We start from the raw sequence: 56,493 nt of genomic DNA, 5'->3' as shown, positions 1-56,493 counted from the left end.
GCACAGGATGTAGAGCGTCCCCTTGGTGACCGCTTCGAGGCTTTTGACGTACGCGACGCGCTCGTCGGCGTCGAAGGCGTGGAAGAGCCCGCAATCGAGCACCGTGTCGAACCGCTTCCCGAGTCGTTCCAGGTGAAGCGCGTCCGCCGTCACGAACTCGGCGTCGAGACCGCGCTCGCCCGCCTTTCGTCGCGCGGTCGCGAGCGCCGTCTCGGCGACGTCGACGCCCAGCACCGAGAACCCGAGCGACGCGAGGTGCAGCGCGTTCTCGCCGGACCCGCAGCCCGCGTCGAGCACCCTGCCGGTGAATCTTCCCGCCGCGTTGGCGACGGCGGGCTGTGGGCCGCCGAAATCCCAGGGGGCCGGGCCTTCGTGATACGAGGCGTCCCAGGGGCGGCCGGTCCTGCGTTCATGACTGGTCGGGTTCCTGCCGCCGAACGGATCTTCCGGCATGGTGACCACCTTTCCGGCAGGCCGTCGCGGCTTGCCGCCCACGAGCTTAGGAACTTCACCGGTGTTCGTCGATGGCTCCTCAAAGTTCGCCCGAAAGGGCTTGATTTCCCGCGGTCGAGAATTCCCGCGAACAAGCGCTCCCCCGAATTCTCGGGATACCCGTCAGGTCATCGTCCCGACGAAAATCAACTTGTCCGAAACACTCCTTCCAGAGGAATTCGCAAAGGGGATAAAATGAGAAAATCGACTCGGATCGCGACCCTGCTGGCGACCATCGGCCTACTCGGCGGCGGCGCGCTGACGGGCTCGCCCGCCTCGGCCGCGGAGCCCGAGCTGAAGTCCGCGCTGAACGGCAAATGCGCCGACATCTTCATGTATCACCTGGAGAACGGCGCCTCCGTCGTGACGTGGGACTGCACCGGGAAAGCGAACCAGCGGTGGAAGTGGGATGGCGAGCAGATCCGTTCGGACATGAACGGCAAGTGCCTGGAGATCTACAACGGACATCCGGGCGATCAGGGCTCCGTGAGCATGTGGGACTGCAACGGCGGGCCGCACCAGAGGTGGTATCAGGTCGGTGACGAAATCCGCAATCGGGCCACCGAAAAATGTCTCGACATCCTCGGGGGCCGACCCGAGAACGGCCAGCTCCTGGTCAGCTGGAACTGCAATCGCGAGAAGAGCCAGCACTGGGAGTTCTAGCGACCATCGGGCCCATCGGTCAATTCGTTCCGCGCCGATCCCGATGCGGTGCATAATCGGGCGATGAGCTCGATGGAATCGGTCATCAAGGGCCTGTCCTGGGGAGCGGCGAACTCCACTTCGATGCCCGAACTGGGTAACGTGTTGTCGGCACGGATCGGGCGGCTCGTACCGCACGACGGATATCTGCTTCTCGGCTTCGATCCCGTCACCGGTGCGAGCTGCCTGATCGCCCGACAGCATTTCTTCACTCCGCGAACCCGCCATCGGCTCGAAATCGACCTGTCGCACGCAGGCCCCGGCGACCCGCTGTTCACCATGTTCCGCCGCCGGATCCACGTGCTGGGTTCCGGCCTCACCGACGAGCGGTTCAGCACGCACCTGCACGACACGATGGCGTCGGAGGGATTCGGGAGCCAACTGTGCCTCACCCTGACCCATCGGGGCAGCACGCGAGGCGGCCTGATCCTGCTCAGAGAAAGAGGCTCCAGACCGTTTTCCGGCGTCGAGGCCGAACTCGCGTCCCATCTGGCCGAACCACTGGGCGTCGCGCTCCGGACGTTCGTCTCGGCCAAACCGCCGCGTGGCGCCCTTCCGGCGGCGCAACCCGGCGTGGTCATCATCGGCGGCGACAACACGGTGAAGGCGATGACCCCCGCGGCGAAGGAGATGCTGGCCGATCTGCTGCACGACCTCGCGATCACCGACGACGAACTGCCCAATACCCTGCTGAACATCACGCTCTTCGCACGCCGGCCGGGCGGTCAGGCGGTCAGCCGGATCCCGGCGTCGTTCGGCTGGCTGGTGCTGAGCGGGCAGGCCATCGACAGCACGTCGACGAGCGATGTGGCGATCACCGTCCAAACCGCCGGTGCCGACCTGCTCTCCGCGATTTCCGCCTGGTACGGCATCACGCCCCGCGAAACCGCCGTCATCGAGAGGCTCTTGGAAGGGCTGCCCGCCAAACACATCGCCCGCCACCTGGACCTCTCGACCTATACCGTGAACGACCACCTGAAAGCGATCTACCGCAAGATCGGTGTGACCAGCCGAGAGGAACTCACCGCCACCCTCACGCACACGCGGGTTCCTTCTTGAACCAGGCGCCGGCCAGGAACAGAGTGCCGATGAGCAGCAGGGCGATCGTTCCGGCGTCGAAACCACCCAGCAGTCCGAGCAGGACCGCCCAGGCGACCACGCCACAGCCCAGCCAGGCGGGCACGCGTTCGCCGCGCCTCGTCAGCCGGATGACGAGAGCGCCCAGCAGAAGCAACGGCACTCCGAAACTCCCCGGGCTGAGCCAGAACGCCTCCGCCATGGGGAGCCGAGCGGGCGACGGGTCCAGCGTGACCGTGTTGAAAAATCCTTCGTCGAAGATCCGCGCCCAGACTTCCTGGCGCATCGTAGCGGCGACCACGGTATGGAAGAGGCCACCGCCCAGGGCGAGGATCCCGCCCCAGGTGGCAGGGTCGCGCCACCGTACGCGGGTGGTGGTCGTTTCGGCGGCTGTGTCGATTGTCGTCATGCGCATCAGGCTGCTCGCCTGCTCGACGGGAATCCTCGGCCTGAGGTCGCCGGCACCTCCACCGAAATGATGAGATCGGCTCAGCCCGGACGCACGAGTCCGTTCTCGTACGCGAAGATCACCGCCTGCACCCGGTCACGGACCCCGAGCTTCGCGAGGACGTGGCCGACGTGCGTTTTCACCGTGGCTTCGGAGAGGAAGAGCCGCTTCGCGGCCTCGGCGTTGGAGTATCCCTGCGCGATCTCCAGCAACACGTCCCGTTCGCGCCCGGTGAGCCGGTTCAGCAACGGAGAAGTCTCACGTGCGACCGCGAGCTGGTCCAGCATGCGACGGGTCGTGGAGCGCGCGATCACGGCATCGCCGGCATGGACGGCGCGGATCGCATGCAGCACTTCGTCGGCCGACGCGTCCTTGAGCAGGAAACCGCTCGCGCCGGCGCGCAGGCCCGCGATGGCGTACTCGTCGAGGTCGAACGTCGTCAGCAGGATCACTTTGGGCGCGTTCTCGCGGGCAGCGACCACTCCGGTGGCCTCGACCCCGTCCATGCGCGGCATCTGGACGTCCATCAGCACGACGTCGACCCGTGTTTCGGCGAGCTTCGCGACCGCCTCCACCCCATCGGCGGCCTGGACGACGATCCGGATGTCGTCGGTCGCGTCGACGACCATGGCCAGGCCGGTCCGGACCAGTTCCTGGTCGTCGACCAGCGCGACGTCGATCGTCATCTCGAAGCTCCTTGTTCGCCGACGCGGAACTCCGCGCGCACCCTGAAACCGCCGTCGACGGGACCGGCCTCGAACGTACCGCCCGCGGCTCGCACGCGTTCCCGGACACCATCCAGGCCGGCGCCCGTGCCGGGAAGTGACGGCCGCTCGCCGGCACCGGCTCCGTCGTCCTCCACGACGAACACCGACGCGTGCGGGGTGTGCGTGATCGAGACCGTGACAACCGTGTGCGGGCCCGCGTGTTTGACGCTGTTGGTCAAGCCTTCCTGGACGAGCCGGAACGCCGCCATGGCCGCGCTCGCCGTCAGCACGCCGGGCCGACCCTGTTCGGTGAGCCGGACATCGACGCCTGTCGCGCGGACACGCTCCACCAAGGCCGGGATTCCGGCGAGCGAGGACCGCGATTCGGTCTCCCGCAACACCCGCAACGTGTTCCGCATGTCGGCCAGTGCCTCGCGGGCGGTCCCGGCGATGACGGAAAGCGCCTGTGCCGCGCGGTCCGGCGACTTGGCGGCGATGGCGGAGCCGCCTTCGGCCTGGCGCACGATGACCGCCAGGGAATGGGCGACGATGTCGTGCATGTCGCGAGCGATGCGCTGACGCTCGTCTGCCGCGGCACGCTCGGCGGTTTCCGCGGCCTCGCCGGCGAGGCGCCGCCGCCTGTCGAACCGGAAACGGCCAACGGCCCAGGTGCCCGCCACCGCCGCGACCAGGGCGAGAACGGCCAACAGCAGGGTGAGCCACCCCGTGGGGAGCGCGCCGTAGGCCGTCGCCGTCCGAGCCGTGCACAGCAACGCTCCGAGCACACTGATCCCGAGGGCGAGCAGGCTTTCGCGCAGCGGCCGTCGCGCGGCGACGGCGTACAGAAGCACCAGGTACGCCGCCGACGCCGGGAGAAAGAACAGCGGGATCTCCATGCTGTCGCTCGCACTCGCCAGCCCCAGCGGCGCGGGCCGGACCACCGTGTTCGGCAACGCGACGAGCACCGCCATCGCGAGTCCGGCGGAGAGGAACGCGGCTTGGGTGGCGATCCTCCGCAACGCGACGGTGGCGAGCACCGTGAACCCGCAGAGGCCCGCCACCCACGACACCCAGGCCGGGGAGCCGGCCACCAGGAGGATGTCGAGCGAAGGAGGCCCCAGCAGTGCCGCGATGGCCACGGTGAGAAGGACGTCCAAAACGGTCGGGTGTGTCCGCGTCCACCGGTCCACGCGGTCGGTCCACGTCACGGCCACGATCGTAGACACCGTTCCCGACGCGGTACAGATCGCTGACCAGGCGAGGATGTGACGTTGGGAAACCTTGTTTGACCTGCGCCGGAATGCCCCGGTACCGTGTTGTGTTAGCACTCTTGTCGGCTGAGTGCCAATGCACGAAGGAGCAGCAGTGCCCACCTACCAATACGCCTGCAAGGAATGCGACCACGCTTTCGAGGCCGTGCAGTCGTTCTCCGACGCGAGCTTGACCGAATGCCCGCAGTGCTCGGGCCCGCTTCGCAAGGTCTTCAGCTCGGTCGGTGTGGTCTTCAAGGGCAGCGGTTTCTACCGCAACGATTCACGCGACTCGAAGGCCAACACGACCACGGCCCCGGCCAAGACCGAGACCAAGTCGGAGTCGAAGACCGAGTCGAAGTCGGAGACCAAGAGCGCGGCATCCTCCTCCACGGGTACGACGAAAACGGCCGCCGCCGCTTCCTGACGTCCCGAGTTGTCCACAGGCCCCCGGTTATCCACAGCCGGGGGTTTTCGTTCTTTCCAGGGCACCGGACCGCCCCTAGCGTCGAGATCATCACCGATCGACGAGGGGGAATCCCGTGCTCCACACTCTGCCCGTCCTGCGAAGACTCCACGGCAGGCCCGCGCGGCTGCTCCGCCGCTGGCTAGCCCTGTCCCTGCTGCTCAGTGGCGTGGTCACGCTGTTTCTGCCAGCCTCCGCCCGTGGCGCGCCCGGCACCGCGACCGTCGTCTCCGCGCGTGACCTCCCGGCCGGGACGGTGCTGCGCGCGGGGGATTTCAAGCTCGTCGACCTCCCCGACGACGTCCGTCCGCAGGGCGCCCTTGACCGGTCTGACTCGGCGGAGGGGCGGATGCTCATCGGTGCGGCTCGGGCAGGCGAGCCGCTGACGGACGTCCGCCTGGTGGACGCGGCCATCCCCGGATCGGGTGATCCCGAGAGTTCCACGGTCCCGGTGAGGCTCGCCGACGCCGGGGTCGCGGAACTGCTCAGGCCGGGTCAGCGGGTCGACGTCGTCGCGGCCGCCGACGCCGGGCGAGAGGCGTCTGTGCTGGCCAGCATGGCTGTCGTGGCGGCGGTCGGCGAGCAGGGCGACCGCGAGCCGAAGACCGCCGGTGCCGGGAGCAAGGGACCTTTGGTGCTGCTTTCCCTGCCCGCCGCGATCGCGACACGGGTCGCGGCCACTTCGCTGGAACGGTCCATAGCGGTTACCCTCCGCTAGCTCGCGCCCTGCCCTGTGGAGGCGGGCGCCTGCGTCCCCCCGGTATGGAGAAGGGACGGTCGGCGAACCGTCCCAGGTGAAGAGGAGAGCGTCTTGATCAAGGGCTTCAAGGACTTCCTGATGCGCGGGAACGTCGTCGACCTCGCGGTCGCGGTGGTCATCGGCGCCGCGTTCACAGCGATCGTCACGGCCTTCACGAACGGCCTGGTCAAACCGCTGATCAACACCATCGGCGGATCGGACGCCGCCAAGGGGCTGGGATTCAACATCCTCGCCGAGAACGACGCCACGTTCCTCGACTTCGGCGGCGTGATCAACGCGGCGATCAACTTCGTGCTGGTCGCGGCCGTCGTCTACTTCGTGATCGTGCTGCCGGTCAAGCACGTCCAGGAGCGGCGCAAGCGCGGTGAAGAGGCGGGCCCGGCGGAGCCGACCGACGTCGAACTGCTCACCGAGATCCGCGACCTGCTGCGCGCGCAGCAGAACCGCGCGAGCTGATCCGGATCACCGGTCGTGATGAGGCGGCCGGTTCTCCAGGAACCACGAGTCGGAGTCCGGGGAACGCTGCCCCGGCTCTCGCTCGTCGGAGGTCGTGTCCGGCAGGACGTCGCCGAAGATCTCGTCGACCCGGCGCCGTTTCTCCGCGCGAGAGGCCGCCGCGGCGGGGCGCTTGTCTTCGTCTTCACCTGGCATGACCTCCATTTTCGCACCGGTCGCGGGGTACGCCGCCCGGTGGGACCATCAGCGCATGAGCATTGTCGACAAAGCGAAGGGGCTGGCCGCGCAGGCCATCCACAAAGCGGAAGAGGTCGCGGGCGAAGTCCGCGAGAAGGCCGGGCCGCTGGCCGAGAAGGCCGGTGACGTCGCGGCCAAGGGTGTCTCGGCGGCGTCGGCCGGGGCCAACAAGGTCACCGGCGGCCGGTTCGAGGACAAGATCGGCCACGTCACCGAGAAGGTGGAAGGGGTGTTGCATCAGGACAAAAAGGGCGAGCCCGGGACAGAGCCCGGACCCGCCGCCAAGAACTAGGCCTCTTCGAGACCGGACAGCTCGTCGATCACGTACGGCACCAGCGACGAGAGCGTCGCCATACCGTCGCGGACGGCCGCGCGTGAACCAGCCAGGTTGACCACCAGCGTGCTGCCGGAGACGCCGACGAGCCCGCGGGAGATACCCGCGTCCACCGCGCCGGCGGCGAGACCGGAGGCGCGCAGTGCCTCACCGATGCCCGGGATCGGGCGGTCGAGCACACCGGCCGTCGCGTCCGGCGTGCGGTCGCGCGGGGAGACCCCGGTGCCGCCGACGGTGATCACCAGGTCGGCGCCGCCGATCACGGCGGTGTTGAGCGCGTTGCGGATCGCGGCCGTCTCGGCCTCGACCACCACGACACCGTCGACGATGAATCCGGCCTCTTCGAGCAGCTCTGTGACCAGCGGTCCCGTGTTGTCCTCGTGTTCGCCGTGGGCGACCCTGTCGTCCACGATGACCACCAGTGCGCGGCCCAGCCGTTGTGCGCTCCGTTCCATAGGCACACCGTATCCGGTTTCGGCTGATCTTCGCTCCCGTGGTGCCGCGGGCCACGAGTTGTGACGATTCCCTGACGTGAGCCGGGGATCCGGCGTCGTCGTCGCGGATCGCCCCTAGCGTCGGGAAGGTGCGAACACTGGTAACCGGCGGGGCCGGGTTCATCGGCTCCCACATCGCCGATCTGCTGTCCGATCAAGGTCACGAGGTCGTCGTCCTCGACACCCTCCTGCGCACCGCGCACGGTTCGTCGCGTCCGCCCGCGTATACCGGCCGCCACCGGTTCCTGCGTGGCGACGTCACCGACACGGAGCTGGTGGCGGAGCTGCTGGACGGCGTCGACGCGGTCTGCCATCAGGCGGCCGTCGTCGGGCACGGCGTCGATCCGTCCGACGCGCCGTCGTACGCGCTGAACAACGACTACGGGACAGCCGTGCTGCTGGCCGGGATGCACCGCGCCGGAGTCCGGAAACTGGTGCTCGCCTCGTCGATGGTCGTCTACGGCGAGGGCCGCTACGAATGCCTGAACCACGGGATCGTCCCGCCGTCGCCGCGGAAACAGTCCGATGTGGACGCCGGACGCTTCGAGCCGACGTGCGTGACGTGCGGCGCGGAACTCGAGTGGCGGCTCGTCCCTGAGGACGCGCCGCTTCGGCCGCGAAGCACCTACGCGGCCACCAAGCTCGCGCAGGAACATCTGGCGGCGGCGTGGGCCCGGCAGACCGGCGGGACGGTCTGGGCGATGCGCTATCACAACGTCTACGGGCCCCGGATGCCGCAGAACACCCCGTACGCGGGTGTCGCGTCGCTGTTCCGGTCCTCGCTCTTACGCGGCGAAGCGCCGATCGTGCTGGAGGACGGCGCGCAGCAGCGCGACTTCGTGCACGTCCACGACGTGGCCAGGGCGAACGTCCTGGCGCTACACACCGACGGCCCCGAAGGTGACCTGACGCCGCTGAACATCTGTTCCGGGCAACCGCACTCCGTCGGCGAACTCGCCGAAGAACTCGCGAAGGCCTGCGACGGACCGGCCCCGAAGGTCGCCGGCGGCGCCCGTCCCGCCGACGTCCGGCACGTCGTCGCCGATCCCGCCCGCGCCGAACGGCTGCTCGGCTTCACCGCGCGAACCGGTTTCGCCGAAGGCATCGCCGGTTTCGCCACCGCTGAGCTGCGGGAACCGGCCGGTCTCTGAAACCGGGAACAGACCGGGCCCCCGCCGAGTTGTCGTTCCCGGCAACGGAATCGACTTTTTGGGGGTTTTGGTGGGCATCACCGTCGGAGACATCGAGATCGAAGCGCTCGGGGACGGCCTGATCAGGCTGCCGCTCGCGTTCTTCCCGGGTCTCGACCCCGAAGCCCACCCGGACGTCTTCGACGAGGACGGCACCGTGCACGTCCCCACCGGCGCGTACCTGATCCGCGGCAACGGCCGCACGATCCTCGTCGACACCGGCCTCGGCCCGCGCGAATTCGCCTTCCCGCCGGGGATGACGCCCGCCAAGGGCGACCCCACCCCGCCGATGGGCACGGGCGGCGACCTCGCGGCCGCGCTGGACAAGGCGGGCTGCCCCATCGACGAGATCGACACCGTCTTCCTCACCCACCTGCACAATGACCACATCGGCTGGATCGCCCCAGAAGGCGACCTGACCTTCCCTGGTGCTCAGGTCGTCTTCGGGCAACTGGACTGGGACGCCCTCATCGCGCCCGCCGGGACGGCCGAATGGAGCCGTGTCGGCATGGAGACCGCTCGCGCCGCGGGGCTGACCGAGGCGATCAGCGGCGATGACGTCGAGATCGCGCCCGGGATCGTGGCGCGGCACGCCCCCGGTCACACGCCCGGCCACTACGTCCTCGACATCACCGCGGACGACGAGCGCCTGCTGTTGCTCGGTGACGTCCTGCACACGCCCGCCCAGCTGACGGACACGCGGGTGAGCTTCCTCGGCGACATCGACCCGGATCTCGCGCTCCGCACCCGGCAGCGGTTCCTCGCCGAAGCGGGAGAGACCGGCGCGATCATCGCGCCGGCCCACTTCCCGGATATGGGGTTCCTGCGGCTCTGAAGCTACTTGCCGCAGAGCACCTTGTCGGTGAGCAGCTGATCCGCCTTGAAGTAGGCCTGCCCCAGGTCGGCCTCGGAGTCCCCGTATGTCATGGACACCTCGTAGGTCCTGCTGCCATCCGGGGTGCTGGCCATCAGCGTCCCGTAGCCGTGGAAACCGCCCATACCCTTGAGGACGGTGCCGCAGCTCGCCTCCTGGACGTACAGCCCGAGACCGTAGCCGCCCTTGGGGTGCGGTTTGCGCATTTCGGCCAGCAGCGGGGCGGGCAGCAGCTTTCCGCCCAGCAGCGCGGAAAAGAACGTGTGGAGGTCCTTGGTGGTCGAGATCAGTTCACCGGCGCTGGACGCCCACGAGGGGTTCTGGTTCGTGATGTCGACCGTCTTCCACTGCCCGGGCTTCTCCTCGTAGCGGTAGTAGCCGTGCGCGTGTGGCCCGGGGATCCCCGGCCACGTGCCCGGTACGACGGTGTCCCGCAGCCCGAGCGGCCGCAGGATCCGACGCTGGAGCTCGTCGCCGTAGGGGCGGCCGGCGACCTTCTCGATCACCAGTCCGGCCAGGACGTAGTTGATGTTCGTGTAGGTCCAGTCCGTTCCCGGCTCGAACAGCGGCGTCTTGGACAGCCCGAACCGCACCAGCTCCTCCGGCCGGTACGTGTGGTAGCGGTTGTCCAGGAATTCCTTGCCCATCAAGGGGATTCCCGGTACGACGGAGCCGTCCGGCCGGATCGCGCCGGTGTAGTCCACCAGACCGCTGGTGTGCTGCAACAGCATCCGGACCGTGATCCGCCGGTCGAGGCCGAACTCGGGCAGGTAGCCGGCCACCGGCGCGTCCAGGCCCACCTTGCCCTCCCCCACCAACTGCAGGACGACGGTGGACACGAAGGTCTTGGTGTTGCTGCCGATCCGGAACCGCCCGTTCGTCGGCGGCTTGGCGGCCGAGCCCAGTTCGCGCACCCCCGCGCTGCCGGTCCAGTCACCTCGCGCGTCGTGCACCCGTAGCTGCGCCCCGGCGAAACCGGACGCCGCGATCTCCTGGACCATCGCCCGCAGATCCGGCCGTTCCCGTCCGCTGTCCGCGGTGGCCACGCCGGGCATGACCCCGGCCAGTAGCGCGGCCGCCACCGCGGTGATCCCCGCCCGCCGGAAGAATGTGCTCGCTGATGTCGTCATGGCGGCAACGATCGCCGTCCGCGCTGACACCGCGGTGACACGCCGCTGACACGGTCAGGGCGTGGACAGCGGCAGCCGGACTTCGAACCGGCAGCCGGGACCGTGGTTCCGGACGCCGATGCGGCCGCGATGGGCTTCGACGAGCCCCTTCGCGATCGCCAGCCCGAGTCCGCCGCCGCTCGCCAGCCCGCCGCGTTCGGGGGTGCGCGCCGCCGTCCCGCGGAACGCGACGTCGAAGACCCGGCCGATCTCGTCGTCGGGGATTCCGCCGCAACCGTCGGAGACCGCCAGCAGCGCCTCGCCGCCTTCGATGCCGATCTGGACCGCGACCGTTCCGTCCGGCGGGGTGTGCCGCACGGCGTTGGACACCAGGTTGCGCACGATCCGCGCCAGTTCCGGGTCGCTGCCGGAGACGACCGGCCACACGTCGGCGTATTCGAGCATCCGCACGCGTTTCTGCTCGGCGAGCGGTGCCTGCGCGGCGACGGCGTCGCTGACGACGTCGCGCAGCGGCACGGCGGCCATGGTCAGCCGCAGCGCGCCCGCGGTGATCCGCGACAGTTCGAACAGGTCGCCGACCATGCCGGACAGCCGCGTGGTCTCGCCGCTGATCCGCCGCGCGTAGCCGGTGATCTCGACCGGTTCGGCGACGACACCGTCCGCGACCGCCTCGGCCATCGCCTGGATCCCGGCCAGCGGGCTCCGGAGATCGTGGCTGATCCACGCGACCAGTTCGCGCCGCGACGCCTCGGCCGCGCGCTCGCGTTCCCGCGCTTCCCGTTCCCAGACGCTGCGGCGCGCGATCGCACGGCCGAGCACGAGCGCCGCGGGCACGGTCACCAGCGCGACCAGCAGGCAGACCAGCGTCATCGTGGTCAGCGCGGGGGTGAACATGAACCCGCTGATCCCGAGTACCGCGATCAGCGTCGCGAGTACCGGGATCAGCACGAGGATCGTCATCGTGCTGGCCAGCGAACCGCGTCTGAGCAGGTACAGCGCCAAAACGCCGAGCAGCACCACCGGCACCGCGAACATCAGCGCGAACGGCAGGATGTGCCAGGCGTGCGCCAGCATCTCGCCGAACGACTCACCGGAGCCGATCATCGCCGCACCGGGTCGTACCGGTAGCCGACGCCCCAGACGGTGGCGACACGGACGGGTTTCGCGGGATTCTTCTCGATCTTCTCGCGCAACCGTCTCACGTGGACGGTCACTGTGGACTGATCGCCGAAGTCCCAGCCCCAGACCTTCTCCAGGAGATCGGCGCGGGAGAACGCCACACCGGGATGGGTGAGGAAGAACGCGAGCAGGTCGAATTCCCGGCTCGTCAAAGGAAGTTCCACGCCACCGATGGCTGCCTGCCGGGCGCTCATCTGCAACGCGAGGTCGCCGTCGGTGATCACGCGTGCCGCCGGTTCGGGCCTCGGCATCCGTGCCCGCCGCAGGACCGATGCCACGCGCAACGCGAGTTCCTTGGGGCTGAACGGTTTCGTGACGTAGTCGTCGGCGCCGAGCTGGAGTCCGGCGATGCGGTTCTCCTCCTCGCCGAGCGCCGTCAGCATCACGACGGGCACCTGGCTCACCTGCCGCAGGCGGCGGCACACCTCGAGTCCGTTGAGGCCGGGCATCATGACGTCGAGGACCACGAGATCGGGCCCGGTCGCGGAGAACAGCCGCAACCCCTCGGTGCCGTCACCGGCGACGTCGACGTCGAAGCCCGCGACCTCCAGGTACCGCCGGACGACGTCCCGCACGGTCTCGTCGTCGTCGACCACGAGCACCCGTCCTTGCTCTGTCATGCAGCCCACCTCACCAGCTCGTCAGCACCAGATGGTTCACCACCAGCGCCGTCGCCGCCGACGCGGCGAGCCACCACCGCCGTCCCTTCGGCGGCAGCAACGCCGCCGCAGGCAGCAGCCACACCTCGAACGGTAGCCAGATGCGTTCGACCTCCGCCTTCGACAGGCCGGACAGATCGGCGAAAGCGATCGTCAGCACCGCGGCCAGCACGATCAGGGTGACCGGCTCGCGGAACGACCGTTTCGGCCCGGCGAGGAACTCCGCGCCCGCCCGCCGTGTCCCGGCGATCACCGCCGGGCCGATCGCGATCAGCACGGCCGCGATGTCCGCCCACACCCAGTAGGAGTACGGGCGCAGTGTCGCGATCCCCTGGTAGTAGCGCTCGACCACCAGGTGATAGCCGTCGAGCCACCAGAATCCGGCCAGCGCGAACGCCACGACGACCACGGCCACGCCTGCCGTGGCGAGCAGCAGGATCCGCCACTGGCGGGTCAGCACGACGACGGCGAGCACGATCACGCCCAGCAGCACGAGACCATAGGAGAGAAAGAGGCCGAACCCGAGCAGCAGACCGCCGGGAAGCGCGAGGGTCCGCCGCCGGGTGGCGAGCGCCAGCAACGCGATGCCGGTCGCGGTGACACCCGCGAAGAGACCGTCGGCGGACACGCCGATCCAGATCGCGCCCGGGGTCAGGACGGCGAACGGCAGGACCGTCCTCGCGGCGTCCTGCCTGCCCAGCGCGGAGAGCGTCACCGGCACCGCGACCACGGCCAGGCAGCCGATCAGCACGACCAGCGTCGACGCCCAGGCCCCGCCGTGCAGGCCCAGCCGGTCGAGCCAGACGAAGACCAGCGTCGCGCCCGGTGGATGTCCGGAGACGTGCGTCGTCCACGAATCCGGCTGGAAGTCCAGGATGCGCGAGGAGAACTCGTTCAGCATTTCCGGGATGTCGGTGATCCCGGGAACCTCGTGCAGGTACTCGTGTTCCGTGGTGAGCCTGCCGGTGAACCCGCGCGTCCAGCCGTCGACCATCGCCAGCGAGAACGTCCACAGCAGCGCGGTCACGTAGCCGAGCGCGAGCAGCGGACGCCAGCGCAGCCGCGCGGCGAGCAAGGGACCTTTGGTGACGACCAGGAGCGCGAGCACGACGGCCGCGACCGAACCCGGCCCCACATGCGGCAGCCACAACCCGAACAGCGGCGGCGCGAAGGCGTAGATCACCACCCCGGAACCGGGGCGGTTGTAGTGGAGGCCGACCGCGATCGCGGCGGCGACCACGAGCATCGCCAGCCCGACGGCGATCAGATCGGCCCGGCGGCCGGTGCGGGAAGGGGCGGTGACTGTGGACATCACCGGCACCATAACCGCGTTTTCGGCCTCCGGCGGTTTACGGGCGAACACCGTCAGAACTCGGTAAGAACTTCGCCGACGTCATGATTCGGTAAGCAGCGCAAGGGTTCTGGTCCGTCCATCCCGGACTTAACGTGCTGTGCGTGAACGATGACCAGGTTGATGTCGTGCTCCCCTGTCTCGACGAGGCCGGTGCCCTTCCCGGGGTGCTGGCGGCCCTGCCGGCACATTACCGCGCGATCGTGGTCGACAACGGTTCCGGCGACGGTTCCGCCGAAATCGCGGCCGGGCTCGGGGCGAAGGTCGTCCACGAACCCCGGCGCGGCTACGGCGCCGCGGTGCACACGGGGCTGGAGGCGGCCACGGCGGACGTCGTCTGTTTCGCCGACGCCGACGGTTCCCTCGACCTCGCCGAACTGCCGATGCTGGTCGGCGGCCTCGCCGACGCCGAACTGGCGGTCGGGCGGCGCGTGCCGACCGGCCCCGGCGTCTGGCCGTGGCATGCGAGAGCCGGCAACGCGCTGATCTCGTCCCTCCTGCGGTACAAGGGATTGCCGGTCCGCGACATCGCGCCGCTGCGTGCCGTCCGGCGGCAGGCGCTGCTCGATCTCGACGTCACCGATCGCGCCTTCGGTTACCCGCTCGAACTGCTGATCAAGGCGAGCCGCGCGGGCTGGCGGGTCGCCGAGTTCGACGTGTCCTACGGCGAACGCGCGAAGGGCACGAAGTCGAAGGTCTCCGGCTCACTGCGGGGAACCCTGCGGGCGGCCCGGGATTTCGGGCGGGTGCTGAGCCGATGACCTTCTGCCTGTTGATCGTCGCCAAGGCGCCAGTACCCGGTTTCGCGAAGACACGGCTGTGCCCGCCCGCGACACCGGAACAGGCCGCCGAGATCGCGGCCGCCTCGCTGCTCGACACCCTCGAAGCCGCCCTGCTGACCCCGAAGGCGCGAGTGGTCGTCGCCATGACAGGCGAACTCGGCAGGGCCGCCCGTGGCACGGAGATCGCCGCAGTACTCCGGAAAACGGAGGTGATCCCTCAACGCGGGGAAGGTTTCGACATGCGGCTCGTCAACGCCCACGCCGACGCACCCCGTCCCGGCGAGCCGGTGCTGCAGATCGGGATGGACACCCCGCAGGTCACCCCGGCGCTCCTGGCGGAAGCCGCGAACCGGCCCGAAGATTCCGTCCTCGGACCGGCCGAGGACGGCGGCTGGTGGGCGCTGGGGCTCAAGGATCCCTTGCACGCCAAGGCGCTCGCCGGGGTCCCGATGTCGCGCGACGACACCGGCCTCCAGACCGTGCGCGCGCTGGCCGACATCGGGCTGCGACCCGGAAGCCTGCCCACACTGTCCGATGTGGACACGATGGCGGACGCGCGCCGGGTCGCGGTGACGGCACCCCGCGGCCGGTTCGCCCGAGCGGTGGCCGAAGTCCGGTGACCGCCTTCGATCGCGGCCTGCTCGGCCACCGCTGCTGGCTGGAGCTGGCGACCGGCGAACGCGTCGACCTGCCGGTGGACCGCTGGACCGCCATCCCCTGCGAAGGCGACGACGTCCTCCTCGGTGCCTGTGACGGTCCGACCCTTGACGTCGGCTGTGGCCCCGGCAGGCTCACCGCCGCACTGTCCGAACGCGGTGTCGCGTCGCTCGGCGTCGACATTTCGGCCACCGCCGTCCGGCTCACCCACGCCAGGGGCGCCGCCGCGCTCCATCGGGACGTCTTCGACCGGCTCCCCGGTGAAGGGCGCTGGCGGCATGTCCTGCTCGCCGACGGGAACATCGGCATCGGCGGCGATCCGCACCGCCTCCTCACGCGGATGGCGGAACTGATCGGCGACGGCGGGACGGTACTCGTCGAACTCGACCCGCCGGGCCGCGGGCTCCGCCAGGACCGGGTCCGGCTGCGCCCCGAAAACGGCGCCTGGTTCACCTGGGCGTGGGTCGGTGTCGAGGCGATCGCGGACCTCGCCGCCCGCACCGCGTTCCGCGTCGCGTGGTCCACCAGCCACGGCCACCGCTGGTTCGCCTGCCTGGAGAAAGCATGAACACATCTTCGGAACGCGTGACGGCCCGCATCGGCCTCGCGCTCGCCGTCACGTTCACCCTGTGCTTCGTCACCGGCCTGATCAGCCATCTCATCCAGCATCCGCCGTCGTGGTTCGGCTGGCCGAGCCGCCCGGTCTGGCTGTACCGGGTCACGCAGGGCACCCACGTGCTCTCCGGGATCGCGTCGATTCCCTTGCTGCTGGCCAAACTCTGGAGCGTCTACCCGAAACTGTTAGAGCGTCCGGTGCTCCGTTCGCTGCCGCACGCGCTTGAACGCCTGTCGATCCTGGTGCTGTCCGCGGCCGCCTTCTTCGAACTCGTCACCGGCCTGTTCAACGTCGCCCAGAACTATCCGTGGACCTTCTATTTCCCGCAGCTGCACTACGCGGTCGCGTGGGTGGCGATCGGCTCGATCCTGGTGCACATCGCGGTGAAACTGCCGATCGTCCGCCGCTCGGTCACCAAGCCACCCGAACCTTCACGCCGCGCCTTCCTCCGCACGACCTGGCTGGCCACGGGCGTCGCCGTCGTCTCGACGGCCGGAGCGACGGTTCCGTTGCTGCGTAACGTTTCCGGCCTGTCCTGGCGGAGCGGCAAGGGACCGCAGGGGCTGCCGGTGAACCGGACAGCCGCGGCGGCGGGCGTACTGGACAAGGCGAACGACCCGGCCTGGCGGCTTTCAGTGGTGACCCCGAACGGCACGAAGACCTATTCGCTGGAAGAACTCCGCGCGCTGCCGAGGACTTCGGCCGAGCTGCCGATCGCCTGCGTCGAAGGCTGGAGCGAGTCCGCGCGGTGGAACGGCGTCTCGCTGCCGGAGTTGCTGCGGCACGCCGGAAGCACACCGGGCACGCCGGTCCGCGTGTTCTCACTGGAGAAGGCCGGCCCGTACGGGATCAGCGAACTCCCCGGCGAGCACACCGCGGACGAGCTCACCCTGCTGGCGCTGGAACTCAACGGCGAAATCCTCGACGCCGATCACGGCTTCCCGTGCCGGATCATCGCCCCGAACCGGCCCGGCGTCCTGCAGACGAAATGGGTCAACCGGTTGGAGACGCTGTGAAGACGTTGCGGCTGCTGCTGTTCCTGCCCGGCCTCGGCGCGCTCGCGTGGGGCGCGGTGCTGTTCTCCGAATACGCCTTCCCGCTGCGCCCGGACGTTTTCGGGACGCTCGGCTGGCTCGTCGGCGGTCCCCTGGTGCACGACGTGCTGCTCGCGCCGCTGGTCGGTGCCGTGGGATTCGTGCTGAGCAGGTTCCTCCCGGAACGCTCACAGACTCCGGTGAAGACTGGCGCGGTACTCACGGGGGTGCTGACGCTGGTCGCGTTTCCGTTGCTGTGGCGGCCTTTCGGCGGAGCCGCGAACCCCGGCCTGCACGACGCGGACACCGTCACCGGCCTGCTTGTCAGCCTCGCGGCCGTCTGGCTCGGCGTGCTCGTGACTGTGTTCCTCCGCCGAAAAGCGCGTCATTGAGGGGTAACGCAAATCGCGGGGATTCACTCGCGGGCCGTGGGGCGACCGTGCCGCGAAAGCCACTTTCGCGACCCCAGGCGTCGCGAAAGTGGCTTTCGCAACCTCCCAACTTTGACTTACCCCTCAATAAAAGGGGCCACGCGCGACCGGGATTGGCAGCCGGTCGCGCGTGGCCTCTGGTTCCGGCCCGCTGGGGGTTCGAGCCGGGGTTTGGTCTCGGCCGCGCACTGCGGCCGAGCGTTGGGGAGTGCTAGTTCGGCGTGACCGGCTGGCCGCCGAGGGTCACCTCGATCACCTTGCCGTCGGCGAGGGTGAACTTGACCTTGTCGTTCGGCGCCCTGGTGCGGATCTCGGCGACGAGCGCGTCCGCGTTGGGGATCGTCCGGTCGTCCAGCTTCGTCACGACGTCACCGGATTTGAGGCCCGCCTTCTCCGCGGGGCTGCCCGCCGTGATCTCACCGAGCTGCGCGCCTCCGGTCGGCGCGGTCTGCACTCGTGCGCCGATGAAGGTCTGCTTCGCCTGGCCGGTGTTGATGATGTCGTCGGCGGTGCGGCGTGCCTGGTCGATCGGGATCGCGAACCCGATGCCGACGTTGCCGCCGCTCTCGCCGCCCTGGCCCTGCGCGGACTTCGGGCTGTAGATCGCCGAGTTGATGCCGATGACCTGGCCTGCCATGTTCGCGAGCGGGCCGCCGGAGTTACCCGGGTTGATCGCCGCGTCGGTCTGCACCGCCGACATCACCGTGGTCTGGTCGCCGCCGCCACCGGCGCTCACCGGCCGGTTCAGCGCGCTGACGATGCCCGACGTGACCGTGCCCGTCAGTTCGAACGGCGACCCGATGGCCACCACCGGTTGCCCGACCCGCAGGTCGTCGGACCGGCCGAGCTCCACCGGGGTCAGCCCGCTGACGCCGCTGACCTTCACCACGGCGATGTCCGTCGTGGGGTCGCGGCCGACGACGGTCGCCGTGCCCTTCTTGCCGTCCTGGAACACCGCCTGGATCTGCCCGCCACCGGCGGCGACCTCGACGACGTGGTTGTTGGTCAGCACGTAGCCGTCGGTGCTGAGCACGAAGCCGGAGCCCTCGCCCGCACCCGATCGCCCGGACACCTGGAGCTCGACGACGCTCGGCGACAGCTTCTGCGCCACCGCCTCGACCGAACCGGCGGGCAGATTGCCCGTCTGCTGGGCGGGCTTCGGCGCGTCGAGCGCGTTCACGGACGAGCCGCCGGACGCGTCACCGGTCAGATAGCCGACCGTGCCGCCCGCGACCCCGCCGACGACCAGCGCGATCGCCGCGACACCGGCGAGCAGCTTGCCCGAAGTGGACTTCGAGGCCTGGCGCTGCTGCGGCACCGCGTACACCGACGGACCCGGCTGGGTGTACGGCGTCTGGTGACCCGGCACCTGGTGGCCCTGGGTGTACTGGCCCTGCGTCTGGTGCTCCTGCTGCGCCTGGGTGTGGGGCGACCACGGGTTGTACTGCTGTTCCGGGGTGTAGGCCTGCTGTGCTCCGGTGTGCGGAGTGGCGTGGCCGCCGAGTCCGGTCGCGTCAGTCTGCTGCGGGGCGGGCTGCGCCGCCCAGCTCGCGCTCTGCTCCGCGTCCGGCTGAGCGCCGGCGGGCCGCGCCTTGCCGGCGTCGTGGCCGCTGGGGTCGTTCTCGGTCATGTCTTCACCTTGCGGGATGGTCCTGAGAAGTTCCTGAGCCAAAGCTGTGCATCGCACATGAGTATGGCCCTGTCAGCGGGTGGCGCGCAGTCTGTCGGCGTTTCCCGGCCGCCGGCTTCACGCTTCTTCGGCCTCGGCCGTCTCCGCCGTTTCGGCGATCATCAGCTCACCCGCCTGCTCGGTGAGCGTTTCCCTTGCGCTGTCGGGCAAACCGTCGTCCGAGACGACGACGTCGGCCTCTTCGAGCCCGGCGATGGTGGAGATGCCGACGATGCCCCATTTGGTGTTGTCGGCGAGCACGACCAGTTTGCGGCCCGCTTCGACGAGCGCGCGGTCGGTCTCGGATTCGGTGAGGTTCGGCGTGGTGAACCCGGGGCCGTCGGCCATCCCGTGCACACCGAGGAAGACGATGTCCAGGTGCAGCGATCGCAGGCTCTGCACGGCGACCGGCCCGACCAGCGCGTCGGACGGGGTGCGGACGCCGCCGGTGAGGACCACCGTGCGATCGGGCTGGTTCGCGCCGCGCAGCACGTCGGCGACCTGGATGGAGTTCGTGACGATCGTCAGGCCGGCGACCTGGTCGAGTGCCCTGGCCAGCGTCCACGTGGTGGTGCCCGCGGAGATGCCGATCGCGGTGCCCGGCCGGACCAGTCCGGCGGCGAGGGCGGCGATGGCCTCCTTCTGCGCGCGCTGGCGCACGGATTTGGCTTCGAAACCGGGTTCGTCGGTGCTCTTGCCCACGACGGCGGTGGCGCCGCCATAGACCTTCTCGACCAGCCCCCGGCCCGCGAGCACGTCGAGGTCGCGGCGCACCGTCATATCCGAAACGCCGAGCCTCGCGACGAGATCGCTGACCCGGACCGCCCCGGTCCGGCGCGCCTCGTCGAGGATCACCGCCTGTCGCTGCCGCGCGAGCACGAAGCCTCCGATAACTACACTGGATGACTACACAAAATCCTACACGATCAAACATGCCGCGACGAGCGGATAAGCCTGCCACCATGAGGCCATGGCCAGGCTTCGCGACGTCGTCTTCGACTGTCATCACCCGGCTTCGCTGGCGCGCTTCTGGGCGTCCGTGCTCGACGGCTACGAAGTCGCACCCTATGACGAAGAAGAGCTTGAGCGCCTTCGTTCTCTCGGGTTCTCCGGCCCCGAAGACGACCCTTCGGTGTTGGTCGAAGCAGCGTCGGGTCCGCGACTCTTCTTCAACCGGGTCCCGGAATCGAAGGCGGTCAAGAACCGCGTGCACCTGGACCTGACCGGAGACAACGTAAAACGCCTCGTTTCCTTGGGCGCGCGCGTACTCGCGAGTCCCGAAGACGGGCTCGTCGTGCTCGCGGATCCGGAAGGGAACGAGTTCTGCCTCGTTACTCCGCCGCCGTCTCCTTGACGCCGTCGATCGGGACGCCGCGGAAACTCAGCACGAAAAGCGAGACGGCACCGAAGAACAGTGCGATGTCGGCGACGTTCCCGACGAACCAGCCGTTGTAGTCGATGAAGTCCACGACGTGACCGCGTGCGAAACCGGGCTCGCGGAACAGGCGGTCTCCCAGATGCGTCGTCGCACCGCCGAGCAGCAGCCCGAGCGAAATCGCCCAGCCCGCCGAACGGACCTTGCGCGAGATCCACAGCAGCGCGACCACCGCGGCCGCGGCGAGGATCGCGAAGATCCACGTCGACCCGGCGCCCAGCGAGAACGCCGCGCCCGGGTTGTAGAGCAGCCGGAACCGGATGAAGTCGCCGATCACCGGGATCGGCGCGTGGTCGGTGAGGGCGTCGACCGCCCACCATTTGGTCAACTGGTCGGCCACCAGCAGCACCGCGGCCACCAGCAGTGTCCACAGCAGACGACGGGGCGGCAGCTCAGGCTCGTTCTCGGTGCTCATCACCCGTCAGAGTAATCACCTGTCAGGCAGGGGCTCCCGGGAGCCGCAGGGTCATCAGCGCGCCGCCCGCGGGAGCTCGTCCCGCGTAGACGTCGCCGCCGTGCCGCTGCGCCGCGTGCTGGACGATCGCCAGGCCGAGCCCCGAACCGGGCAGCGTCCGCGCCTCCGACGAACGGTAGAAGCGGTCGAACACCTTGGGCAGGTCCTCGTCGGCGATTCCCGGCCCCGCGTCCTCGACCTCCAGCACCGCGGTGCCGTCGCCGACCGGATACAGCCGGACCCCGACCGTCGAACCCTCCGGCGAGAACTTCACCGCGTTGTCCAGCAGGTTCAGCACCGCGCGTTCCAGCGCGCTGGTGTCGCCGGTCAGCACCCACGGCTGGAGCGAGACGTCGAACTCGATCTCGCCGGCGCGACGGCGCGCCCTGTCCAGCGCGCGCTCGACGACGTCGACCATCTCGACCCGTTCGTGCTCGATCCGCGGCTCGTCCTGGCGCGCGAGTTCGACGAGGTCGCCGATCAGCTGGGTCAGCTCGTCGAGCTGACCGCGGATGTCGGCCTCGATGTCACTGCGGTCCTCGTCGGACAGCGTCCGCGCCCCCGGCCTGCTCGCCGAAAGCAGCAGCTCCAGGTTCGTGCGGAGCGACGTCAGCGGGGTCCGGAGTTCGTGCCCGGCGTCCGCGACGAGCTGCCGCTGCCGTTCCTGCGATTCGGCGACCGTGCCCAGCATCGTGTTGAAACTCTGGGTGAGGCGGGCGAGTTCGTCGTCGCCGCTGACCGGGATCGGCCGCAGGTCACCCGTGGTGGCGACACGTTCCGCCGCCGACGTCAGCCGGTCGACCGGCCGCAAACCGGCTCTCGCGACGGCCGTCCCCGCGGCCGCGGCGACCAGGATCCCGGCGCCGCCGATCAGGAACAGGACCACCGAAAGCTCGTTCAGGGTGCGCTTGGTCGGGCCGAGCGACTGAGCGAGCACCATCGCCTGCCCCGCCCCCTGCGGGAGTGCGACGACGCGGCTGTCGGTCTTCGGGTCGGTGCGCAGCGAGAACGGCGACTCCCCGGTGGCGACCGCGATCTCGTCATGACCATAAGGCGGGCGACTGCCGGACTGCGGGAACGTCAGCCGGATCTTCTCCCCGACCGTCAGCTGGCCGATCTGCAGATCCGCGCTGGCCAGGAAGGCGCCGGGCACCTGCTGCAGCTCGGTCTGCACCTGCGGTGAGTCGACCGCGGCCTGCGCGCGGGCGAGCAGATTGTCGTCCACCTGCTGATAGAGGTTGTCCTTCACGACGAGATACGCGCCGAGGGACACCAAGGCCACCGCGCCCGCGACCGAGGCGGCCGCGAGCAGCGTCACCCGGCCGCGGAGCGAGAAGCGCCGCGTGCTCCAGCGGTCGCCGCGCGGATCCTTTTCGGATACGTCGACGACCGGGACCGCGTCCGTCACGGCGGGGTTTCCCTCAGCACGTAGCCCACCCCCCGGACCGTGTGGATCAGCCTCGGTTCGTTCCCAGCCTCGGTCTTTCGGCGCAAATAACCGACGTAGACCTCCAGCGCGTTGCCCGACGTCGGGAAGTCGTATCCCCACACTTCCTCCAGGATCCGGCTGCGGGTCAGAACGTGCTTCGGGTACGAGAGGAACAGCTCCAGCAACGCGAATTCGGTCCTGGTGAGACTGATCTCCCGGCCCGCCCGGCGAACCTCGCGCGTCCCCGGGTCCAAGGTGAGGTCCGCGAACGAGAGGATCTCGGCGTTCTGTCCGGCCTGCGGATCCGGGATGGCCCGGCGCAGAAGCGCGCGAAGGCGAGCGAGAAGCTCTTCGAGCGCGAAGGGCTTCGGCAGGTAATCGTCGGCGCCGGCGTCGAGACCGGACACCCGGTCGGAAACGGTGTCCCGCGCCGTCAGCACGAGAATGGGCAGGTCGTCACCGGTGCTTCGCAGGCGTCGGGCGACCTCCAGGCCGTCGAGCCGCGGCATCATCACGTCGAGGACCATCGCGTCGGGTCTGTTGGCGATGATCGCTTCCAGGGCCTGCGCGCCGTCCCCGGCCAGTTCCACCTGGTAGCCGTTGAACTCAAGGGATCGCCTGAGTGATTCACGGACGGCCCTGTCGTCGTCCACTACGAGGATGCGCATGGCGACAGTCTTACGCAGAGTGCTGAGACTCGCCTAAGAACACACACAGAACAAACAAAGGAAATCCGGCAGTCCAAAAGACGTTTCAGCCGGTCTCGGGCCCTTTCGCAACGGGTGCGTTCCATCTGCGCCACAAAGCGAGCATCCGGACCCCCACCACCGCCGCGGCTGCTACGGCGGTCACCGGCCCCGGCGGCAGTCGCAGAGCGTGACCGAGCACGACCAGCACGGCCCCCGCGAGCGCGGCGACCGCGTAGATCTCCTTCCGCAGCACGAGCGGGATTTCCCGGAGGAGGAGATCACGCACCGCGCCGCCACCGATACCCGTCGTCATCCCGATCAGGCACGCCGCGTAGGGGGTCGCCCCCGCGTTCAACGCGATAGTGGTCCCCGCCGTCGCGAACACGCCGAGCCCGAGCGCGTCGGCCAGCAGCACGGCGCGCCGCAACTTCGCGATCTGCGGATGGAAGACGAACACGACCAGCGCCGTCCCACCGCAGACCGCGAGATACGGCCAGGTCCGCAGGCTCGTGGGCGGCGTGATCCCGAGCAGGACGTCACGGATGATCCCGCCGCCGAGCGCGGTCGTGAGCCCGACGACGACCACCCCGAAGACGTCCAACCTGGACCGGACCGCCGCGAGGGCCCCCGAAGCCGCGAACGCGATCAAGCCGAGGAACTCGAGCGCGGTGAGGATCATTACTGGTCGAGCAGGCCACCGCGGTAGGCCAGCAGCGCGGCCTGCACCCGGTTCGCCGCACCGATCTTGGACAGGACGGCCGAGACGTAACCCTTGACCGTGGCCTCGGACAGGTGAAGGCGTCCGCCGATCTCCGCGTTGGACAGCCCCTGCCCGATCAACCCGACGACCTCACGCTCCCGATCGGACAGCGACGCGAGCAGCTTGCGCGCCGGCTGCGCCGCCCGCTGCTCGTCCCGATGCGACTGGACCATGCGCGCCGCGACTCCAGGGTCGAGCACCGCGCCACCGCGCGCGAGGTCTCTCACCGCCCTGAGAAGCGCGGCCGGGTCGATGTCCTTGAGGAGGAAGCCGTTGGCCCCGAGCCTGAGCGCGAGACTGACGTAGTCGTCGATGTCGAACGTGGTCAACATGGCCACGGTCGGCGGATCCGGCAGGGCGAGAATGGCCCTCAGCGCGCGAATGCCGTCGTCAGGCGCCCGCATCTTGATGTCGAGCAACGCGACGTCAGGGTGGTACCGCCGGGCGACCTCGACCGCTGATCTCCCGTCGCTCGCCTCGCCCACGATCTCGATGTCGGCAGCGCCCGACATCATGGCACGCAGGCCCGAACGGACCAGTTCCTCGTCGTCGGCGAACATGAGCTTGATCAACGAAGCCCTCCGGCAGCCGGGGGAGCGGCGTCTCGCGTCCCGTTAACGAAGATTACCTACTGTTGTTCAGGGTTTCGAAACCAGACACGTACGAGTGACCCTCGCGGGTCATCTGTGTCGATCTAGGCGTCGATTCAGACCCTGGTTTGCTGGTGCAGAGTGTGGCTGGTCCTGGGCGGATCCGCAGGTCGAGTGTCACTAGGCGGCCAGTGGCGCGGTCCGGCCACATGCTCCCTCGCTGACTTGTGGGCAACCGCCATTCGGGGGTTTCGCAGTGTTCACCTCGCCGGCCGCTCGGCGCCCTCCGATGTGACGACGCCCTCCCGTGCTCGTTCGCGTGGCTACACGGTAGGCTGCGCGTGGCAGTACATGCCCTCGTAGCTCAGGGGATAGAGCACCGCTCTCCTAAAGCGGGTGTCGCAGGTTCGAATCCTGCCGGGGGCACTCACGTGGAAGATCAGCTGCTCGCCTGGGTCAGCTCTGCGGCCGAACTCGGCAGGCGAAGGTGCCGACCCAAATCGGCCATCTTGTACAACAGGTCGAAGGCTTCCTCCGACGCGATGTCACCGATTCCGACCGCCATGCGGACGAGGTCAATGGTTTCCCTGGTTGTGATTCCCCGAAAGCGCGCGTAGCGCAAGGCCTCACGGTCGTCCGAGATCCACCAAGATCCGGCGAACTCTGGCCACTTGGCAATCACAAAGCACGCTTGCGCCTCGCCAAGATGCTTCAGTGGTTTGTCGTCGGTGCCACCGAAGACGGCCCGCCGGATAGCATCGACCTCCTGGATCTCGGACTCGTCGTTGACCTCGATCACGTCACCCAGCCAAGGGTCGCGCGCAAGCTTCCCCAAGGCCGGTAGGAAACGCGCAGACCTGGTCGACTCATACGCGACAGCCTCCGTCCACCTGCCACGCCCGTCGAGCACCGACTTCAGCAGATCGAGCCGATCCACCGCGGCGAAATTGCACAGGACCGTGTTGTCCGGGAACAGGAACTCGGTCATAGGGCATCGTGAATTCCGTGTTCGGACTCCAGTGCACGCCTGAGCTCGTCGACATCCGCTCCAAGCAGGTTCGCGTAGGGACGAAGTGTTGCCGCCCCTGATTCGTATGCGGCATAGGTATCTCGTACAAGGAGACCGGGTGGACGCGGCATGCCCGCTTCGGTGACCAGGCGGGCGAAGTCCTCGCCTCGGCCGACCATACTCGCCGCCCTCGCTCCCGTGAGCGTCTTGTAACGATCGCAGGTTCCCGCATCGACTAGACGTAGGTGAAACAAGCGATAGGCGAGCGCCGAAGGAGTCACGACCAGATCGCAAGCCAACTCCGCGAATTCGCGCTCAGTAAGTCCGGTCGAGCCGACGGCGGCACGAAGCCTGTCCTCCGGCATAAGGAAGGCGGAAGCAAACGCATTGGCGCGCATTTCACTGGGGTCCTTCGCCTGAGCCCGGTCGAAGACGTCCCGGTCAAGGTGCACGTCCTGGTCATCGCCAGCGAGCAGGTGACCCAGTTCGTGGGCGAGAGTGAATCGTTGCCTGGCTGGCACCTGAGTGGTGGCCAGCACGATCAACTTGACATCCGGGGACGATGCTGCCAGACCGTCGAAGCCCGCACCAAGGTCGACGACGGCCACGTCGATGCCGAAGACTCGCTCCACAAGGATGATCAGGTTGCTCCCGTCGATCGAGTGACCAGCCTCGGCGACGCGCACGAGAGCATCTTGCGCCAGCGACCGCCCTTGCTCGACGTACCCGCCACGTCCGAGATTCAGGGCTTTCGACTGCCACGACTGGTGATAGCCGAGAGAGGCCATGTCTCGACGCAGTCTGCTGAACCGTCTAGCCGCATCGAGGGCGGAGCCCGCATTGCCACTAGTGGTCCTGGCGGCCGTGGCGAGTGGCTGTTCTTCCCCAGTGATCAGCCAATCCACCGTGACGTGACACAGGTCCGCGACCCGGGCAAGGTCTACCGACGAGAACCGGCGGGCGCCGCTCAGTGACTTGGACATCTTCGATTCGTCGAGACCGATCTGCAGTCCGAACTCCCGCCGACTTAGTCCGGACGTCTCGATCAAGCTCAACACACGTTCAGGAACACTCGACACACGGCAACACTAGCCCGCGGCTTGCGAAAATCGCAAGTCCGGAGAATGATACTCATCGGCAAGCAACGAGGGGACACACGCAGGTGACTATCGCGGCGGAGTACGGGCCGGGCACAGGCACCAAGGGAATGCCGCCGGTGCCAGAGCCGGGGCAAGTGGTCAACGTCCGCGGCTCCAATTGGGCTGTCGCCGACGTGCGCCGACAGGGCCTGCCGCGTAGCCCAGCGGACGAAGGCATCGCTGGTCTCACCCACGTCGTCGACCTCCAATCCCTCGAAGAAGATCGCCTCGGCCAGGAACTCGCCGTCGTTTGGGAGTTGGAGGTCGGGCACACGGTCGCACCCGATCAAGGGCTGCCGGAACGCATCGGCGCGGACACTTTCGACGACCCCAACACGCTCGCCGCCTTCGTCGACGCCGTGCGCTGGGGCGCCGTTACGTCGGCATACTCCAACTCTTTCCAGGCGCCGTTCCGCAGCGGTGCCAACGTTGAGGCCTACCAGCTCGAGCCGTTGCGTCGCGCACTTCAATCCTCGCGGACGAACCTGCTGCTGGCGGACGACGTGGGCCTCGGCAAGACCATCGAGGCCGGTCTGGTCGTCCAAGAACTGCTGCTACGCCACCGTGCGCGAAATGTAGTGATCGTATGCCCGCCGAGCCTGGCGCTGAAGTGGCAGGACGAGATGCGGGAGAAGTTCGGACTCGACTTCGCCATCGTCAACAGTGACCTGCTGGCCAGGGTCCGCCGCAGCCACGGGCTCAACGCGAACCCCTTCCGATTGTTTCCCCGGGTGATCGTCAGCATGGCCTGGTTGCCGACGCTGCGGGCACAGCGCCTGCTGCGGGACGTCTTCGCCGACGTCCGCGACACGGCGACGGCCCGCCGGTTCGCCTTCGACATCCTGGTTGTCGACGAGGCTCACCACGTCGCACCTGCGAGCCCGACGACCGCGCCGGGACGGCGTGGCTACGCGGTGGACAGCCAGCGTACGACCGCCACCAAAGCGCTGGCGGAGAAGTGCGAACACCGGCTCTTCCTCAGCGCGACGCCGCACAATGGTTACCCCGAGTCGTTCACCGCGTTGCTGGAGATGATCGACGGACGCCGGTTCACGCGGGGTGCGAACCTCGACGAGGGGGCGCTACGGGACATCGCGGTCCGTCGGCTCAAGGTCGAACTCACCGACAAGGACTTCAAGGTCCGCAAGCTCAAAGTGCTCACGTTCGAGCCGAACGACGACGAGCAGCGCCAGTTCAGCACGTTGGACCGCATTCTCACCGACAATGCCCGCGCGAACGGCAAACGTAGCTCGGGTGACATCGTAGCGATGCTGCTGAAGAAGCGCTTCTTGTCCAGCCCGTGGTCATTCGCACGCACGCTGGATCTGTACGAACAGGCGGCCGCCACGGGTCGACAGCTCGAGCTGGACGACGAGGGCGACTACTACGAGGAGGTCCTGGGCAGCGGCCAGTCCGACGAAGAGGAAGGCGACGCTGAACACCCCGAGTTCACAGCGCTGAGGCAGAGCAAGGGCTCCAATCCTCTCCGCGCAGGCACAGATCGAGAGATCAAAGCGCTGATCGACTGGGGTAGCGGCTACCAGAACCGACCGGACACTCGCCTCACCGCGCTGATCAAGTTCCTCGACGCGATTTGCCGCCCGGACGGCAAACGCTGGAACAACGAGCGAGTTGTGGTGTTCACCGAATACTCGGCCACGTTGGACTGGATCGAGCGGGTTCTCCTGCAGCGCGGATACCAGGACGTGCTGGCCACGATCCAGGGGTCGACGCCGACTGAGGAACGCGAAAAGATCCGTGCGCAGTTCACAGAGGATCCTGCCAAGTATCCGGTGCGGATATTACTGGCCACGGACTCCGCAGGCGAAGGAATCGACCTACAGACATATTGCCATCGGCTGGTCAACTTCGACATTCCATTCAACCCCTCTCGACTCGAGCAGCGTATCGGCCGCATCGACCGATACGGCCAGCTGGAAACGCCGGAGATCTACCACTTCGCCCCAGTCTCGACGTCCACTACCTACGCCGCCGACATGGACTTCATGCGCCGCATTGCGGAGAAGGTCGGCAACGTCGCCCATGATCTAGGCTCGGTGAACCAAGTCATCGACGTCACCGTGCAAAATCACTTCAGCCCCAAGGCCAGCGTGCGCAAGACCAAGCCGTCCGCACCCGATGATGGCAACGCGATCATCACTCGTGCACTTGCCGGCGGCATGGAGCTCAATCGCAGGCTCACCGAACTGTCGAACACTTACGGCGAGCGCAAAATTGAGATGCATCTGACGTCCGGCAACGCCCGGCGGGTTGTCGACGCGGCGTTGACGCTGACCGCACAGCCACCATTGACGGAAGTAGGCCATGAGGACACCGACGCCCAGGTGTTCGCCGTGCCGGGTCTCGGCTCAGCCTGGCAACCCGCACTCCGGGGCCTGGACACCAGGCTAGATCCAGGCGTCCTGCGGCCGATCACGTTCGACGACCGGGCCACCGGCATTAGCGGCCTGGTGCATGTCCACCTCGGCCACGCCCTCATGCAAAGGTCGACGCGGGTATTGCGTAGTGCGTTGTTCAGTGTGGACGCGCCGGTCAATCGCGTGACCGCGGTCATCGTCGACGACCTGCCGCAGTCCTGTGTCGCGGCAGTGTCCCGCCTGGTCTTGGTCGGTCGTGGCGGGGTGCGGCTCCACGAGGAGGTGTTCCTCACCGGTATCCGCGTGCGTGGCCAGGCAATGGCGGAGGCGAAGGTCGAACAGGTCCTCGACGAAGCCCTCGACGCCGAGAACCTCGTGTTGGCGGGAAGGGACGTGCGCGCTTCGCTCGCGGCAGACTGGAACGCGGAAGACTCCCGGCTACGGGCCCGGCTGCTGACCGCCATGGCACGCAAGGCCGAGTCTCGCCAGGACAAGGTCACCGAGGCGCTGGAGACGAGGCGGGACACCGACATCGTCAGGGCACGGGAGATCTTCGACGCGTTCCGGGTCAACTTACGCGAGTCCCGCGACCGTCTCACGCGCGATATCCAAGAGCAGGAGGAACAGCTGTTCACCGACGATCAGCAGGCCCAACGGCGCCGTGATCTGCGAACCATGGAAGACCGGCTGGCTGGCCTCGACGACGAGGAACAGCGAGAGATCACCGCGATCGACGAGCGCTACCGCGACATCAAGCCCCACGTATCCGCCGCGGCCGTGGTGTTCGCGCTGACCCCTGCCGACGCCGAAGCCGGGAGTGTGGGCGCATGAGCCGGAAATTCGTGCCGTCGGCCAACGATCTGCACCGTGGCTGGCTAGAGCTAGTCGACGCCGACGGGCCGTTCCTGGCGGTGCCGACGCTCAAGCGCGTGTGGCCACAGGGTATGCCGCAACCCGACGCGGATGCGCTCGCGGCACTGAAGGACGCGAAGCCCGCCTTCGAAAAAGCCTGGGAAAACTGGGATCGACGGAGGGACGATCAGGCCGCGACCGAGTTCTACCGCGAGGCACGAGACGCCTGGGTGGACGTCGTTCTGCATGACGTGGTCGGCTGGGGCCATCTCTACACGACGGCGGCGGCCGGGCACGAAGTCCGCTCTCCCAACCACGCAGTCACGATCAGGCCGACAGGCGCACTCGTACACAGTGACACGACCGGCGCACTCGTACTCGTCGTCGATCCGGTCGATTCGCTGCGCGACCCGATCGACGACGGCTGGGCCGCTAGCGCGATTGATCGCATGGAAGAGCTTCTCCGAGCTGGCAAAGTCCCGGTCGGGGTGGTCACCGACGGGCGCTGGTGGGCAATCGTCAGTGCCCGCGAGCAGACCATGGTGGCCTCTGGCATCGTCGACGCACAGACGTGGATCGAGGAGCCGCAGACCCGCAACGCGTTCATCGAGCTGCTCCAACGCCGCGGCCTCGTCGGCGGCAAACCCGAGGACCGCCTGACAGAACTGTTCAAGGAGTCGGTCGCCGCCGCTGAGGAGATCACCGAAGCACTGGGCACGCAGGTTCGGCGAGCCGTCGAACTGCTGGTGCAGGCTCTCTCCGAAGCAGCCCTGACCACGGTCACGGACCCGTTGCCCGCCAAGCGGTCGGATGTCTACGAAGCCGCCGTCACTGTCATGATGCGAGTGGTGTTCCTACTGTTCGCCGAGGAGCGCGGCCTGCTTCCTCAAAGCAGGCTGTTCGCTATGGGCTACGGGATCACCGACGAGCTGGACGCCCTGGAAGCCCGGGCGCAGGAAGAGGGCAGCGAGGCTCTCGACAGTACACATCTAACCTGGCACCGGCTGTTGGCGACATCGCAAGCCCTCTACCAGGGCGCATCATTCGAAGACCTGCGGTTGCCTTCGTACGGTGGTTCGCTGTTCGACCCCGCCCGCTTCCCGTTCCTTACGGCGCGCGGTGAACGTGCCACGCTGGCGATAACTGTCAGCGACCGGGCAATGCTCGAAGTCCTGAAGGCTGTACAGGTCGCGAAGCTGCCTGGACAGCCGGCGCGTCGGATCTCGTTCCGGGACGTCGATGTCGAGCAGATCGGCTACATCTACGAGGGTCTGCTCGGCTACACCTGCATAGAGGTCGATGAGGTGACGGTCGGACTGATCGGCAAGGCAGGCGAAGAGCCGGAGATCCCGCTCGCCACTCTCGAAGAACTCTTCAGCGCCAAGCCGACAGACCCTGCTCGTGCTGACGGGATTCTGGCATGGTCTAAAGAGAATCAGCCCGCTGCAACGCCGCCGAGCAAGACAGCTCTTATGCAAGCCATCCGCGCCAATGACGAAGTCGAGGACGCCGAACGCGCGCTACGCGCGGTCACGGCTGACGTCGACCTGCGCGACCGTTTGCGCCCGTTCGTCGGAATCATTCGCCGCGACCTGCGCAACCGCCCGCTGGTTGTCGTGCCCGGCGGTGTGATCGTCATCGAGACGCCATCGCGTGCGTGGGCAGGCGCGCACTACACACCGCGTTCCCTCGCAGAAGAGGTCGTCCTCCATGCGCTGGAACCTCTCGTCTTCGACCCGGGGCCGTATCAGCAGGTCGACGGATGGGTGCCGGTGTCTTCGGACCGGATTCTGGAGCTGAAAGTCGCCGACATCGCCTGCGGATCGGGCGCATTCCTCGTCGCAGCCGCCCGCTACCTCGCGGAACGGCTCGTCGAGGCACGGCAGCGTCAGGGTGAAGCCATCGGCACGCCGCACGAACAGATAACACATGCCATCCGAGAGGTCGTGGCCAGCTGTCTTTACGGGGCAGATATCAACGGCATGGCGGTGGAGATGTGCAAGCTGTCGCTGTGGCTGGTGTCACTCGACCCGAAGCTGCCGTTCTCTTTCGTAGACGACAAGATCCTGCACGGCAACTCGCTACTTGGGCTCACCGATGAACGACAGCTCAAGTACCAGCACATCAACCCTGGTGCCGTATCACAACCGCCCCTGTTCCAACCAGACGTCGACGGCACACTGCATAAAGCTGTTGCCTTGCGTCGCAGGCTCGCCACCGAAGTAGACAACACCGACCCGCAACGATCGGCGACGACAAAGCGCCGACAGTGGCGTGAGTACCGCACGTTGATCGCGGAACTGACAGAGGTCGGCGATGCGGTGGTCGCCGCAGGACTCAGGCACGGCGGGAAACCGGGAAAGAAGCTGAATGCCGAGTACGTCGATCTCAGCGTTGCACTCGGGTTGGCACACAGCAAGTCGGACCGAACCATGCTGGATGGCATCCTCGATGCAGGGCTCACACCGACTGCCGAAACGGACTATGAGCGTTGGCGGCCATTGCATTGGGTGCTAGCGGTGCCGGACGTCATGGAACGCGGAGGATTTGACGCAGTAGTGGGCAACCCTGCATTCCTTCACAGCAAGAAGATCACAACTGCATACGGAAAGAACTATCGCAACTTTCTTCAAAACACTCTTGCCATGGGCGTCTCGGGAGACGCTGACCTTGCCGCCTATTTTCTGCTGCGACAAGCCTCCCTAATTTCCAACAATGGAGTAATTGGGATTGTCGTTACCAAGTCTATTATGCAGTCGCACACCAAGACTGTTGGACTTGATCAGGTGCTTTCAAGCGAGGCAACTCTCGTTCGCTTATCCGACACCTTCGACTGGGGGCCACGGGGCGCCTCTGTATCAGTGGCCAAGATCTGGGTAACCAAGAAAAGTGTAGCCACCGAAAGTAAAGTAGTCATCGGCGATCCGATGCAGCCAGCGGGACATCTTCCTGTGCGCGCCTACGTTGGAACCTACCCCAACGGTGACGGTTTCCGCATTCCCGCCCATCGCGCACAAGAATGGATAAAGGGACAGCCTAATCTGGCTTCAAAATTGTTTCCCTACATTCGAGCGGCCGATCTTTCAACAGGCGATCCAACAAGCCCTGAAGAGTATCTGATCGATATCGATGGCCTACCTGAAAGCGAAGCTCGCGAATCGGGCGCCCTTTGGCTACACCTTGAAACGAATCAGCGACCCTGGCGCGAGAAGCCCACAACAAAAGCATCAACCATGCAATGGTGGGACTTTGAACGCTCGGCAGACGCGCTATACAAGGAACTTCAAGGTTTGGAACGCGCAATTGGCATTCCACGAACCAGTAACCTGCTGATGCCGCGCTGGATTCCGGCGCACACAAGAGTAGATATGGGCGTTATCGTATTTCCGACCGCCGATTGGTCCATTTATGCACAGGTAGCATCGAGCCTTCACTACCATTGGGCACTCAGCTACGGCGCCACGACACGAGACGATCCGAGCTACGCTCCCCGCAGACTCTCTAATACATTTCCTTGGATGACCAAGGGTTTCAATACTGACCCAGTTGAACAATTCGAGGCAGAGCTCGAGAATCAATGCCGAAGGCTTCGAGGGCTCCGTCCTACAATGAATGCTTTCAACGACGCTAGAAATCACAGCTCCGACATCAATAAGCTTCGAGAGTTGTTTGTTGAATTAGATTCCACGACTCTCTCCCTATTTGGCTGGGAAGACATTGAGCCGACATACGACTTTCGTGAACGTAATAATCTTACCCGTTTTACCGTGGATTTGACATCGCGCAACGAAATCTTGCATCGCCTCCTCGAGGAAAACCACCGCCGGGCCGCGGCTCAAGGTGAAGCGCCACAGGCCGAGCCCGAAGAGGATGAAGAATGACGAGTCCCCACGACAAACAGCCGGAGTACCGCCTGACGCACGAGCCGGACGGACGGTCCTGGACGGCGAGGGAGAACCTCGTCGACATCCTCGAGCGGGAGCTGCTCGGCCCGGCCAACGGCCGCAACGAAATCTTGGACGGCGTGCCGGATTCGGCCTACCTCATCGGCCGGATCGCACCGGCGAAGCTTAAGTCCGACAAGATCGATCCGACGGGCGTCAACGACGACGAGGCCGCGACCGACATTGGGGATGCCATCGACGCCAAGGAAAGCCGCGGCGTACCGGTCACTGCCGTCGACGAGAGCGGTGCGGGCGCCGACGACGACAACGTCGAGGACGAGCCGCAGAAGCGCGGGCTGATGATCCCCGCGTCGATGGGACTGCGCTGCCAGGTCCCCGCCGATCTGGCCGAGTTCACTGTGACGACATCCTGGGGGCTGTACGAGCCGGTCAAGCAGAAGAGCGAGGACGCACCACGGATCCGGCGCTACCAGCGCACTCCGATCGAGATCGTCAAGACCGTCACCGTCGACGAACTCGTATCCGGGGAAACCACAACGATCCAGCTCAAGGACCAGGTCGTCCTCCGGATCGATCGGCAGGACGACCCTGAACGCGGCTGCCGCCTGATCGAAGTCGCCCTATGCAACGATCGTGAGACACCACGCAAGATCCCCGTCAATGCCTGGCTCTATCAAACGAAGCTGGTCATCAAGGCCGGTGGCGAAGCGGTATTCCTCCCGGTCACCGATGTGCGTGAGGACACCCGGCCGCAAGCGGACGACGAGCTGCGGCGGTTACAACTCCAGTATCGAGACCGGCTGGAGTTCGCCCACGGACGCACCTGTTCAGTGGACTGGACTGTCGCTGACGGCGCGCGTCGAGCCAGCGAGATCCGCACAACCTGGCTACCCACGTCCCAGACGCCGCAGACCACGGCCGAGGAAATCAGCGATGCGCTGCTCGACATGACCGTTCTGCACACCGCGAGCCCGAAGCAGCTCCGGGCCGGCTTGACGCCCATCGTCGCGAAGTACACGTCCTGGTTAGACCTCCAGCAGCAGGAAGCTGAGACGCTGCCCGAGCATCTGCGCCGCGAGGGCGAGGACGCGGTCGAGGAAGCTCGCAAGGTTCAGCAACAACTCGCCGCTGGGCTTGAGCACCTGCTCACCGACGACGAAGCGTTGCGCTGTTTCCGATTCATGAACCAGGTGATGGCCGACCAGCGCATCCAGTCGCAGGTGGCGGAACTACGCACGGCGAACCCGAAGCTGAGCATCGACCAGGCCCGCTCGACGATCCTCGAAGACAAGGGAGTGGAGGCCCACTCCTGGAGGACGTTCCAGCTCGCATTCATCCTGATGCAACTGCCGTTGCTGACCGATCCCGCCGCTGCCCAGCGATCCGGCGATCTCGCCAAGGCACAACTGCTGTTCTTCCCCACCGGCGGCGGTAAAACGGAGGCGTACCTCGGTCTTGCCGCATACACCTTCGCTGTTCGGCGCCGTCAGGGCATCGTGTCCACTTCGGACGGTCCGCTGGACGGCAGCTCGGGCGTGGCGGTGCTGATGCGCTACACGCTGCGACTGCTCACCGCGCAGCAGTTCCAGCGGGCGACCGCGTTGATGTGCGCGGCCGAAGTGGCACGGATCAAGGATCAAGCCACGTGGGGCACCGAGCCGTTCCGGATCGGCCTTTGGGTTGGGACCGACGTGAGCCCGAAGCGATTCGACGAGGCCGACGCTCAGCTCAAGAAGGTCAACGCGGGCAGCGGCTACCGGCTGACCGTGTTGCAAATCCAACGCTGCCCGTGGTGCGGAAGCAAGATCAGCGCTCGGGATGTCCGGCCCGAACCCGGGAAGCGACGGGTCTACGTATATTGCGGAGATGACCTGGCGGGATGCCCGTTCGCTCAAGGCGGCGCGGCGGGCGAGGGTTTACCGGTGCTGACCGTCGACGAAGAGATCTACCGACTTGCCCCCGCGTTCGTCATCGCCACGGTCGACAAGTTCGCCCGTCTGGCGCGTGAAGGCGAAGCAGCTTCGTTGTTCGGTTACGTGTCCAGGCGCTGCGAGCGCCACGGTTTCGTGCACCCCGACTACAAGCATTGCGATATCAAGGACGGCAGCAAGCATCCAGCCACAAAGGACGGTCTCCTACCTGCTGCCGCAGTTCGCCCGACCGGCCGACTCCGCCCGCCGGACCTGATCATCCAGGACGAGCTGCACCTCATCACGGGCGCACTGGGCACAACGGTGGGACTGTTCGAGGTCGCAATCGATGTGATGACCGCGTGGCAGACGTCGGATGGCAGGCCCGTCCGGCCGCTGGTTGTCGCGTCCACAGCGACAGCACGGAACGCGTCAGATCAGGTGAAAGCTCTGTACGGCCGCTACGTGACCATCTTCCCGCCACAGGTACTCGATGCGGGCAAGACCTTCTTTGCCAAGGAGGCACCGGTCTCCGAAGAGTTCCCTGGCCGTTGCTACGTCGGGTTGAGCACGACCGGAGTCCGCCTCACCACCGCGGAGATTCGGGTCGCCGAAGTCCTGATGGCGGCCGGGCAGCTACTGCTGGACCGCAGCGGTGCGGCCGCCGACCCATATCTCTCCCTCGTCGGCTATTTCAGCGCAACCCGCGAGCTGGCCGGCATGGCCAGGTACATGGGCGATGACATCCAGACTGCGCTCGCCAAACGACGGCCCTGGTCCCTGCTGCCTCGCCGGACCGGCACGAACTTCGGTGCCCTGCACGTCGCCGAACTCACCTCGCGCGTGGCCAGCGCGGACATCACCGCAACGCTGGACCAGATGGCGGTGCCGTTCGACCCGGACTTCGACTCGACCGCCGCAAAACGAACACATCACGCGTTGCGCCAAGCGAAGAAGCCAGTACCGTCCCGGGAAGTGAGCCCGTACGACGCCGTGCTCGCCACCTCGATGCTCCAGGTCGGCGTCGACGTCACCCGGCTCGGGTTAATGCTGGTCGTCGGTCAGCCGAAGAACACCGCCGAGTACATCCAGGCGTCCTCCCGGGTCGGCCGTGACGCGGACCGTCCCGGCCTGGTTGTGTCACTCGGCAACTGGGCCCGTCCTCGCGACCTGGCCCATTTCGAGCAGTTCCGCCACTACCACGAGACGTTTTATGCGCAGGTCGAGGCCCTATCGGTGACCCCGTTCTCGGTGACGTCGATGGAGCGCGGATTGGACGGCGTACTGGTCAGCGCCGCGCGTGTTCTCCAAGCCGCACAGGCGCAGGGACTTTCCCCCGAAGACGGGGCAAATCGGATCGAAGCGGAACGCGACTTCACGGTCGAACTAATCGACGCGCTGGTCCGCCGGGTGCGGCGCGCGTCGTCGGATGAGGAAGCGGCCGACCGGGCACGACAACGCCTGTCCAATCGGCTGGACCAGTGGAGCAAGCGGCATAAGCACCTGGCGGACCAAAGATTGTCGCTGGTGTACGAACGGGTCACCGATGACGGGCTCCACCGGCCGCTCATGATCAGCGCGGAGAACGCCCGATCGCTGGCCGACAGCAGGGACAGTGCGCCTTTCGTCGTAGCCAACTCGATGCGCGAAGTCCAGCCGGAGATCAACCTGCTGGTCAGCCCCATCAAAGAGAACTTGGTTTACATCGCGCCGCCCGGCGCTCCGAAGTGGGAACTGCCTGAGGAGACTTCGTGACCCGTTTCGTCCACGACGACACCAACGTCGTCGATCCGCTGGGTGATGCGGACGCCGAGGAGGAGAAAGGCAGAAAGCGCAACCGCGCCAAGGTCGGCTCGGGGCGTCCTTCTTCGCTGCTTTACACCTACGGCCCGGGCGCCATTATGGACCTTCCCCAGTTCACGGTCATGCCCACCGGGCTGGACGACTGGGAACGCATCTGGAATCGACGCGACGGCACTCCCCCGCAAATTCGGGCGCCGAGGCTGCGTGAGGTCGTCGGCAAGATGCTGAATTCCCGCGACGTACAGCTTCGCCCTCATCCCTGGCAAGCAAAGAAGATCAGCATGTCCAGCGAGGGCAACGACCTCGGCGTACCTGCGCGGGTGTTCCCGCAGTGGCTGCGCTGCACGGGGTGCGACATGCTCGGCAGCCTTTCGCAATTCGACTACCACAACACTCATCCCTTCCGCACCGACCTTGCTTGCTTCGAACATGGAAAGTGCACCGGTCGTAGTGGCGACAAGACCCGCAAAGCGACTCGACGCACCGCGGTCCCCGCCCGGTACCTGCTTGCATGCGTCAACGGGCACCTCGACGAGTTTCCCTACGAACTGTGGGTCCACCACGGGAAACCCTGCGCCGAGGCGCAGATCCCCGCGTTGAAAATGATCGACCGGACAGCCGGGAAAGGCGCAACCGCGACGATCGGATGCTCCTCATGCGGGTTGCGACGGCCGATGAACGAGGCGCAAGGTGAAGCGGGAAAAGCAAAGCTTCCGAAGTGCCGTGGCCGGCACCCACACCTGGACGCGTTTGAGCGCTGCGGCATCGACACTCGGCTCATGCTCGTTGGCGCATCGAACCTGTGGTTCCCGGCCACGCAGTCGATCATCGTGATGCCCGAATCCGCCGAAGAGACAGCTGGCGAGCTAGTCAACCAGATCCGAGTCGCGCTCGGCGACAAGCTGGCCAAGTATCGCAACAACCTCGACATGCTCAAGGATCTACTCGACGACAAGGTACACGTCGAGGCGTTGTCCGACACCGAGCTGGCCAGCGCGGTCGACGCTGCGGCGGAGCCGCCAGCTTCTGTGGAGGACCAGCAAGCCTTCCTCCGTGACTGGGACCCGGTAAGCCTGCTCGTGCCGGAATGGCGTTACCTCCTGAAGGACCCACAATGGGACCACGTCGGGGACCCGGTCAGCGGGCTGACCCTCTCCAAGCGGAACCGACACGCCGATCTGCGCCCGGAGATCTCCCGAGTGCTGGCTGTGGAGCGACTTCGTAAGGTCAACGCGCTGGTCGGCTACACCCGCATCGACGACATGGACCGGGTCGGCGACCTGCCACAACGGCTGGCCCCGCTCGCTCGATCGCCCCGGCCCGCCTGGACTGTAGCTACGGAAGATCGCGGCGAAGGCATCTTTATCCAGCTCGAAGAGGACAAGGTCGCCGCATGGGAAGGACGAGTCCTCACCGATCCTTTGTGGCGGGCTCACCGTGAGGCGCACAAGCGCAACTTCGGCGGCCGGTTCTCCGAAACAGCAAAAGACGTCGATGCCGATACCCGATTGAAGCCCCCGCGCTACTGGCTAATCCACACCTTCGCGCACGTATTGATCCGCGAGCTGGCGATGACCTGCGGGTACTCGGCGGCGAGCCTGAGCGAACGCCTCTACGCCTGGCCCCAAGCCGAGGGCCGGGAGGCGGCAGCAGGCATGCTCATCTGCACTACGGCGGCGGACAGCGACGGTACTCTCGGCGGACTTGTGCAACTTAGCGAACCCGACCGGCTGAAACGCGTCGTCTCATCGGCTCTTTCTCGAGCTGCCCGATGTTCTTCGGACCCGGTCTGCGCAATGCGAACACCGAAAGACCCCGAAGACTTCCTGCACGGTGCCGCTTGCCACTGCTGTGTGATGGCGTCGGAGACCTCGTGCGAGCGGGCCAACAGATTCCTCGACCGACGGTTCCTGCTCGATCTGCCGGGGAGCAAGCTGGGCTTCTTCCAACGTGGCGATTGACGCCAATGCGGCCTGGGCGCTCGGCAGGCTCCTCACCGGTACCGAAGCCAAAGACGTAGCCGACCGGTTGCTTGATGGCGACACGCTGACGGTCGCGCTCCAGGCCGTCGCCGCGGGTCGGCGTCCACAAATCAGGGAGCTGATCGACCAGACCGGGCCATGGCCCGCAGTCCGCGGCCACGTCACCGCCTTGCTGCGCGCGGTGGAAGGCGCACGGTCCTTCACAACATCCATTGACCCACTGTGGACTATGCCTGGACACTTGGCGCAAACCGGCCCATTGACCAGCTCGGTAACGCACCTGGTGGACAACGCACGCGAGTCTGTCACCTGTTCGACATTCAACTTTCAGCGAACGTCCGGGCTCTGGACAGCACTGGGCGAAGCGGCAAAGAGACCTGAAATATCCGTACGGGTCTATCTCGACACCGTCGCCGCAGATCGGGGTTCCCGTGCTGGATCCCCGACCACCTCGGAAGTCGCAGCTCACCTGCGAAAAGCCACCGTGCTACGCACCAAGACGTTTGACGGAAGCCAGGCTCGCAACCACGCGAAGTTTCTGGCCGTCGATCACCGTTTCCTGCTGGTGACCAGCGCGAATTTCTCATGGAGTGCCGAACACGGCAACATCGAGTTCGGGGTGTTCATCGACAACCGGAGCCTGACCGAAGCTGTCGAACGCGAGCTTCTCCGGGCTGAAGATGTTTTGTACGAACGAGTTGTCCTCTGAAGACAGATTCCAGCAGTTTCTGCATCCACCATTCGGCGTCCTGCTTTAGCGAACACCGAACACCGAACACCTGCGATGGTCGTGCCATGTCTGTCGAGATCATGGCGCGATCGACACCGCCATTGCTGCGTTCGCACCAGTCGGCGCCTTGGCAAAAACTCCAGAGATGGGCTCCACCGACCGCGCTGAAGCGGAACTGATTGCCCGATCGGCGGCAGCCAGACGGCTTCACCTTACGTAGCCTCCTTTCCGGGAACGTCACCATGGTCGCGGAGGTTGGAACAGTGGGCCGACGAATCGGCGGGGCGGGCGGCGGTTCGGATCCAGGAGAAGGCAAGGGCGCGGGAACGCTTGTCGTGGCGGCCGCATTCGTTCTCGTGGTCGCGGACGGCACCACCGGAGCGATGAGCACCGGCGGCGGAACTTCCGGTAACGGTTCCGCAGTCGACAGCGCCCTGTCACGCGATCTGAACACTCGCAAGAATGAAGGCAAGAAGTCCGCCAAGAAGGGCAAAGCGGACGAGGCGTGGAACCGCCTGGACTTGCGCTCCATCAAGAAAAACCTGAAGAGCGATGCCAAATGCCTTGCCGCGTCCACTGACCAGATCCGGGAATTCTTCCTGCGCATACCATGCGAGTCGCTCGTCCGATCTCTGCTGGTGATCGGCGATGACCGCAGCAACACCGCGGCGATCTCGGTCGCCTGGGTCTCCTTTCGCGACCGTGCCGACGCGACGGCCTTCGAGCGAGTAGAAAGGGTTCATGGAAACGGCGACATAAAACCGCTGGCCGGCACAGCGCTGGACCTGGCCAACGTCCGCTTCACCGGACACCACTTCGACTCCCGTCGAGACGGCCGCGTAGTGACTGTGGCAGAAGCGGAGATCATGAACGGCCACCTCGACAATACCGTTCTCGATGCACTGTCCGAAGTCGCGGTTTGGCTTCCGAAACCCTGACGCGCTCTGATCAGCCGCCTGCCGGGCGCCCGTCCGGGTCCGTCATCGTGATGGCACCACCCCGCGACTGCAGCACCACGTCGGCACGGTACTTCCCCTCACCAAGGGCAGCGACCGTGCCGAGACTGACCATCCGAGTGGTGGCGCCGTCACGGTCGAACACCAGCAGATTGCCATCCTGGACGTAGTCGCCGCTGTGGGTGCCGTCGCCTTCGACCGCGGCGGGCCTGCCGAGTTCGCGTTCGATCCGCGCGCCTGAAGCGGGGCCGATGATGACCTGCACTGACGTCCAGTCGCCGGGCGCCAGTTCCTTGAGCGGACGCGAGCCGCCTGAACGGGCGAGCTCGGTGATCGTTTTTTCGAGACCTTCGTCGAATTCCACTGTCACTCCCGGGGTGCCCGGGCCGCAACCCGCCACGAGGGCGAGGAGGGCGAGCAGAGTCACTATCAAGCGCATGGTCAGTATTGGTCCGGAGTCGCCGACGGGTCGCCGGGGTCGTGGTCGTCATTGCGCCCCGGATTGTCCGTGGGCCAAGGGTTGTTCTTGGTTTCGCGGGTCTCGCCGGGAGGCGGTTCGTTGGACGATACCAGTGTGTCGTTCTTGTCGATGACCACCATTTTGCCGTCCTTGACCGCTTGTTCGACCAGGTTCGCCAACTCCTCGGGGCTGGCGTCCGGGTTGGCGCGAGCGATCGAGCGGCCGACTTCGTTGTTGTGCAGGTCCATGGCCACTGGGACGTGATGGCTCGTGGGGTTCCGTTCGTGCGCCGTGGCGAAGTCGCGGGCCCATTCCTCTCCGTACCGCTGCGTCATCATCGCGTTCCAGTAGGCATGGCGGAAAGCGTCGGCGTGTCCGTCGGTCAAGCCTTTGCCCTCGAACTTGCCCTCGGCGACGTGCAAGGCGTCTTGCCGGATGTCAGCGAACTCCTTGAGTCCGAGCAATCCCTTTCGCATCTGCAGATCGTCGAGCAACTTGGCTTCGGACTGAGTGATCTTCTCCTTCGTGAAACCCGCCCGTTCCGCGATCCAGCCGGTCAGGCCGCTCGGCCAGACAGTCGTGCCGTCCGTCTTGACTTGGTATTTCGCCAGGAGATCGCGGTGTCGCCGTTCATCGGCGATGCGGTCTTCGCCTGCCGCGGCGGCGGCCGCCAGCGTCGTCGCGCCCGCGTCCCCGATCTCGCCGGCGAGAATACGTTCGAGTACGGAGTTCAGTTCGGTGTCGATTGCGCCGGCGCGAGCCAAGATGCTTTCCACCTCGACTTGCAAGAGCACGCTGGAGAGGAAGCCACTGGCGTTTTCGGTTTCGACGACCTTGCCATTGTCGATCCGGAAGCCGTTCTTGGCGGCGAAGTCCTCTGTCGCCTCGATACCGCGCACCAAGTCACGCACGGCCTGTTCGGTGTCATCGATGATCTTCACGGCCGCGGACAACCGCGCGGCGAGATCCTCGAGTTCCTGGGATCGGGCTCGAAGATTCTCGACCGCCGCGTCCGCTGCTTCCCCGGTCCAGCCGGCAGGCTTGGCGCCGTCGATCTCGTCCTGCAAACCGAGCACCTGACGGTTCTGCGCGGCCAGGTGGTCACCGATCTGCCCTATCCCGTCCGGCTGCCACTGCCTGACATCGGCCCACGTGACCATCAGCCGCCACCCGCCCCGCCGAATACCTGCTCACCGGCGTCGTCCCGAGCTCGGTATGCGGTGGCGGCGGTGGTCAGCGAGTCCGCATAAGAGTCGACCCCCTTGGCCCAGGTGCCGGTGGCGTTCCCCCAGTGCGGACCGAGCTCGGCGGCGGTCTTCGCGGACTCCGTGCCGGTCAATGCACTCGAAAGCGCCGCCACCCGCTCCAGATCCAGCTCGCGTACGATTCCCGCGGCCCGCTTCGCCTGATCGGCTGCGGCACGCAGGGTTTTCGGATCAGCTTCGAACCCCGTCATTTACCCCTCCCCCTCGATTTGAGGCTACTTGTCTCGTTTGGGAGGTTCAAGCAAAAAGCGAAGGGGCGATTCAGTCCGTCACCGCTGACGGCAAGGCAGGCAGAAGCCCGGGTGCCGCATCAGGTTGCCTGTCATGAGCAGCAGCGTGCTGGAGCCAGCCTTGCGGTAACCAGCCACCCGTCACCAGTTGCGGATGCCGCGGATGCTGGTCGAGCGCCCAGGTGACGAACAACAGTTCCGCATAGTCCGACTGCAAAAGCCGCGAAATGGGGCCGTCGACGCTCTCCCCGGTGAAATGCAAAGTCGCGGGGGCCACGATGCTCGCCGCGGTGATAGCGCTCCAGTGCCACCTGAGCACCTGCGGCGTGTACATGTAGAAGCCGTAGCTGCTGGCATAGAGGGAACCTCGGACTATCGGCACCCATCGAGGCATGGCAGCCGCCTGCGCGGCAGTGCGTGCCCGAGACTTGGCGACGGCTCCGCCGATCAGCGAGCCGGCGACCAAACCCAGCCCCACCGCTCCAGTACCGAAGACCATCGGCGTATTGACTTGCCAGCTCCCGTCCCCCAGCGCTCGAAAGTCGGACAGAATGAATTGCCCTACCGCCCACAGCCGTTCGTCATCGGCGTTGACCGTCGGAAAGGGGGCGAGCACTTCCGGAGTCTGGCTGAGGTCGTGCCCGCCCGCGACCATGGCCGCGAGATAGCAGGTATACCGCAATACCTCGTCGCGTTGGGTCCACGGAGGAGGACCGGTCACGTTTGGTTTCTTCCGCCCCATTCCGAACCCCTCCGGCGATCTTCGCGAGCAAAGTACGGGGCAGGATAGCAATTCCGCCAGGAATCACACCAGAGAGCACGAGGCCCCTGGAATTCGCATTCAGGGCCCCGTGATACTACGTTTTTCGAACCTCAGGCCTCATGGAAGTCATTGAGGCGATGAGCTTCAACGGACGACTCCGTGGCGGTCAGCCAATGCGGATAGGTGACATAGACCAGTTCCGCGTCCTCATCGGCCACGTAGACCACCTCGGTCCCTGCCCGCAGGTAGATCACCTCGCCGGCCCGAGCCGTCACCGACTCCGAGGGGCCTTCGACGGTGAATGTGCCGGAAGTGATGACGAGGGCCTCGTCATAGGTCATCTTCCACGGGTTCTTCTCGCCCTTCCCGTAGCGGGCGAAGCCGACGGACATTGCCGCGCCGCTGTCTTGCGAGAGGACGTCGGCTAAGAAGATCTGCTGGTCGAGGCGTTGGAACCAGGTCGAAGCGTCATCGCTCGTGAAGTGTTCGACGGACATCCAAGTCTCCTTAAGTGGAAGTTTCTCCACGTAGTTAACTGGAGAAAGTTCCACTTGTCCACCGGCTAGGCTCACTGAGTGCTTCCCATCGCAGGAGCCGGGACTCCAGAGCGGGCGGACGCGGCTCGCAACCGGCAGAAGATCGTCCGCGCGGCGGCCAGGCTTGTGGCGGCCAAAGGGATCGACGGGCTCGCGTTGGACGAGGTCGCGGCAGAGGCGGGCGTCGGGATCGGGACCGTGTATCGGCGGTTCCCGGACAAGGGCGCGTTGGCGCAGGCGTTACTCGACGAGAACGAGCGCGAGTTCCAGGAGGCGTTCATCAGCGGGCCGCCACCGCTCGGGCCAGGAGCGCCAGCAACCCACAGGCTCAGGGCATTTATGGACGCGTACGTCGATAGGCTTGAGACGCATGGCGAGTTGCTCATGGTCGCGGAGACGGAGACGCCGATGGCGCGGTTCGTGACCGGCGCGTACCGGCTGCACCACAGTCACCTGGTCACGTTGATCGGCGAGATCGACCCGGGCGCCGACGCGCACTTCCGGGCCGACGCGATCTTGGCGCCGCTCGCCGCGGCGCAGTACGTCCACCAGCGGCGAAACGGTATGACGGCGGAGCGGATCAAAGCGGGGCTTGGTGACCTGTATCTGACTCGAGGCATGCGATGAGCGAGTACCAGTACTACGAATTCCTCGCGATCGACCAGCCGCTGGACGAACGTCAGCAGGCCGCCGTGCGCTCCCTCTCCACCCGCGCGAGGATCTCCGCCACCAGTTTCGTCAACGAGTATCACTGGGGCGACTTCAGCGGCGACCCGGATCAGCTGATGGAGCGCTACTACGACGCGCACGTGTATGTGGCCGACTGGGGAACGCGCAGGCTCATGTTCCGCCTGCCACGCCACTGCTTGGACCTCGACGCGGTCAGGGATTACTGCGTCGGCCACTATTTGTCAGCCTGGACGGCGGACGAGTTCCTCGTGCTCTCCCTGACGAGCGAGGACGAACCCGACGAGTTCGACTACGAGGCCGAAGCGAGGCTGGCGGCTACAGTCGGAGTCCGCGCCGAACTCGCGGCGGGTGATCTCCGGCCCCTCTATCTCGCCTGGTTGGCGGGCTATGGCGCCTGGGAGCGAGACGAATGCGCCTTCGAACCCGACGCCGACGCCGACCTCGAGCCGCCCGTGCCACCCGGTCTCTCCACACTCACCGCACCGCAACGGGCGCTTGCCGATTTCCTGCGTCTTGACGACGAACTGCTCGCGAGCGCGGCCCAGACGAGCCCACTACTCGCGGATGACCTCAGCCAGGTCGCGGCCTGGATGACGAATCTGCCGCTCGCCGACAAGGATGAGCTTCTGCTGCAAGTCGTTCGAGGGGACGGCGTCGCCGCGCGGAGGGAACTGCTTCGCCGATTTCGTGGCGAGCAAACCGCGACCATCAGCGATCCACCACGACGAACCGTTGCCGACCTTCTCGACAACGCCGCGCGGTTGCGAGCCAACGGTCATTCGCGAACCTAGATGTAGTGACCACGGAGGTTGGGTACGGGGAGACACGTAGTCGGATGATCTTGGCATGAGGGAGGGCCTCCGGGTTCGGTGTGGATTGCGACATCTACCCCGGATTCCTGGAGGCCCTCGTGACTCACGCTAACGCACCGTTGACCCCTGCCGGGAGGCTGCGCCTGGCCCGGTGTGTCGTGGACGATGAATGGCCGTTGCGGCGGGCCGCGGAACGGTTCCAGGTCGCGGTGTCCACGGCGAAACGCTGGGCCGGCCGCTACCGCACGGGCGGCGAAGCCGCGATGGTCGATCGTTCGTCTCGTCCGCGCCGCAGCCCGTCGCGGACCCCGGCCCGCACCGAGCGGCGGATCATCAAGGTCCGGGTCCTGCGCCGGTGGGGGCCGGCCCGGATCGCCTACCTGCTCGGGCTGAACCCGTCCACGGTGCACCGGGTCCTGCGCCGTTACGGCCTGGCCCGGCTCTCCCACCTGGACCGGGCCACCGCACAGCCGGTCCGCCGCTACGAACATCCCGCGCCCGGTGACCTGATCCACGTCGACATCAAAAAGCTGGGCAACATCCCCGACGGCGGCGGGCACCGGGTCCTCGACCGCGCCACCGGCCTACGGCACAAGAAAGCCACCACCACCGCCCGCTACCGGGATGGCAAACCCAGGATCGGGTCCAGCTACCTGCACAACGCCGTCGACGACCACTCCCGCCTGGCCTACAGCGAAATCCTGCCCGACCAGAAGAAAGAAACCGCGGCCGCGTTCTGGCAACGAGCCCACACCTTCTTCACCAGCAACGGAATCACCGTCACACGGGTCCTGACCGACAACGGGGCCTGCTACAAATCCCGCCTCTGGCGCGACACGCTGCGCGACGCGGACATCGTCCACAAACGCACCCGCCCCTACCGGCCCCAGACCAACGGCAAAGTCGAACGGTTCAACCGCACCCTCCTCGAGGAATGGGCCTACGCCCGCCCCTACCACTCCGAGACCGAACGACGAGACGCCTACCCAGACTGGCTCCACACCTACAATCACCACCGCGGCCACACCGCACTCAACGGCAAACCACCCGCCAGCCGCGTCCCCAACCTCACGGGTCACTACACCTAGACTCCTGAAAAGCTTGGAAGGGATGGCATGGATCTCGCGGTGAAGTCCGAACTGGTCGAGCAGGTGCGCGCGTTCACCGAATGGGTGGGCGCGGGGCGGAAACTCACTCAGACCGGGCGTCTCACCTTGGCTGACGCCAAAGCACTGGTGCCGTTGTTGAAGACCGGTGACGTGCTCGAGAAGAGCATCGGCGACCACGTGTACCGGACCAGGTCGAGCGAGCGTCTGCTCAACCTGATGCTCGTCGTGGAGTGCGCCAAGGTGACGGGGCTGGTCCGCAAGACGGGCCAGCGACTGGTGCAGGTGAAGAAGAATCAGGCACTTCTGGATGACCCGCAGAAGCTGTGGCTCGCGCTGTTCACCGGGTTCGACAAGCTGGGCGAGGCGTTCCTGCACTCGGGATTCGGCGAGTCACTGCTGCGCCCGGAGTTCGCGCACGGCAGCCGCGCCGCGTTGGCGGCGTTGTACAACACCGACGGTGCCGTCGGCATCGGGAGCTTGCGCGCGATCGTGTGGGATGTCGTCAGCGCGCCTTGGGTCTTGGACGATCTCACCGAACTGCAGTTCGAGATGTTGCGACGCTCGAATGACCGCGACACCAAGGAGACGCTCGAGGTCCTACAGCGATTGGGAGCGGTGACCCTCGGGAACAAATCGGCCGAGCTGACCGAACTCGGCCGGTTCGGCATGCGACGGCTCTTGGGCGAGCCGGAAGCAGGCGATCCGATCTACCAGGTGAAGGTCACCTTGCTGGAGATCGAAGGCCTTCCGGTGTGGCGACGGGTATTGGTTCCGGCTGCCATCCCGCTCGACCGGTTGCACGTCGTCATCCAGGCCGCGATGGGCTGGGAGAACTACCACCTGCACTACTTCCTCGATGGGAAGACCTACTACGGCGAGGCCGAGCCCGAACTGCAGTACCGCGACGAGCGGAAAGTGCGGCTGGACGACCTGGTGAAGCCCGGCGGCCGCCTCGAGTACAACTACGACTTCGGCGACAGCTGGGACCACGAGATTCTCATCGAGGAGGCCACGGTCGCCTCGTCCGACGGGCGTTACCCGCGGTGTATCGCGGGGCAAGCGGCGTGCCCGCCGGAGGACGTCGGCGGTACCGGGGGTTACGCGAGGTTGATCCAGATCCTCGGCGAGCCCGGACACCCGGAACACCAGGACATACTCGGCTGGCTCGGTCTCGACGACCCTGGCCAGTTCGACGCCGCGCGTTTTGACCTCGACGAAGTCAACCAGCGCCTCGCCTAGTGGATCTCTACCGGCCCAACGCGTAAGACGCCGTCGTCCAGCGGCACGCAGCGTTTCCCGCCGCGGCCCCGCAAAGCAGCGAAAGTCCCGCGAGGGTAGACGACGTCCATCCAGGCGCAGGGGTTGGCGGGCCGGTGGACCTCGAAGCGCACCGGACCATCGCCGGAGTCCAGCGTGACAACAGCGCCTCGCGGCAGAGCGTCCACGTCGAAGCCCGACAGCACGATGTTCCGCCGGGCCAGCAGGGGGTCGCCGGGCACGGAGGCGGAGAACAGCGTCACCGCGGCGGAACGATGCGCGGGGTGGTTGAAGTACCGGTCCCCGACCAGCCCCAGTCCCGCGCGCACCACGACGTGGTCGCGCGAGACCGGCACCGGATCAGGCCGCGCCCCCAAGGAGGGGCGGCCCTCGTAGGCGTGCACGGACGAGACGTGCAGCGCGACGATCAGCGCTCGCCCAGTTGCCATTCCGGCCGCACGTAGTGGCAGGTGTAGCCGTTGGGGATGCGCTCCAGGTAGTCCTGGTGTTCGGGCTCGGCTTCCCAGAAGTCACCGGCCTGGGTGACCTCGGTGACGACCTTGCCGGGCCACTTTCCGGAGGCGTCGACGTCGGCGATCGTCTGTTCGGCGACCTGCTTCTGCGTGTCGTCGGTGTAGTAGATCGCCGAGCGGTAGCTGGTGCCGATGTCGTTGCCCTGGCGGTCGCGCGTCGTCGGGTCGTGGATCTGGAAGAAGAATTCCAGGATCTGGCGGTACGAGAGCCGCGCCGGGTCGAAGACGATCTCGATGCCTTCGGCGTGCGAGCCGTGGTTGCGGTAGGTCGCGTTCGGCACGTCGCCGCCGGTGTAGCCGACCCTGGTGGAGACGACTCCGGGGTGCCGGCGGAACAGGTCCTGCATGCCCCAGAAGCAGCCGCCCGCGAGAACAGCTTTTTCCGTCACGATTGATCTCCTCTGGTCGTTGACATCCAGTACAACGTGCCGGACCGCGCCTGTCATCCCCGTCCGGGTGTGACGGAACGCTTACGTCCGCTGTGCGTCTCACGCTAGGTGAAAACCCTCCTGGCTGCCCTCGCCCTCCTCCTGGCCGGTTGCGCGACGACACCGGATGCCCCGAAACCTGAGGACGCCTTCCGGTTCGGCGGGATCTCGATGCCGGCGAGCGGGAAGGTGCTGGAGACGAAGTACGACCGGGGTATCGACTCGAGGTACCAGGTCGTCCTCACTCTTCCGGCGGAGGACGTGCCCAAGCTGCTCGAGGCATCGAACTTCGCGCCTGGTGTCACGGAGGACGACCGGATCGTCGACGGCCGTCGCGTGGTCCGGAAGGTCACCGTCGACGGGACCACGGTTCGCCTTGAGCTGTTCACGACGTGAGCACTCTCCGTGAAAAAGACGGTCCGTTCGGACTCGCCTGGGTGACCCCCTAACGTGTAGCTCCACGCACCATCCGCCGGAGGACGCATGGATCCGCTCCGTGTTCCGCCCGAGCTGTTCCGTTTCACCGACGGCAGCAGATCAGGGCTTCCCCTGGCGATCCTGCACGCCTTCGGTGAGGCGAACGAGCGGCTCGTGACGGCGCTCGGCATCGACGACGTCCGCACGAGGCTGCGTGAAGTCGGCTGGCTGGAGACTCTCGACGACGAAGACCTGGTCAAGGCGCTGGACCAGCTGAGGAGCCAAGGCCACCTCGACGTCGTCCAGAACCACGCGGGCGACTACCGGACGGCGTCCGAATACGAGCGCCGCAATCTCCAGTACTCGCTCACTCGGCAGGGCGAAGCGGCGTACGCGGGTGTCGTCCGCGCGAACGAGGTGCTCAACGCGACCGGCGCCCTCCAGACCGCGACGCTCGAAGCGCTGGGTGAGCGGCTCGGCGAGCTCGCGAAGCAGCTCGAAGACGGTACCGACCGGCGCGTGTTCAGCACGCTCGCCGAAGTCGAGAGCCATCTCGAGGCGTTCCGCGACAACACGAAGCGCTTCAACGGCGACCTCCAGCGTCTGCTGCACGCCGAAGCCGACCTCGCGACGTTCCACGAGGTCAAGGCATCGACGGTCGCGTATCTGCAGGAGTTCCTGAACGACCTCGAGCACCACACCCACACCATCGCCACCCGCATCAAGGAGATCGACGACCACGGCGTCGAGCGGGTGCATCGGCGCGCGCTCAACGGCGCCGCCCTGGCGAGCCCGGATCAGCGCTGGCTGGAGCTCCGCAAGGCACGCTGGGACGGGCTCCGCGCGTGGTTCCTGCCCGAAGACGGGGCGACGCCGCGGGTCGAGGAGCTCCACAAGGTCGCGCGGCGGGCGATCATCACGTTGCTCCAGGTGCTGGACCGGATCACCGAATCGCGGCGGCGCGCGAGCAGCGCGGTCGCCGATTTCCGTGAGCTGGCGCGGTGGTTCACCGTCGTCCCGGCGCAGGAGGACCTGCATCGCCTGTGGTCCACGATGTTCGGGCTCAGTTCCGCGCGGCACGCGCATCTCGCGCACGCGGATCCGGAAGTGGTCAGTACGACGGCGTCGTGGCTCGACGCGCCGCCGGTCGAGGTGTCGGAGCTGCTCCGGTCGGCGGGCCGCACCGAGCGGTTCACCCGGACCGGGCGCGTTCGCGACGTCACCGAGATCCGGGCGGCCAGGGTCCGGCAGGCGCTCGCGGAACGCGCCGAACTCGAGGCGGCGTGGAGCATGCTCGACACCGGCGGGGTCGTGCGGCTTTCGGCGTTCGAGAAGCTCGACCACACTGTTTTCGAGCGGCTGCTGGACCTGCTGGGCCAGGCGCTGGGCAGCAGCCCCGGCACGGACGGCACCCGGCGGAGCACGACGTCCGACGGCCAGATCGAGATCGTCCTGAGGCCGTCGCGAAACGGCGCTGTCGCACGACTGACCACCACGAGCGGCGTCTTCCGCGGCCCCGATTACGAGATCGAGATCAGTACGGCCGGAGGCGGTGCGTGAGCCTCACGAACCAACTGGTGATCGCGGAGCGCGAAGAAGTCGCGCGCGGGATCCGGGCACTGCTGGCCACCCCGCTGATCGGCGAGCGCGGCTCCCCCGAGACCTTCGACCTCATCCGGCGCCGCCGCGAACCCATCCGGCAGTGGTTCGACTACTACTGCGGCTGGACGCTCACCGTCGAACCACGGCTCGGCTACGCCCGGCTGGTCAAGATCCGCGCGGCCGCCGATCCCACCCGCCCGGCGCGACGGGTGCGTTCCGGGCGCGCGGCGTTCGACCGCCGTCGCTACGTCCTGTTGTGCGTGGTGGCGGCCGAACTGCTCACGGTGCCGGTGACCACGATCGGCCTGCTCGCCGGCCGGGTCGCGAAAGCGAGCGCCGCCGACGACCTCGTGACCACCTTCGACGTCGCCACCAGGGCGGAACGCCTCGCGTTCGTGGACGTCCTCAAACTGCTGGAGTCCTTCGGCGTCCTCGAGACCGCCGACGGCGATCCGGAGTCCTTTGTGGACGAAATCACCGCGAAGGTGCTGTTCCGGGTCGACGCGACCCTGTTGCTGCGGATGCTCGCCGCGCCGGTCGGGCCGTCGCAGCTGGCCGTGCCCGCCGACGATGTCGCGCTGCGATTCGAGGAACTGCTGGAGGCGGTGTCGTACGAGCAGCGCTACGGCCTCTCGTCGGGCCGCCACGAGGACACGCCGAGCGCGTCGGACGTCCAGCGGAACCTGTGGTTGCGGCATACGGTCTTCCGCCGTCTCGTGGACGACCCGGTGCTGTACTTCGCCGAACTGACCGCGGAGGAGCGCGCGTACCTCGGGTCGCCGACCGGGCGCCAGTTGCTGCGGCGTGCCGCGGAGCAGGGCGGTTTCGTCCTCGAAGAACGCGCGGAGGGCGTGCTGCTCGTCGACGTCGACGGGCTGGCCACCGACGAGCGTTTCCCGGACGACGGCAGCAACGCCAAGGTCGCCGCGCTCCTGCTGCTCGACGCGCTGGACGAGCCGCGGACGGCCGACTACCTGCGCAACGCCACCGCGAAACTGCTGAAACGGTTCCCGCGCTGGGCCAAGACCTACCGGGGCAAGGACGGCGTGCGACGGCTGACCGTCGACGCGCTCGCGGTGCTGACCGGCTTCGGCCTGATCCGCACCGAAGGCGAACTCGTCCGGCCACTCCCGGCCGCCGCGAGGTACACCGACCGAAACGAGGAGGCGCCGTGACCGTGACGAGGTGGATCCCGTCCCGTGCGGGCATCCTCAACATCTGGCGCTACTACGACGAGATCTTCGAGTTCCACGACGGGCGGCTGCTGCTGCGCGGCCCCAACGGGAGCGGGAAGTCGAAGGCGCTGGAACTGCTGCTGCCGTTCCTGTTCGACGCGAGCCTGCGCGCCAACCGGCTGTCGACCTTCGGCACCAGCGAACGCAGCATGCACTGGAACCTGATGGGCGAAGGCGCTTCCGGCGCCACGCGGGTCGGGTACGTGTGGCTCGAATTCGGTATGGCCGGGGACAAGTGGTTCACCTGCGGCGCGCGGCTTCAGGCGAGTACGCACACCAGCACGGTGCACGCCGACTTCTTCACCACCGGCCTGCGAGTGGGTGACGGTTTGCCGCTGGTCAACGAGGCAGGCCAGCCGCTGACCAAGAACGCGCTGGAGGAAGCCCTCGGCGAGGACGGGACGGTGCACGCCGGCGCGTCCGAATACCGCGCGGAGATCCGCGCGAAACTGTTCCCCACCTTGAGCGAACAGCGGTACGACGCGCTGATCACCGCGCTGCTCCAGCTGCGGATGCCCAAACTCTCGCAGCGGCTCGACCCGAGCCTGCTGTCCAACCTGCTCTCCCGCGCGCTTCCGCCGTTGGGGCAGCAGGAGATCGCGGACCTCGCCGAGGGATTCGAGCGGCTCGACGCGCAGCGTGAACGGCTTGGCTCGCTGGAGACCGAGGTCGACGCGACCCGCGCGCTGGCCGCGCGGCAGAGGACCTACGCCCAGCGTGTGCTGCGCGCGGGCGCCGCGAACCTCATCGCCGCGACCACCGAACTCGACGAACTCGCCGCGGCCGCCCGCCGTTCGGCCGAGGAGTACGACGAGGTCGCCGCGAAGAAGGAGGCCGCCGAGGCGCGGGCGGCGAAGCTCGAAAAGGACGTCGAGGAGGCCGAAGCCCGTCTTTCCGGGCTGACCGAGTCCGACTCGTACCGAAAAGGCCAGGAACTCGACAAGCTGCGGCAGCGGACCCTGTCCACGCGCGAAAAGGCGGAAACGCTGCGCGCGGACGCGGATCGGCTCCGCGCCGAGGCGGACGCCGACGAGGAGCGGTCGAAGGCGGCGAAGCAGGTCGCGAAACGGCAGGCCGACCTCGTCCGCTCGATGGAGACGGAGGTCCGTGCCGCCGCGACCCGCGCGAATCTGGCCGGGGTGCACGACGAACTCGTCGCCGGTTTGAAGGAATCGGAACCGGCCCGGCTCCGTCCGTTGCTGCAGGCCGCCGTCCGCGGCAAACGTGACCAGGTCGAAAGCGTCGGCAAGGCGCTGGACGCCCACGAACGCGCCGTCGGCCGCCGTCATCAGGCGGAAGCGGATCTCGACCGGGCGAGGTCGGACTTCTCGGCCGCGCGGGAACGGCTGGACCTCACGACGGCGACGCGGGAGCTCGCGCTGAGCGATCTGCGCACCCGGCTCGCCGAATGGGCGATCGGCTGCCGTGAGCTGCGATTCCCCGACGTGGAAGCGCTCGTCCGGGACGCCGAGGCGGAAGTCTCGTTGCTGGGCAGGATCAGCGCGGTCGCCGAAACCGTGCTGGAGGACATCGTCCGGCGGGAGGCGGCGACCGGTGCCGCGCTGGCCGCGGTGCGTGCCGAGCACGACGAGCTCCTCGTCGAGGCGGGCGTGCTCGAAACCGAGGACGTCCTCGCGCCCGAGGCGCCGCGCACCCGCACGGCGGACCGGGCGGAGATGAGCGGCGCGCCGCTGTGGCGGTTGGTCGATTTCGCCGGCTCGGTCCCGGAAGGCACGCACGCGGGGATCGAGGCCGCGCTCGAAGGCGCCGGGCTGCTGGACGCCTGGGTGAACTCCCACGGTGTCGTCGAAGGACACGACGTCCTCGCGGAGACCGGGACGCTGCCGGTGGTGACCTCCGGCCGTTCGCTCGCCGACGTCCTCGTGCCGGAGCCCGACGCGGAACTCTCCCCGGCGAAGATCCGCCGGATCCTCGAAGTGATCGCCTTCGACGACGTGCTTCCCGCCGGTCCCGCCGCGATCGGCGCGGACGGCGCCTGGCGGATGGGCGGCCTGTCGGGCAGTTGGACGAAGGAAGCCCCGTCGTACATCGGTGCCGCCGCTCGCCTGCGCGCCAGGGAGCGCCGGATCGCCGGTCTGCGAGACGAGATCTCCCTCCGCGAGAAGACGATCGCCGAATTGGACGGCGAATTGGCCGCGCTGCGCGGCAGGCGCGAACTGATCAAGATCGAACGTGCCGCCCGGCCCGGCCACGATGATCTCCTTGCCGCGACCGGGGAATCGACGGCGGCCGAGGCCGAGCTGACCGCCGCCGACGCGGCCGTCCGGCACGGGGAGACAGCCGTCTCCGCGCTGGAGATCGAGGCCAAGACCGCCCTGCACGAGCTGACCGCGCGGGCTTCGGAGAACGGGCTGCCGACCGAACGCGCGCCGCTGACCGCGCTCGCCACGGCCCTGCGCACCTACTCCGACCAGGGCGAGAACTGGTTGTACGAGCACGGAAACCTGATCACCGCGCAGCAGCGGGCCGAGCTGTGCGCCGAGCAGGCGGACCGGTCGGAGACGAACGCCGCCCGGCGCGAGGACGAGGCTTCCGAAGCCGAGGCCGAACGCACCAAGCTCACCGCGATGCTCGACGCGATCGAGGGCAGCGTCGGCACCGGCCAGCGCGAGGTGCTCGCCGAAATCGACGGCCTGCGCACGAAACTGCGCGAACTCGCCGTCGAACTCCGCGCCGCGAATTCCGAAGCCAAGGAACTCGCGGTCCGGCTCGGCGCACTCGGGGTCCGGCGCACGACCGACGCGGCCGCCCGTGAGGACGCCACCAGGAAGCAGGACGCCGCCGCGCTCCGGTTCCGGAAGCTCGCCACCGGCGTCTTCCCCGCGGACGGCGGGATCGAGGACCTGCCGAAGTTCCAGGCCACCCTCTCCGCCTCCGACGGCGTGCGGTCGGCCCTCGACACGGCTCGCCTGGTGGCGGCGGCGTGGCCGTCCGTGCCGCATGCGCCGAGCAACCTCGGCGAGGCGCTGCACCGGCTTTCCGAGGCCGTGCACACCTGCCGGAACACGCTCAGCTCGCGGGCGGAACTCGATTTGGAGACCGACGAGGACGTCCAGATCTTCACCGCCGTCGTCGACGGGCTGCGGGTCGGCGCGGCCGAACTGCTGAAGATCCTCTACGCCGAAGCGGAACAGAGCAGGCACGAGATCACCGACCGCGAAAGCGACCTGTTCGACAAGACGCTGACCGGTGACACGCGCCGTCATCTCGCGGCCCGTATCCGGCAGGCCAACGACCTCGTCGACGGGATGAACGCGCGCCTCGAACGCGTGCGGACCGCGTCCAGGGTCGCCGTCCGGCTGGTCTGGCAGGTCTCCCCCGATCTGCCGCCGGGTACCAAGACCGCGCGGGACCTGCTGCTGAAGGATCCGGACCAGCTGACCGCCGAGGACCGCGTGTCACTGCACAGGTTCTTCCGCGAGCGCGTCGAACAGGCGAAGGCGGACGACACCGCGACGAGCTGGGAGCAGCAGCTCGCGCAGGTCTTCGACTACACGTCATGGCACCGGTTCGTGGTCAAGGTCGACCGCGCGAACGGGGCGGGCTGGCAGCTGCTGACCAAGAAGCTGCACGGCGCGCTTTCCGGTGGGGAGAAGGCGATCGCGTTGCATCTGCCGCTGTTCGCCGCCGTCGCCGCGCACTACCAGGCCGCGCCCGAGGCGCCGAGGGTGATCCTGCTCGACGAGGTGTTCGTCGGCGTCGACACCACCAACCGGGGGCAGGTGTTCGGCCTGCTGTCCGCACTCGACCTCGACCTGATGCTGACGTCGGACCACGAATGGTGCACCTACGCCGAACTCGGCGGCGTCGGCATCCATCAGCTCATCACCGGTGGTGACGGCGACGACGCGGTGACCACGGCGCGGTTCACCTGGAACGGGCACGACCTCCTGCCCGCCGAACCGCGTTAGCCTGAGCGGCCCCAAAGCCGGGCGCAGCGGGGCCCTTTCCGGCGTTCGTCCTTGTGCGACGGCGGAAGGTGCGATTACGTTCCCACCGGTGGCGCCGACGGCCGTACGGATCCAGGTGCTGGGGTCGCTGCGTGTATGGCTCGACGGGACGGAAGTCGACCTCGGCCCGCCGGGGCGCCGCGCCGTGCTGGGACTGCTGGCGCTCGCC

Annotated in this window: 55 protein-coding genes and 1 tRNA gene (2 of these 56 cut by a window edge); 30 read left to right on the top strand and 26 right to left on the bottom strand. The window is 67.1% G+C overall.

What is annotated here, in order from left to right; genetic code table 11:
- Positions 1-453 carry the 5' portion of a class I SAM-dependent methyltransferase gene (locus ACIHAO_RS14550; RefSeq protein WP_396557905.1) on the bottom strand. Its footprint begins 180 nt before the window's first position, so the window shows 453 of its 633 coding nt (coding positions 1-453); its start codon is at positions 451-453; its stop codon lies beyond the left edge, outside the window.
- 234 nt (positions 454-687) lie between these two features.
- On the opposite strand from ACIHAO_RS14550, the gene ACIHAO_RS14545 reads away from it, so the two are divergent.
- Together ACIHAO_RS14545 and ACIHAO_RS14540 are read left to right on the top strand one after the other, a co-directional pair.
- Entirely contained in the window at positions 688-1,155 is a 468-nt protein-coding gene (locus tag ACIHAO_RS14545; RefSeq protein WP_396557903.1) for an RICIN domain-containing protein, read from the top strand.
- A gap of 63 nt (positions 1,156-1,218) precedes the next feature.
- Complete coding sequence (locus ACIHAO_RS14540; RefSeq protein WP_396557901.1) at positions 1,219-2,253, top strand: response regulator transcription factor; 1,035 nt, start codon at positions 1,219-1,221, stop codon at positions 2,251-2,253.
- Here ACIHAO_RS14540 and ACIHAO_RS14535 read toward each other — a convergent pair.
- The 3 genes from ACIHAO_RS14535 to ACIHAO_RS14525 form a co-directional block, all read right to left on the bottom strand.
- Positions 2,228-2,680 (bottom strand): DUF6463 family protein, encoded by a 453-nt coding sequence (locus ACIHAO_RS14535; protein ID WP_396557899.1) that lies wholly within the window; start codon positions 2,678-2,680, stop codon positions 2,228-2,230. The two genes, ACIHAO_RS14540 and ACIHAO_RS14535, sit on opposite strands and share 26 nt — an antisense overlap.
- 80 nt (positions 2,681-2,760) lie before the next feature.
- On the bottom strand, positions 2,761-3,405 hold the full coding sequence (locus tag ACIHAO_RS14530; RefSeq protein WP_396557897.1) for a response regulator: 645 nt from the start codon (positions 3,403-3,405) through the stop codon (positions 2,761-2,763).
- On the bottom strand, positions 3,402-4,634 hold the full coding sequence (locus ACIHAO_RS14525; protein ID WP_396557895.1) for a sensor histidine kinase: 1,233 nt from the start codon (positions 4,632-4,634) through the stop codon (positions 3,402-3,404). The genes ACIHAO_RS14530 and ACIHAO_RS14525 overlap by 4 nt, the downstream gene beginning before the upstream one ends.
- A gap of 157 nt (positions 4,635-4,791) precedes the next feature.
- On the opposite strand from ACIHAO_RS14525, the gene ACIHAO_RS14520 reads away from it, so the two are divergent.
- The 3 genes from ACIHAO_RS14520 (at position 4,792) to mscL (ending at position 6,358) form a co-directional block, all read left to right on the top strand.
- Positions 4,792-5,103, top strand: a complete 312-nt coding sequence (locus tag ACIHAO_RS14520; protein ID WP_396557893.1) for an FmdB family zinc ribbon protein — start codon at positions 4,792-4,794, stop codon at positions 5,101-5,103.
- Positions 5,104-5,218: 115 nt separating this feature from the next.
- A complete protein-coding gene (locus tag ACIHAO_RS14515; protein WP_396557891.1) occupies positions 5,219-5,860 on the top strand; it encodes an SAF domain-containing protein in 642 nt (213 codons plus the stop codon).
- 93 nt (positions 5,861-5,953) lie between these two features.
- On the top strand, positions 5,954-6,358 hold the full coding sequence (mscL, locus tag ACIHAO_RS14510) for a large-conductance mechanosensitive channel protein MscL (protein ID WP_219148200.1): 405 nt from the start codon (positions 5,954-5,956) through the stop codon (positions 6,356-6,358).
- A gap of 6 nt (positions 6,359-6,364) precedes the next feature.
- Here the strand turns inward: mscL and ACIHAO_RS14505 are convergent, their stop codons facing one another.
- Positions 6,365-6,553, bottom strand: a complete 189-nt coding sequence (locus ACIHAO_RS14505) for a hypothetical protein (RefSeq protein ID WP_396557889.1) — start codon at positions 6,551-6,553, stop codon at positions 6,365-6,367.
- Positions 6,554-6,608: 55 nt separating this feature from the next.
- On the opposite strand from ACIHAO_RS14505, the gene ACIHAO_RS14500 reads away from it, so the two are divergent.
- The gene (locus ACIHAO_RS14500) at positions 6,609-6,887 is read left to right on the top strand and encodes a hypothetical protein (RefSeq protein ID WP_396557887.1); all 279 of its coding nucleotides are present in this window, start codon (positions 6,609-6,611) and stop codon (positions 6,885-6,887) included.
- On the opposite strand, the gene ACIHAO_RS14495 is transcribed toward ACIHAO_RS14500, so the two are convergent.
- Positions 6,884-7,384, bottom strand: coding sequence for a molybdenum cofactor biosynthesis protein B (locus ACIHAO_RS14495; protein ID WP_005155592.1), 501 nt, complete (start codon positions 7,382-7,384; stop codon positions 6,884-6,886). The two genes, ACIHAO_RS14500 and ACIHAO_RS14495, sit on opposite strands and share 4 nt — an antisense overlap.
- A 128-nt stretch (positions 7,385-7,512) precedes the next feature.
- Here ACIHAO_RS14495 and ACIHAO_RS14490 point away from each other — a divergent pair, with 128 nt between their 5' ends.
- Both ACIHAO_RS14490 and ACIHAO_RS14485 read left to right on the top strand, forming a co-directional pair.
- Positions 7,513-8,574 carry an NAD-dependent epimerase/dehydratase family protein gene (locus tag ACIHAO_RS14490; RefSeq protein ID WP_396557885.1) on the top strand — a complete coding sequence of 354 codons (1,062 nt, stop codon included), beginning with the start codon at positions 7,513-7,515 and terminating at the stop codon, positions 8,572-8,574.
- A gap of 70 nt (positions 8,575-8,644) precedes the next feature.
- On the top strand, positions 8,645-9,448 hold the full coding sequence (locus ACIHAO_RS14485) for an MBL fold metallo-hydrolase (RefSeq protein WP_396557883.1): 804 nt from the start codon (positions 8,645-8,647) through the stop codon (positions 9,446-9,448).
- Between the two features lie 2 nt (positions 9,449-9,450).
- Here ACIHAO_RS14485 and ACIHAO_RS14480 read toward each other — a convergent pair whose 3' ends face one another.
- The 4 genes from ACIHAO_RS14480 to ACIHAO_RS14465 are packed head-to-tail and all read right to left on the bottom strand — an operon-like array spanning position 9,451 to position 13,779.
- Positions 9,451-10,617, bottom strand: a complete 1,167-nt coding sequence (locus ACIHAO_RS14480) for a serine hydrolase domain-containing protein (RefSeq protein WP_396557881.1) — start codon at positions 10,615-10,617, stop codon at positions 9,451-9,453.
- A 54-nt stretch (positions 10,618-10,671) separates the two neighbouring features.
- The gene (locus tag ACIHAO_RS14475; RefSeq protein ID WP_396557879.1) at positions 10,672-11,721 is read right to left on the bottom strand and encodes a sensor histidine kinase; all 1,050 of its coding nucleotides are present in this window, start codon (positions 11,719-11,721) and stop codon (positions 10,672-10,674) included.
- Positions 11,718-12,416 (bottom strand): response regulator transcription factor, encoded by a 699-nt coding sequence (locus ACIHAO_RS14470; RefSeq protein WP_125782353.1) that lies wholly within the window; start codon positions 12,414-12,416, stop codon positions 11,718-11,720. Before ACIHAO_RS14470 ends, ACIHAO_RS14475 begins: the two co-directional genes overlap by 4 nt.
- Positions 12,417-12,426: 10 nt before the next feature.
- Positions 12,427-13,779: a hypothetical protein gene (locus tag ACIHAO_RS14465; RefSeq protein ID WP_396558253.1), complete on the bottom strand. Its 1,353-nt coding sequence runs from the start codon at positions 13,777-13,779 to the stop codon at positions 12,427-12,429.
- A gap of 131 nt (positions 13,780-13,910) precedes the next feature.
- On the opposite strand from ACIHAO_RS14465, the gene ACIHAO_RS14460 reads away from it, so the two are divergent.
- The 5 genes from ACIHAO_RS14460 to ACIHAO_RS14440 are packed head-to-tail and all read left to right on the top strand — an operon-like array spanning position 13,911 to position 17,287.
- Complete coding sequence (locus ACIHAO_RS14460) at positions 13,911-14,567, top strand: glycosyltransferase family 2 protein (RefSeq protein WP_396557877.1); 657 nt, start codon at positions 13,911-13,913, stop codon at positions 14,565-14,567.
- The gene (locus tag ACIHAO_RS14455) at positions 14,564-15,208 is read left to right on the top strand and encodes a DUF2064 domain-containing protein (RefSeq protein WP_396557875.1); all 645 of its coding nucleotides are present in this window, start codon (positions 14,564-14,566) and stop codon (positions 15,206-15,208) included. Before ACIHAO_RS14460 ends, ACIHAO_RS14455 begins: the two co-directional genes overlap by 4 nt.
- Entirely contained in the window at positions 15,205-15,813 is a 609-nt protein-coding gene (locus ACIHAO_RS14450) for a methyltransferase domain-containing protein (protein ID WP_396557874.1), read from the top strand. The genes ACIHAO_RS14455 and ACIHAO_RS14450 overlap by 4 nt, the downstream gene beginning before the upstream one ends.
- The gene (locus ACIHAO_RS14445; RefSeq protein ID WP_396557872.1) at positions 15,810-16,877 is read left to right on the top strand and encodes a molybdopterin-dependent oxidoreductase; all 1,068 of its coding nucleotides are present in this window, start codon (positions 15,810-15,812) and stop codon (positions 16,875-16,877) included. The genes ACIHAO_RS14450 and ACIHAO_RS14445 overlap by 4 nt, the downstream gene beginning before the upstream one ends.
- Entirely contained in the window at positions 16,874-17,287 is a 414-nt protein-coding gene (locus ACIHAO_RS14440; protein WP_396557870.1) for a hypothetical protein, read from the top strand. Before ACIHAO_RS14445 ends, ACIHAO_RS14440 begins: the two co-directional genes overlap by 4 nt.
- A 250-nt stretch (positions 17,288-17,537) precedes the next feature.
- Here the strand turns inward: ACIHAO_RS14440 and ACIHAO_RS14435 are convergent, their stop codons facing one another.
- Positions 17,538-18,956, bottom strand: a complete 1,419-nt coding sequence (locus ACIHAO_RS14435; RefSeq protein ID WP_396557868.1) for a trypsin-like peptidase domain-containing protein — start codon at positions 18,954-18,956, stop codon at positions 17,538-17,540.
- Between the two features lie 117 nt (positions 18,957-19,073).
- On the bottom strand, positions 19,074-19,874 hold the full coding sequence (locus tag ACIHAO_RS14430) for a DeoR/GlpR family DNA-binding transcription regulator (protein WP_396557866.1): 801 nt from the start codon (positions 19,872-19,874) through the stop codon (positions 19,074-19,076).
- A 91-nt stretch (positions 19,875-19,965) separates the two neighbouring features.
- On the opposite strand from ACIHAO_RS14430, the gene ACIHAO_RS14425 reads away from it, so the two are divergent.
- Positions 19,966-20,349, top strand: coding sequence for a VOC family protein (locus ACIHAO_RS14425; protein WP_396557864.1), 384 nt, complete (start codon positions 19,966-19,968; stop codon positions 20,347-20,349).
- Here ACIHAO_RS14425 and lspA read toward each other — a convergent pair.
- The 5 genes from lspA to ACIHAO_RS14400 all read right to left on the bottom strand — a co-directional run bounded on the left by lspA (position 20,327) and on the right by ACIHAO_RS14400 (position 24,334).
- Complete coding sequence (gene lspA, locus ACIHAO_RS14420) at positions 20,327-20,845, bottom strand: signal peptidase II (protein WP_396557862.1); 519 nt, start codon at positions 20,843-20,845, stop codon at positions 20,327-20,329. The genes ACIHAO_RS14425 and lspA overlap by 23 nt on opposite strands.
- A gap of 22 nt (positions 20,846-20,867) precedes the next feature.
- Positions 20,868-22,292: a HAMP domain-containing sensor histidine kinase gene (locus ACIHAO_RS14415; protein WP_199748810.1), complete on the bottom strand. Its 1,425-nt coding sequence runs from the start codon at positions 22,290-22,292 to the stop codon at positions 20,868-20,870.
- Positions 22,289-22,981, bottom strand: a complete 693-nt coding sequence (locus tag ACIHAO_RS14410) for a response regulator transcription factor (protein ID WP_020631674.1) — start codon at positions 22,979-22,981, stop codon at positions 22,289-22,291. The genes ACIHAO_RS14415 and ACIHAO_RS14410 overlap by 4 nt, the downstream gene beginning before the upstream one ends.
- Positions 22,982-23,066: 85 nt before the next feature.
- Positions 23,067-23,681, bottom strand: coding sequence for a trimeric intracellular cation channel family protein (locus ACIHAO_RS14405; RefSeq protein ID WP_125782335.1), 615 nt, complete (start codon positions 23,679-23,681; stop codon positions 23,067-23,069).
- Positions 23,681-24,334: a response regulator transcription factor gene (locus ACIHAO_RS14400; protein WP_034305786.1), complete on the bottom strand. Its 654-nt coding sequence runs from the start codon at positions 24,332-24,334 to the stop codon at positions 23,681-23,683. Before ACIHAO_RS14400 ends, ACIHAO_RS14405 begins: the two co-directional genes overlap by 1 nt.
- A 371-nt stretch (positions 24,335-24,705) precedes the next feature.
- On the opposite strand from ACIHAO_RS14400, the gene ACIHAO_RS14395 reads away from it, so the two are divergent.
- Positions 24,706-24,778: transfer RNA gene (locus ACIHAO_RS14395), tRNA-Arg, on the top strand.
- Between the two features lie 13 nt (positions 24,779-24,791).
- Here ACIHAO_RS14395 and ACIHAO_RS14390 read toward each other — a convergent pair.
- Positions 24,792-25,340, bottom strand: a complete 549-nt coding sequence (locus ACIHAO_RS14390) for a hypothetical protein (protein WP_396557859.1) — start codon at positions 25,338-25,340, stop codon at positions 24,792-24,794.
- On the bottom strand, positions 25,337-26,410 hold the full coding sequence (locus ACIHAO_RS14385) for an ImmA/IrrE family metallo-endopeptidase (protein ID WP_396557857.1): 1,074 nt from the start codon (positions 26,408-26,410) through the stop codon (positions 25,337-25,339). Before ACIHAO_RS14385 ends, ACIHAO_RS14390 begins: the two co-directional genes overlap by 4 nt.
- Positions 26,411-26,523: 113 nt before the next feature.
- Here ACIHAO_RS14385 and drmD point away from each other — a divergent pair, with 113 nt between their 5' ends.
- The 6 genes from drmD to ACIHAO_RS14355 all read left to right on the top strand — a co-directional run bounded on the left by drmD (position 26,524) and on the right by ACIHAO_RS14355 (position 40,998).
- Positions 26,524-29,709, top strand: coding sequence for a DISARM system SNF2-like helicase DrmD (gene drmD / locus ACIHAO_RS14380; protein WP_396557855.1), 3,186 nt, complete (start codon positions 26,524-26,526; stop codon positions 29,707-29,709).
- The gene (locus ACIHAO_RS14375) at positions 29,706-33,611 is read left to right on the top strand and encodes an Eco57I restriction-modification methylase domain-containing protein (RefSeq protein WP_396557853.1); all 3,906 of its coding nucleotides are present in this window, start codon (positions 29,706-29,708) and stop codon (positions 33,609-33,611) included. The genes drmD and ACIHAO_RS14375 overlap by 4 nt, the downstream gene beginning before the upstream one ends.
- Complete coding sequence (gene drmA, locus ACIHAO_RS14370) at positions 33,608-37,300, top strand: DISARM system helicase DrmA (protein ID WP_396557851.1); 3,693 nt, start codon at positions 33,608-33,610, stop codon at positions 37,298-37,300. Before ACIHAO_RS14375 ends, drmA begins: the two co-directional genes overlap by 4 nt.
- Positions 37,297-39,309 (top strand): DrmB family protein, encoded by a 2,013-nt coding sequence (gene drmB / locus ACIHAO_RS14365; RefSeq protein WP_396557849.1) that lies wholly within the window; start codon positions 37,297-37,299, stop codon positions 39,307-39,309. Before drmA ends, drmB begins: the two co-directional genes overlap by 4 nt.
- On the top strand, positions 39,299-40,039 hold the full coding sequence (gene drmC / locus ACIHAO_RS14360; protein WP_396557847.1) for a DISARM system phospholipase D-like protein DrmC: 741 nt from the start codon (positions 39,299-39,301) through the stop codon (positions 40,037-40,039). Before drmB ends, drmC begins: the two co-directional genes overlap by 11 nt.
- A 263-nt stretch (positions 40,040-40,302) precedes the next feature.
- A complete protein-coding gene (locus tag ACIHAO_RS14355) occupies positions 40,303-40,998 on the top strand; it encodes a hypothetical protein (RefSeq protein WP_396557845.1) in 696 nt (231 codons plus the stop codon).
- A gap of 10 nt (positions 40,999-41,008) precedes the next feature.
- On the opposite strand, the gene ACIHAO_RS14350 is transcribed toward ACIHAO_RS14355, so the two are convergent.
- From ACIHAO_RS14350 to ACIHAO_RS14330, 5 genes are all read right to left on the bottom strand, one after another.
- Complete coding sequence (locus ACIHAO_RS14350; RefSeq protein WP_396557843.1) at positions 41,009-41,455, bottom strand: hypothetical protein; 447 nt, start codon at positions 41,453-41,455, stop codon at positions 41,009-41,011.
- Positions 41,456-41,457: 2 nt separating this feature from the next.
- Positions 41,458-42,636 (bottom strand): DUF6973 domain-containing protein, encoded by a 1,179-nt coding sequence (locus ACIHAO_RS14345; RefSeq protein WP_396557841.1) that lies wholly within the window; start codon positions 42,634-42,636, stop codon positions 41,458-41,460.
- A complete protein-coding gene (locus ACIHAO_RS14340) occupies positions 42,636-42,932 on the bottom strand; it encodes a hypothetical protein (RefSeq protein ID WP_396557839.1) in 297 nt (98 codons plus the stop codon). Before ACIHAO_RS14340 ends, ACIHAO_RS14345 begins: the two co-directional genes overlap by 1 nt.
- Positions 42,933-43,002: 70 nt before the next feature.
- Positions 43,003-43,692, bottom strand: coding sequence for a hypothetical protein (locus ACIHAO_RS14335; protein ID WP_396557837.1), 690 nt, complete (start codon positions 43,690-43,692; stop codon positions 43,003-43,005).
- 152 nt (positions 43,693-43,844) lie between these two features.
- Positions 43,845-44,231 (bottom strand): cupin, encoded by a 387-nt coding sequence (locus tag ACIHAO_RS14330; RefSeq protein WP_396557835.1) that lies wholly within the window; start codon positions 44,229-44,231, stop codon positions 43,845-43,847.
- A 78-nt stretch (positions 44,232-44,309) separates the two neighbouring features.
- Here ACIHAO_RS14330 and ACIHAO_RS14325 point away from each other — a divergent pair, with 78 nt between their 5' ends.
- From ACIHAO_RS14325 to ACIHAO_RS14310, 4 genes are all read left to right on the top strand, one after another.
- Positions 44,310-44,897: a TetR/AcrR family transcriptional regulator gene (locus tag ACIHAO_RS14325; protein ID WP_396557833.1), complete on the top strand. Its 588-nt coding sequence runs from the start codon at positions 44,310-44,312 to the stop codon at positions 44,895-44,897.
- Positions 44,894-45,751 (top strand): hypothetical protein, encoded by an 858-nt coding sequence (locus tag ACIHAO_RS14320; protein ID WP_396557831.1) that lies wholly within the window; start codon positions 44,894-44,896, stop codon positions 45,749-45,751. The genes ACIHAO_RS14325 and ACIHAO_RS14320 overlap by 4 nt, the downstream gene beginning before the upstream one ends.
- A 119-nt stretch (positions 45,752-45,870) precedes the next feature.
- Positions 45,871-46,860 (top strand): IS481 family transposase, encoded by a 990-nt coding sequence (locus ACIHAO_RS14315; protein WP_396557829.1) that lies wholly within the window; start codon positions 45,871-45,873, stop codon positions 46,858-46,860.
- Positions 46,861-46,887: 27 nt separating this feature from the next.
- Complete coding sequence (locus ACIHAO_RS14310) at positions 46,888-48,120, top strand: plasmid pRiA4b ORF-3 family protein (RefSeq protein ID WP_396557827.1); 1,233 nt, start codon at positions 46,888-46,890, stop codon at positions 48,118-48,120.
- Here ACIHAO_RS14310 and ACIHAO_RS14305 read toward each other — a convergent pair.
- Both ACIHAO_RS14305 and msrA read right to left on the bottom strand, forming a co-directional pair.
- Positions 48,117-48,587, bottom strand: a complete 471-nt coding sequence (locus tag ACIHAO_RS14305) for a molybdenum cofactor biosysynthesis protein (protein WP_396557825.1) — start codon at positions 48,585-48,587, stop codon at positions 48,117-48,119. The two genes, ACIHAO_RS14310 and ACIHAO_RS14305, sit on opposite strands and share 4 nt — an antisense overlap.
- The gene (gene msrA, locus ACIHAO_RS14300) at positions 48,566-49,060 is read right to left on the bottom strand and encodes a peptide-methionine (S)-S-oxide reductase MsrA (protein ID WP_396557823.1); all 495 of its coding nucleotides are present in this window, start codon (positions 49,058-49,060) and stop codon (positions 48,566-48,568) included. Before msrA ends, ACIHAO_RS14305 begins: the two co-directional genes overlap by 22 nt.
- A 108-nt stretch (positions 49,061-49,168) precedes the next feature.
- On the opposite strand from msrA, the gene ACIHAO_RS14295 reads away from it, so the two are divergent.
- The 5 genes from ACIHAO_RS14295 to ACIHAO_RS14275 all read left to right on the top strand — a co-directional run.
- Positions 49,169-49,495 carry a hypothetical protein gene (locus ACIHAO_RS14295; RefSeq protein WP_396557821.1) on the top strand — a complete coding sequence of 109 codons (327 nt, stop codon included), beginning with the start codon at positions 49,169-49,171 and terminating at the stop codon, positions 49,493-49,495.
- Positions 49,496-49,582: 87 nt separating this feature from the next.
- A complete protein-coding gene (locus ACIHAO_RS14290; protein WP_396557819.1) occupies positions 49,583-51,076 on the top strand; it encodes a TIGR02677 family protein in 1,494 nt (497 codons plus the stop codon).
- Positions 51,073-52,293, top strand: a complete 1,221-nt coding sequence (locus ACIHAO_RS14285) for a TIGR02678 family protein (RefSeq protein ID WP_396557817.1) — start codon at positions 51,073-51,075, stop codon at positions 52,291-52,293. The genes ACIHAO_RS14290 and ACIHAO_RS14285 overlap by 4 nt, the downstream gene beginning before the upstream one ends.
- Entirely contained in the window at positions 52,290-56,285 is a 3,996-nt protein-coding gene (locus ACIHAO_RS14280; RefSeq protein ID WP_396557815.1) for a TIGR02680 family protein, read from the top strand. Before ACIHAO_RS14285 ends, ACIHAO_RS14280 begins: the two co-directional genes overlap by 4 nt.
- A gap of 88 nt (positions 56,286-56,373) precedes the next feature.
- Positions 56,374-56,493: the start of an AfsR/SARP family transcriptional regulator gene (locus ACIHAO_RS14275; RefSeq protein ID WP_396557813.1), read on the top strand. The gene runs 2,901 nt beyond the window's last position; only the first 120 of its 3,021 coding nucleotides appear in the window; its start codon is at positions 56,374-56,376; its stop codon lies beyond the right edge, outside the window.

Source organism: Amycolatopsis sp. NPDC052450 (genome assembly GCF_044547565.1).
Lineage (GTDB): Bacteria > Actinomycetota > Actinomycetes > Mycobacteriales > Pseudonocardiaceae > Amycolatopsis.
This window is presented reverse-complemented; position numbering and strand designations above follow the sequence as displayed.

Bases quoted from the DNA above. Each gene is read 5' to 3' on its own strand.
- ACIHAO_RS14545 (WP_396557903.1), top strand. From the start codon at position 688: ATGAGAAAATCGACTCGGATCGCGACCCTGCTGGCGACCATCGGCCTA.
- ACIHAO_RS14530 (WP_396557897.1), bottom strand. From the start codon at position 3,405: ATGACGATCGACGTCGCGCTGGTCGACGACCAGGAACTGGTCCGGACC.
- ACIHAO_RS14390 (WP_396557859.1), bottom strand. From the start codon at position 25,340: ATGACCGAGTTCCTGTTCCCGGACAACACGGTCCTGTGCAATTTCGCC.
- ACIHAO_RS14310 (WP_396557827.1), top strand. From the start codon at position 46,888: ATGGATCTCGCGGTGAAGTCCGAACTGGTCGAGCAGGTGCGCGCGTTC.
- ACIHAO_RS14330 (WP_396557835.1), bottom strand. From the start codon at position 44,231: ATGTCCGTCGAACACTTCACGAGCGATGACGCTTCGACCTGGTTCCAA.
- ACIHAO_RS14495 (WP_005155592.1), bottom strand. From the start codon at position 7,384: ATGGAACGGAGCGCACAACGGCTGGGCCGCGCACTGGTGGTCATCGTG.
- ACIHAO_RS14455 (WP_396557875.1), top strand. From the start codon at position 14,564: ATGACCTTCTGCCTGTTGATCGTCGCCAAGGCGCCAGTACCCGGTTTC.
- ACIHAO_RS14290 (WP_396557819.1), top strand. From the start codon at position 49,583: ATGGATCCGCTCCGTGTTCCGCCCGAGCTGTTCCGTTTCACCGACGGC.
- ACIHAO_RS14345 (WP_396557841.1), bottom strand. From the start codon at position 42,636: ATGGTCACGTGGGCCGATGTCAGGCAGTGGCAGCCGGACGGGATAGGG.
- ACIHAO_RS14435 (WP_396557868.1), bottom strand. From the start codon at position 18,956: ATGACCGAGAACGACCCCAGCGGCCACGACGCCGGCAAGGCGCGGCCC.
- ACIHAO_RS14470 (WP_125782353.1), bottom strand. From the start codon at position 12,416: ATGACAGAGCAAGGACGGGTGCTCGTGGTCGACGACGACGAGACCGTG.
- ACIHAO_RS14480 (WP_396557881.1), bottom strand. From the start codon at position 10,617: ATGACGACATCAGCGAGCACATTCTTCCGGCGGGCGGGGATCACCGCG.
- ACIHAO_RS14425 (WP_396557864.1), top strand. From the start codon at position 19,966: ATGGCCAGGCTTCGCGACGTCGTCTTCGACTGTCATCACCCGGCTTCG.
- ACIHAO_RS14355 (WP_396557845.1), top strand. From the start codon at position 40,303: ATGGTCGCGGAGGTTGGAACAGTGGGCCGACGAATCGGCGGGGCGGGC.
- ACIHAO_RS14475 (WP_396557879.1), bottom strand. From the start codon at position 11,721: ATGATCGGCTCCGGTGAGTCGTTCGGCGAGATGCTGGCGCACGCCTGG.
- ACIHAO_RS14320 (WP_396557831.1), top strand. From the start codon at position 44,894: ATGAGCGAGTACCAGTACTACGAATTCCTCGCGATCGACCAGCCGCTG.
- ACIHAO_RS14540 (WP_396557901.1), top strand. From the start codon at position 1,219: ATGAGCTCGATGGAATCGGTCATCAAGGGCCTGTCCTGGGGAGCGGCG.
- ACIHAO_RS14405 (WP_125782335.1), bottom strand. From the start codon at position 23,681: ATGATCCTCACCGCGCTCGAGTTCCTCGGCTTGATCGCGTTCGCGGCT.
- ACIHAO_RS14305 (WP_396557825.1), bottom strand. From the start codon at position 48,587: ATGGCAACTGGGCGAGCGCTGATCGTCGCGCTGCACGTCTCGTCCGTG.
- ACIHAO_RS14375 (WP_396557853.1), top strand. From the start codon at position 29,706: ATGAGCCGGAAATTCGTGCCGTCGGCCAACGATCTGCACCGTGGCTGG.
- lspA (WP_396557862.1), bottom strand. From the start codon at position 20,845: ATGAGCACCGAGAACGAGCCTGAGCTGCCGCCCCGTCGTCTGCTGTGG.
- ACIHAO_RS14535 (WP_396557899.1), bottom strand. From the start codon at position 2,680: ATGACGACAATCGACACAGCCGCCGAAACGACCACCACCCGCGTACGG.
- ACIHAO_RS14350 (WP_396557843.1), bottom strand. From the start codon at position 41,455: ATGCGCTTGATAGTGACTCTGCTCGCCCTCCTCGCCCTCGTGGCGGGT.
- ACIHAO_RS14465 (WP_396558253.1), bottom strand. From the start codon at position 13,779: ATGGTGCCGGTGATGTCCACAGTCACCGCCCCTTCCCGCACCGGCCGC.
- drmA (WP_396557851.1), top strand. From the start codon at position 33,608: ATGACGAGTCCCCACGACAAACAGCCGGAGTACCGCCTGACGCACGAG.
- ACIHAO_RS14505 (WP_396557889.1), bottom strand. From the start codon at position 6,553: ATGCCAGGTGAAGACGAAGACAAGCGCCCCGCCGCGGCGGCCTCTCGC.
- ACIHAO_RS14410 (WP_020631674.1), bottom strand. From the start codon at position 22,981: ATGCGCATCCTCGTAGTGGACGACGACAGGGCCGTCCGTGAATCACTC.
- ACIHAO_RS14340 (WP_396557839.1), bottom strand. From the start codon at position 42,932: ATGACGGGGTTCGAAGCTGATCCGAAAACCCTGCGTGCCGCAGCCGAT.
- ACIHAO_RS14445 (WP_396557872.1), top strand. From the start codon at position 15,810: ATGAACACATCTTCGGAACGCGTGACGGCCCGCATCGGCCTCGCGCTC.
- ACIHAO_RS14500 (WP_396557887.1), top strand. From the start codon at position 6,609: ATGAGCATTGTCGACAAAGCGAAGGGGCTGGCCGCGCAGGCCATCCAC.